Source organism: Sphingopyxis sp. BE259, assembly GCF_031457495.1.
Lineage (GTDB): Bacteria > Pseudomonadota > Alphaproteobacteria > Sphingomonadales > Sphingomonadaceae > Sphingopyxis.
Genome location: NZ_JAVDWM010000001.1, coordinates 335192 through 392082 on the forward strand (window position 1 = coordinate 335192; position 56891 = coordinate 392082).

At 65.0% G+C, this 56891-nt stretch carries 52 protein-coding genes and 1 tRNA gene (2 of these 53 running past the window's edge); 31 read left to right on the forward strand and 22 right to left on the reverse strand.

The window, feature by feature from the left end:
• From J2X44_RS01695 to J2X44_RS01725, 7 genes are all read right to left on the reverse strand, one after another.
• Nucleotides 1-265 carry the 5' portion of an SDR family NAD(P)-dependent oxidoreductase gene (locus J2X44_RS01695; RefSeq protein ID WP_310088305.1) on the reverse strand. 539 nt of this gene lie to the left of the window's left edge, so the window shows 265 of its 804 coding nt (coding positions 1-265); the start codon lies at nucleotides 263-265; the stop codon falls past the left edge of the window.
• The gene (locus tag J2X44_RS01700) at nucleotides 265-1041 is read right to left on the reverse strand and encodes an SDR family oxidoreductase (RefSeq protein WP_310087555.1); all 777 of its coding nucleotides are present in this window, start codon (nucleotides 1039-1041) and stop codon (nucleotides 265-267) included. The genes J2X44_RS01695 and J2X44_RS01700 overlap by 1 nt, the downstream gene beginning before the upstream one ends.
• Nucleotides 1038-2096 (reverse strand): phosphotransferase family protein, encoded by a 1059-nt coding sequence (locus J2X44_RS01705; protein ID WP_310087556.1) that lies wholly within the window; start codon nucleotides 2094-2096, stop codon nucleotides 1038-1040. The genes J2X44_RS01700 and J2X44_RS01705 overlap by 4 nt, the downstream gene beginning before the upstream one ends.
• Nucleotides 2093-3184, reverse strand: coding sequence for a Zn-dependent alcohol dehydrogenase (locus tag J2X44_RS01710; protein ID WP_310087557.1), 1092 nt, complete (start codon nucleotides 3182-3184; stop codon nucleotides 2093-2095). The genes J2X44_RS01705 and J2X44_RS01710 overlap by 4 nt, the downstream gene beginning before the upstream one ends.
• Nucleotides 3185-3276: 92 nt before the next feature.
• Nucleotides 3277-4566 carry an acyl-CoA dehydrogenase family protein gene (locus J2X44_RS01715; protein ID WP_310087558.1) on the reverse strand — a complete coding sequence of 430 codons (1290 nt, stop codon included), beginning with the start codon at nucleotides 4564-4566 and terminating at the stop codon, nucleotides 3277-3279.
• 112 nt (nucleotides 4567-4678) lie between these two features.
• Nucleotides 4679-6079: an MFS transporter gene (locus J2X44_RS01720; protein WP_310087559.1), complete on the reverse strand. Its 1401-nt coding sequence runs from the start codon at nucleotides 6077-6079 to the stop codon at nucleotides 4679-4681.
• Nucleotides 6076-6933 (reverse strand): SDR family oxidoreductase, encoded by an 858-nt coding sequence (locus J2X44_RS01725; protein ID WP_310087560.1) that lies wholly within the window; start codon nucleotides 6931-6933, stop codon nucleotides 6076-6078. The genes J2X44_RS01720 and J2X44_RS01725 overlap by 4 nt, the downstream gene beginning before the upstream one ends.
• 172 nt (nucleotides 6934-7105) lie before the next feature.
• On the opposite strand from J2X44_RS01725, the gene J2X44_RS01730 reads away from it, so the two are divergent.
• The 4 genes from J2X44_RS01730 (at nucleotide 7106) to J2X44_RS01745 (ending at nucleotide 11184) form a co-directional block, all read left to right on the forward strand.
• Nucleotides 7106-8287 (forward strand): acyl-CoA dehydrogenase family protein, encoded by a 1182-nt coding sequence (locus tag J2X44_RS01730; protein ID WP_310087561.1) that lies wholly within the window; start codon nucleotides 7106-7108, stop codon nucleotides 8285-8287.
• Nucleotides 8288-8441: 154 nt separating this feature from the next.
• Entirely contained in the window at nucleotides 8442-9560 is a 1119-nt protein-coding gene (locus J2X44_RS01735; RefSeq protein ID WP_310087562.1) for an acyl-CoA dehydrogenase family protein, read from the forward strand.
• 155 nt (nucleotides 9561-9715) lie between these two features.
• Nucleotides 9716-10519, forward strand: coding sequence for an SDR family oxidoreductase (locus J2X44_RS01740; RefSeq protein ID WP_310087563.1), 804 nt, complete (start codon nucleotides 9716-9718; stop codon nucleotides 10517-10519).
• Between the two features lie 158 nt (nucleotides 10520-10677).
• Nucleotides 10678-11184, forward strand: a complete 507-nt coding sequence (locus J2X44_RS01745) for a hypothetical protein (RefSeq protein WP_310087564.1) — start codon at nucleotides 10678-10680, stop codon at nucleotides 11182-11184.
• A 112-nt stretch (nucleotides 11185-11296) separates the two neighbouring features.
• On the opposite strand, the gene ppc is transcribed toward J2X44_RS01745, so the two are convergent.
• On the reverse strand, nucleotides 11297-13975 hold the full coding sequence (gene ppc / locus J2X44_RS01750) for a phosphoenolpyruvate carboxylase (protein WP_310087565.1): 2679 nt from the start codon (nucleotides 13973-13975) through the stop codon (nucleotides 11297-11299).
• 239 nt (nucleotides 13976-14214) lie between these two features.
• Between ppc and J2X44_RS01755 the strand changes: the two genes are divergently transcribed.
• Nucleotides 14215-15024, forward strand: coding sequence for a hypothetical protein (locus J2X44_RS01755; RefSeq protein WP_310087566.1), 810 nt, complete (start codon nucleotides 14215-14217; stop codon nucleotides 15022-15024).
• Between the two features lie 55 nt (nucleotides 15025-15079).
• Here the strand turns inward: J2X44_RS01755 and J2X44_RS01760 are convergent, their stop codons facing one another.
• Both J2X44_RS01760 and J2X44_RS01765 read right to left on the reverse strand, forming a co-directional pair.
• Nucleotides 15080-15493 (reverse strand): YbaY family lipoprotein, encoded by a 414-nt coding sequence (locus J2X44_RS01760; protein WP_310087567.1) that lies wholly within the window; start codon nucleotides 15491-15493, stop codon nucleotides 15080-15082.
• 141 nt (nucleotides 15494-15634) lie between these two features.
• Nucleotides 15635-16201, reverse strand: coding sequence for an HNH endonuclease (locus J2X44_RS01765; protein WP_310087568.1), 567 nt, complete (start codon nucleotides 16199-16201; stop codon nucleotides 15635-15637).
• A 184-nt stretch (nucleotides 16202-16385) separates the two neighbouring features.
• Between J2X44_RS01765 and gluQRS the strand changes: the two genes are divergently transcribed.
• The 8 genes from gluQRS to J2X44_RS01805 all read left to right on the forward strand — a co-directional run bounded on the left by gluQRS (nucleotide 16386) and on the right by J2X44_RS01805 (nucleotide 23277).
• Entirely contained in the window at nucleotides 16386-17249 is an 864-nt protein-coding gene (gluQRS, locus tag J2X44_RS01770) for a tRNA glutamyl-Q(34) synthetase GluQRS (RefSeq protein WP_310087569.1), read from the forward strand.
• Nucleotides 17250-17258: 9 nt separating this feature from the next.
• Complete coding sequence (locus J2X44_RS01775) at nucleotides 17259-17483, forward strand: HIG1 domain-containing protein (RefSeq protein ID WP_088443329.1); 225 nt, start codon at nucleotides 17259-17261, stop codon at nucleotides 17481-17483.
• A gap of 25 nt (nucleotides 17484-17508) precedes the next feature.
• Complete coding sequence (locus J2X44_RS01780; RefSeq protein WP_310087570.1) at nucleotides 17509-18090, forward strand: cob(I)yrinic acid a,c-diamide adenosyltransferase; 582 nt, start codon at nucleotides 17509-17511, stop codon at nucleotides 18088-18090.
• A gap of 191 nt (nucleotides 18091-18281) precedes the next feature.
• A complete protein-coding gene (gene egtB / locus J2X44_RS01785) occupies nucleotides 18282-19559 on the forward strand; it encodes an ergothioneine biosynthesis protein EgtB (RefSeq protein WP_310087571.1) in 1278 nt (425 codons plus the stop codon).
• 1 nt (nucleotide 19560) lies between these two features.
• Nucleotides 19561-20547, forward strand: coding sequence for an L-histidine N(alpha)-methyltransferase (gene egtD, locus J2X44_RS01790; protein WP_310087572.1), 987 nt, complete (start codon nucleotides 19561-19563; stop codon nucleotides 20545-20547).
• Nucleotides 20548-20715: 168 nt separating this feature from the next.
• Entirely contained in the window at nucleotides 20716-21582 is an 867-nt protein-coding gene (locus tag J2X44_RS01795; protein WP_310087573.1) for a 3-hydroxyacyl-CoA dehydrogenase NAD-binding domain-containing protein, read from the forward strand.
• 37 nt (nucleotides 21583-21619) lie between these two features.
• Nucleotides 21620-22108 carry a hypothetical protein gene (locus tag J2X44_RS01800; protein ID WP_310087574.1) on the forward strand — a complete coding sequence of 163 codons (489 nt, stop codon included), beginning with the start codon at nucleotides 21620-21622 and terminating at the stop codon, nucleotides 22106-22108.
• Nucleotides 22109-22134: 26 nt separating this feature from the next.
• On the forward strand, nucleotides 22135-23277 hold the full coding sequence (locus tag J2X44_RS01805; RefSeq protein ID WP_310087575.1) for an epoxide hydrolase: 1143 nt from the start codon (nucleotides 22135-22137) through the stop codon (nucleotides 23275-23277).
• A gap of 7 nt (nucleotides 23278-23284) precedes the next feature.
• Here the strand turns inward: J2X44_RS01805 and J2X44_RS01810 are convergent, their stop codons facing one another.
• From J2X44_RS01810 to J2X44_RS01820, 3 genes are all read right to left on the reverse strand, one after another.
• Nucleotides 23285-23605, reverse strand: coding sequence for an MliC family protein (locus J2X44_RS01810; protein WP_310087576.1), 321 nt, complete (start codon nucleotides 23603-23605; stop codon nucleotides 23285-23287).
• Between the two features lie 13 nt (nucleotides 23606-23618).
• Complete coding sequence (locus tag J2X44_RS01815) at nucleotides 23619-24230, reverse strand: beta/gamma crystallin-related protein (RefSeq protein ID WP_310087577.1); 612 nt, start codon at nucleotides 24228-24230, stop codon at nucleotides 23619-23621.
• 107 nt (nucleotides 24231-24337) lie between these two features.
• Nucleotides 24338-25690: a nucleoside transporter C-terminal domain-containing protein gene (locus tag J2X44_RS01820; protein WP_310087578.1), complete on the reverse strand. Its 1353-nt coding sequence runs from the start codon at nucleotides 25688-25690 to the stop codon at nucleotides 24338-24340.
• Between the two features lie 115 nt (nucleotides 25691-25805).
• Here J2X44_RS01820 and J2X44_RS01825 point away from each other — a divergent pair, with 115 nt between their 5' ends.
• The 7 genes from J2X44_RS01825 to J2X44_RS01855 all read left to right on the forward strand — a co-directional run bounded on the left by J2X44_RS01825 (nucleotide 25806) and on the right by J2X44_RS01855 (nucleotide 30634).
• Nucleotides 25806-26483, forward strand: a complete 678-nt coding sequence (locus J2X44_RS01825) for a queuosine precursor transporter (RefSeq protein ID WP_310087579.1) — start codon at nucleotides 25806-25808, stop codon at nucleotides 26481-26483.
• Nucleotides 26484-26488: 5 nt separating this feature from the next.
• Entirely contained in the window at nucleotides 26489-27388 is a 900-nt protein-coding gene (argB, locus tag J2X44_RS01830) for an acetylglutamate kinase (protein WP_405053334.1), read from the forward strand.
• Between the two features lie 44 nt (nucleotides 27389-27432).
• Nucleotides 27433-27732 carry a YggT family protein gene (locus J2X44_RS01835; protein WP_137751535.1) on the forward strand — a complete coding sequence of 100 codons (300 nt, stop codon included), beginning with the start codon at nucleotides 27433-27435 and terminating at the stop codon, nucleotides 27730-27732.
• Between the two features lie 2 nt (nucleotides 27733-27734).
• Nucleotides 27735-28637, forward strand: a complete 903-nt coding sequence (gene folD / locus J2X44_RS01840) for a bifunctional methylenetetrahydrofolate dehydrogenase/methenyltetrahydrofolate cyclohydrolase FolD (protein WP_310087581.1) — start codon at nucleotides 27735-27737, stop codon at nucleotides 28635-28637.
• A complete protein-coding gene (locus J2X44_RS01845) occupies nucleotides 28637-29311 on the forward strand; it encodes a hypothetical protein (RefSeq protein ID WP_310087582.1) in 675 nt (224 codons plus the stop codon). The genes folD and J2X44_RS01845 overlap by 1 nt, the downstream gene beginning before the upstream one ends.
• Entirely contained in the window at nucleotides 29308-29937 is a 630-nt protein-coding gene (locus J2X44_RS01850; protein ID WP_310087583.1) for a MarC family protein, read from the forward strand. Before J2X44_RS01845 ends, J2X44_RS01850 begins: the two co-directional genes overlap by 4 nt.
• A 127-nt stretch (nucleotides 29938-30064) precedes the next feature.
• Complete coding sequence (locus tag J2X44_RS01855; protein ID WP_310087585.1) at nucleotides 30065-30634, forward strand: superoxide dismutase family protein; 570 nt, start codon at nucleotides 30065-30067, stop codon at nucleotides 30632-30634.
• Nucleotides 30635-30642: 8 nt separating this feature from the next.
• Here the strand turns inward: J2X44_RS01855 and J2X44_RS01860 are convergent, their stop codons facing one another.
• The gene (locus J2X44_RS01860) at nucleotides 30643-32241 is read right to left on the reverse strand and encodes an MFS transporter (protein WP_310087586.1); all 1599 of its coding nucleotides are present in this window, start codon (nucleotides 32239-32241) and stop codon (nucleotides 30643-30645) included.
• Nucleotides 32242-32347: 106 nt separating this feature from the next.
• On the opposite strand from J2X44_RS01860, the gene J2X44_RS01865 reads away from it, so the two are divergent.
• Nucleotides 32348-32854: a low molecular weight protein-tyrosine-phosphatase gene (locus J2X44_RS01865; protein ID WP_310087587.1), complete on the forward strand. Its 507-nt coding sequence runs from the start codon at nucleotides 32348-32350 to the stop codon at nucleotides 32852-32854.
• On the opposite strand, the gene thpR is transcribed toward J2X44_RS01865, so the two are convergent.
• Complete coding sequence (gene thpR / locus J2X44_RS01870; RefSeq protein WP_310087588.1) at nucleotides 32743-33378, reverse strand: RNA 2',3'-cyclic phosphodiesterase; 636 nt, start codon at nucleotides 33376-33378, stop codon at nucleotides 32743-32745. The genes J2X44_RS01865 and thpR overlap by 112 nt on opposite strands.
• Nucleotides 33379-33517: 139 nt before the next feature.
• On the opposite strand from thpR, the gene J2X44_RS01875 reads away from it, so the two are divergent.
• Nucleotides 33518-34249, forward strand: a complete 732-nt coding sequence (locus tag J2X44_RS01875; RefSeq protein ID WP_310087589.1) for a Bax inhibitor-1/YccA family protein — start codon at nucleotides 33518-33520, stop codon at nucleotides 34247-34249.
• An 81-nt stretch (nucleotides 34250-34330) separates the two neighbouring features.
• A complete protein-coding gene (locus J2X44_RS01880; RefSeq protein WP_310087590.1) occupies nucleotides 34331-35227 on the forward strand; it encodes a DUF2785 domain-containing protein in 897 nt (298 codons plus the stop codon).
• Nucleotides 35228-35367: 140 nt separating this feature from the next.
• Here J2X44_RS01880 and J2X44_RS01885 read toward each other — a convergent pair whose 3' ends face one another.
• Entirely contained in the window at nucleotides 35368-36003 is a 636-nt protein-coding gene (locus J2X44_RS01885; protein WP_310087591.1) for a glutathione S-transferase family protein, read from the reverse strand.
• Between the two features lie 104 nt (nucleotides 36004-36107).
• Here J2X44_RS01885 and J2X44_RS01890 point away from each other — a divergent pair, with 104 nt between their 5' ends.
• Entirely contained in the window at nucleotides 36108-36869 is a 762-nt protein-coding gene (locus J2X44_RS01890; RefSeq protein ID WP_310088306.1) for a molybdopterin-binding protein, read from the forward strand.
• Here the strand turns inward: J2X44_RS01890 and J2X44_RS01895 are convergent.
• On the reverse strand, nucleotides 36842-38092 hold the full coding sequence (locus J2X44_RS01895; protein WP_405053335.1) for a TCR/Tet family MFS transporter: 1251 nt from the start codon (nucleotides 38090-38092) through the stop codon (nucleotides 36842-36844). The genes J2X44_RS01890 and J2X44_RS01895 overlap by 28 nt on opposite strands.
• A gap of 131 nt (nucleotides 38093-38223) precedes the next feature.
• Here J2X44_RS01895 and J2X44_RS01900 point away from each other — a divergent pair, with 131 nt between their 5' ends.
• On the forward strand, nucleotides 38224-39003 hold the full coding sequence (locus J2X44_RS01900) for a transglutaminase family protein (protein ID WP_310087592.1): 780 nt from the start codon (nucleotides 38224-38226) through the stop codon (nucleotides 39001-39003).
• A 99-nt stretch (nucleotides 39004-39102) separates the two neighbouring features.
• Here J2X44_RS01900 and J2X44_RS01905 read toward each other — a convergent pair.
• Together J2X44_RS01905 and J2X44_RS01910 are read right to left on the reverse strand one after the other, a co-directional pair.
• Nucleotides 39103-39176 (reverse strand) — tRNA-Gly (locus J2X44_RS01905).
• Nucleotides 39177-39224: 48 nt separating this feature from the next.
• A complete protein-coding gene (locus J2X44_RS01910; RefSeq protein ID WP_310087593.1) occupies nucleotides 39225-39695 on the reverse strand; it encodes an Lrp/AsnC family transcriptional regulator in 471 nt (156 codons plus the stop codon).
• Between the two features lie 98 nt (nucleotides 39696-39793).
• Here J2X44_RS01910 and putA point away from each other — a divergent pair, with 98 nt between their 5' ends.
• Entirely contained in the window at nucleotides 39794-42901 is a 3108-nt protein-coding gene (gene putA / locus J2X44_RS01915) for a bifunctional proline dehydrogenase/L-glutamate gamma-semialdehyde dehydrogenase PutA (protein ID WP_310087594.1), read from the forward strand.
• 18 nt (nucleotides 42902-42919) lie between these two features.
• Here the strand turns inward: putA and J2X44_RS01920 are convergent, their stop codons facing one another.
• Nucleotides 42920-43600 carry a hypothetical protein gene (locus tag J2X44_RS01920; RefSeq protein WP_310087595.1) on the reverse strand — a complete coding sequence of 227 codons (681 nt, stop codon included), beginning with the start codon at nucleotides 43598-43600 and terminating at the stop codon, nucleotides 42920-42922.
• 22 nt (nucleotides 43601-43622) lie between these two features.
• Complete coding sequence (locus J2X44_RS01925) at nucleotides 43623-44573, reverse strand: tetratricopeptide repeat protein (protein WP_310087596.1); 951 nt, start codon at nucleotides 44571-44573, stop codon at nucleotides 43623-43625.
• 160 nt (nucleotides 44574-44733) lie between these two features.
• Between J2X44_RS01925 and gdhA the strand changes: the two genes are divergently transcribed.
• From gdhA to J2X44_RS01950, 5 genes are read left to right on the forward strand one after another with little or no spacing between them, the layout of a single operon-like run.
• Nucleotides 44734-46089 carry an NADP-specific glutamate dehydrogenase gene (gene gdhA, locus J2X44_RS01930; RefSeq protein ID WP_310087597.1) on the forward strand — a complete coding sequence of 452 codons (1356 nt, stop codon included), beginning with the start codon at nucleotides 44734-44736 and terminating at the stop codon, nucleotides 46087-46089.
• 40 nt (nucleotides 46090-46129) lie between these two features.
• Nucleotides 46130-47584 carry a multiheme c-type cytochrome gene (locus tag J2X44_RS01935; protein ID WP_310087598.1) on the forward strand — a complete coding sequence of 485 codons (1455 nt, stop codon included), beginning with the start codon at nucleotides 46130-46132 and terminating at the stop codon, nucleotides 47582-47584.
• Nucleotides 47585-47588: 4 nt separating this feature from the next.
• Complete coding sequence (locus J2X44_RS01940; protein WP_310087599.1) at nucleotides 47589-49562, forward strand: heme-binding protein; 1974 nt, start codon at nucleotides 47589-47591, stop codon at nucleotides 49560-49562.
• Nucleotides 49563-49565: 3 nt separating this feature from the next.
• A complete protein-coding gene (locus J2X44_RS01945; RefSeq protein ID WP_310087600.1) occupies nucleotides 49566-51494 on the forward strand; it encodes a hypothetical protein in 1929 nt (642 codons plus the stop codon).
• 5 nt (nucleotides 51495-51499) lie between these two features.
• Nucleotides 51500-55822, forward strand: a complete 4323-nt coding sequence (locus J2X44_RS01950; protein WP_405053385.1) for a hypothetical protein — start codon at nucleotides 51500-51502, stop codon at nucleotides 55820-55822.
• A gap of 375 nt (nucleotides 55823-56197) precedes the next feature.
• On the opposite strand, the gene J2X44_RS01955 is transcribed toward J2X44_RS01950, so the two are convergent.
• A protein-coding gene (locus J2X44_RS01955; protein WP_310087601.1) for a bifunctional (p)ppGpp synthetase/guanosine-3',5'-bis(diphosphate) 3'-pyrophosphohydrolase crosses the window boundary here: on the reverse strand, nucleotides 56198-56891 show its final stretch. The gene runs 1400 nt beyond the window's last position; only the last 694 of its 2094 coding nucleotides appear in the window; the start codon falls outside the window, past its right edge; it ends in the stop codon at nucleotides 56198-56200.

Sequence of the window (56891 nt, forward strand, 5' to 3'; positions counted from 1 at the left end):
TGGCGAAGGCGACGTCGAGCGCGCCATAGGTGTCGGTCGCGGTAGCAACCAGCTTGGCGACATCAGCCTCGACCCCGGCGTCGATTTCCAGCGCCACGGCCTCGCCGCCGGCATCCTTCACCAGTTGCGCCGTCTCGTGCACCGCCACCGTCTTGTCGCCGAGCACCAGCTTCGCGCCCTCGGCGGCAAAGCGCAGCGCGCTCGCACGGCCGATGCCCGAACCGGCGCCCGTGATAATCGCAATCTTGCCGTCCAACGCGCCCATCATGCGCCTCCCGAAATCGTGGCCCCGCCATCGCACACGATGGTCTGGCCGGTGGTGAATGCCCCCGCCTTGCTGGCAAGGAAAACCGCGGCGCCCGCAATCTCGTGCGGCTCGCCAATGCGCTTCAAGGTCGAGGCGGCGGTCGAGCGCCGCAAATTCTCTTCATTTTCCCACAAGGCGCGCGCCATGTCGGTGCGGATCAGGCCCGGCGCGATGCAATTGACGCGCACGCCCTTTGGCCCGAATTCGACCGAGAAATTGCGCGCGACCTGCATGTCGGCGGCTTTCGAGATGCCATAGGCGCCGATGATCGGCGAACCCTTCAGCCCGCCGATCGAGCTGATGATGGTGATCGACCCTTCGCCGCGTTCGAGCATTTCGGGCGCCACCATCGAAATCAGCCAGTGGTTCGACAGGATATTATTGTCCATGATCTTGCGGAACTGGTCGTCGCTGATGCCAAGGCCGGGGCCATAATAGGGGTTCGACGCAGCGTTGCAGACCAGCGCAGTGATCTTGCCGAAGGCGGCGCGCGTTTCGTTGACGAGGTTCTGGAGGTCGTCCTTTGACGAAATGTTCGCGGCGACCGCGATCGCGGTGCCGTCGCCGAACTTCGCGTTGATCTCGGCGGCAGTGGCATCGCAGGCGTCCTGTTTGCGGCTCGAAATCACGACCTTGGCGCCCTGTTCAGCCATTGCCTCCGCCGTCGCCTTGCCAATCCCGCGCGACGATCCGGTGATCAGCGCGACCTGGCCGCTCATGTCGAACAGGCTCATGCCCCGGCCTTTCTGGCAAAGTCCCACGCCCGTTCGGCCAGCGGACGGACGCGCTCGGACATGTCCTTCGCGTGCTGCGACGAGGCGGTGCCTTCGATCACGCGCTTCTTGATCCCCTGGATGATCCCGGCGAGGCGGAAGAAATTATAGGCGAAATACCAGTTCATGTCAGGCACCCCGGTGCGGTCGGTCGCGGCGCAATAGCGGTTGACCATCTCGTCCAATTCGGGAATGCCGAGCGCCTTGCGGTCGAGGTCCATGACGCCCGAGCGCCCGCCATTTTCGGTCACCCACGCCATCGCAACATAGGTGAAATCGGCGAGCGGATCGCCCAAGGTCGATAGCTCCCAGTCGAGCACGGCGAGCACTTCGGGCCCAAAGATCATATTGTCGATGCGGTAATCGCCATGGACAACGCTGGTCCGCGTCTGTTCGGGCAGGCTCGCGGGCAGGAACGCGATCAGCTGTTCCATCTCGTCCATCGTCTCGGTCTCGGCGAGGCGGTATTGCTTGGTCCAGCGGTCAACCTGACGCCCGAAATAATTGCCCGGCTTGCCATAATCGGACAGCCCCGCCGCCTCGACATCGACCCTGTGCAGCGCGGCGAGCGTGTCGATCATCGCCTCGTAAGTGGCGCGGCGGTTTTCAGGCGTCGACCCCGGCATCGCGCCGTCCCAGATCGTGTGGCCGTCGACCATCGCCATGACATAGAACCAGCTGCCGGTGACGCTGTCGTCGGTGCACAGCCCATATTGACGCGCAACCGGGAAGCCCATTTTGTGCAGCCCCGACTGGACCTTATATTCGCGGTCAACCGCGTGCGCCGACGGGAGCAACGGGCCATAGGGTTTACGGCGCAGGACATAATTGCCCGACGGCGCCGAAATCTTGTAGGTCGGGTTCGATTGCCCGCCGGCAAATTTATGCTGGGTCAGCGGGCCTTCAAAGCCTTCGACATGCGCCTCCATCCACGCGGTCAGCTTGGCCTCGTCAAGCACATCGGCGCCCTCGGGCGCGACGGTGCCGCTGAAGGCCTTTTGCGCGTCGAGCGTCATTGATCGAAAACGATCACCGACCGCGCGGCGTCGCCCTTCTTCATCTTGTCGAAGCCGTCGTTGATCCGCTCCAGCGGGATCGTTTCGGCGACGATTGAGTCGAGGTCGAGCAGGCCGCGGAGGTAAAAGTCGACGAGCCGCGGAATATCGACCGGGAAGCGGTTGCCGCCCATGATCGCGCCCTGCAATTTCTTGCCGCTGAGCAGATCCATTGCCGACAGGCCGACCTTTTCGGTCAGCGGCATCATGCCCAGGATCGTCGCGGTGCCGCCGCGGCGCAGCGACGCGACCGCGAGGCTCGCCGACGCCGGCCGCCCGACGGCTTCGATCGCATGATCGACGCCGCCCTTGCTGATCTCGAGGATCTGCTTGGCGGCATCACCGTCCATCGCATCGACGACATCGGTCGCGCCCAGCTTCATCGCCAGCGCGCGTTTTTCGGGAACCGGATCTGCGGCGATGATCCGCCCCGCCCCCGCAATCTTCGCGGCGTTGATCGTTGCCAGCCCGACCCCGCCGCAGCCGACGACCGCGACCGTCTCGCCCGGCGTCACCTTGCACGCGTTGAAGATGGTGCCGGCCCCGGTGGTCACCGCGCAGCCGATCACGGCGGCGCGGTCGAGCGGCATGTCGGGGTCGATTGCGACGCAGGCATGTTCATGGACCAGCATCGTTTCGGCAAAGGCCGACAGGTTGAGCATCTGGTTGACCGGGCTGCCGTCGGGGCGCGTGATGCGCGGCGCCGATCCGGCGGCGCGCCGCGTGTCGCCGCCCATGCACAGCGACATGCGCCCGCTAACGCAAAACTCGCAATGGCCGCAGAACGCCGACAGGCAAGTGACGACCGCGTCGCCGACCTTGACCGTCCGCACTTCGCTGCCCACCGCCTCGACGATGCCGGCGGCTTCATGGCCGGGAATCGCGGGCAGGGGGTGCGGATAGGCGCCGTCGATGAAATGGAGGTCCGAATGGCAGAGGCCGCAGGCGGCGGTGCGGATGCGCACCTCGTGCGGGCCAGGGTCGGCGATCTGGACGGTTTCGATCGACAGCGGCTGGCCCGGTTCGATCAGAATCGCGGCTTTGGTCATAGTAACTCCAAACCTGAACCGTAGCCCTGAGCCTGCCGAAGGGCGCTTCTCGGTGAGGCGCCTTTCGACAGGCTCAGGGCGACGATTATCCTTTAACGCGAAGCGCCGATGTCGCCCGACGAGAAACCCGGCTCGCTCGCCGCGCTGTGCTTGGCGAACTCGATCCGCGCGATCGCGCGCTCATGGACTTCGTCGGGACCATCGGCGAGCCGCAGCGTGCGCTGATGCGCATAGGCGTTGGCGAGGCCAAAATCTTCGGACACGCCCGCCGCGCCATGCGCCTGGATTGCATCGTCGATGATCTTCAACGCCATGTTCGGCGCCTGCACCTTGATCATCGCGATCTCGGCGGCGGCGGCCTTGTTGCCGACCTTGTCCATCATGTCGGCGGCCTTCAGGCACAGCAGCCGGGTCATCTCGATGTCGATGCGCGCGCGCGCCAGACGATGTTCCCAGATGCTGTATTCGGCGATCGTCTTGCCGAACGCGACGCGCGATTGCAGCCGCTTCGCCATCTTGGCGATCGCTTCCTCGGCGGTGCCGATGGTGCGCATGCAGTGATGGATGCGGCCCGGGCCGAGGCGCCCCTGCGCGATCTCGAAGCCGCGGCCCTCGCCCAGCAGCATCGCTTCCTCGGCGTTGACGCGGACGTCCTTCAGCTCGATTTCCATATGGCCGTGCGGCGCGTCGTCATAGCCGAAGACGGGCAGGTGGCGCAGGATCGTCACCCCCGGCGCGTCGAGCGGCATCAGCACCATCGACTGCTGGGCGTGGCGCTTGGCGGCGAAATCGGTCTTGCCCATCACGATCGCGATTTTGCAGCGCGGATCGCCCGCGCCCGACGACCACCATTTGGTGCCGTTGATGACATAATCGTCGCCGTCGCGTTCGATGCGGCATTCGACATTGGTCGCGTCGGACGACGCCACCGCAGGCTCGGTCATCAGAAACGCCGAGCGGATTTCGCCGTTCATCAGCGGTAGCAGATATTTCTGCTTCTGCGCCGCGGTGCCATAACGGTGGAACACCTCCATATTGCCGGTGTCGGGCGCCGAGCAGTTGAACACTTCGCTGGCGAAACCGATCCGCCCCATTTCCTCGGCGCACAGCGCATATTCCAGGTTGGTGAGGCCGGGGCCTTCAAACGCGATCGTTTCGTCGACATGGTGATGCGCGGCGCTGCGCGGCGGCATGAACAGGTTCCAGATGCCCGCGGCCTTGGCCTCCGCCTTCAGTTCCTCGACGATCGGAATGACCTTCCACCGATCGCCCGCCTTGTCCTGTTCCTTGTACGTCGGGACCGCGGGGCGGACCTTGCGCTCGATGAATTCGCGCACCCGGTCGCGCCAATGAGTCTGCCGGTCGGTGAGATCGAAATCCATCTGAGCATCCTTTCCGTTTACGTTCGCGTAAGCCTTTGGACCGATTCGTCCCGCTTTGCCAACCCCTGCGGGCCGATTATTACCTCATTCCGTCGTCAACTGACATTTTCCGTCATGGATGTGTCGCGGCCGACTGATCCAGCGGCGACGGCTCCGGCGCGCCGCCGCGGATCGACAACGAAAAGGCCCAGGCGGTGAGCAGGCCGAGGGTCAGCGTGATCGCCAGGTAGGTGCTGGCCAGATTACCTACGATGGCAGGGTTGATCGTTGCCGGATCGGCGCGTTCGGGAAATCCGATCGCGCCCAAAATCTGGCCCGACAGAAAAATGCCGACCCCTGTCACGCATTTCTGCATGAAGAAATATCCGGCGTAGAACACCCCCTCCTGCTGCCGCCCGGTGATGCGGAAATTGGCGGTGGTGACATCGGCCATCATCGATGCGCCGGTGATCATGACGCTAATGCTCGCCGCGGTCGAAATGGTGATGAAGGGCAGGATAAAGCCCAATGTCTGCATTGGCGTCATCGTTGGTACCCAGCCCATCAGGAACAGGAAATAGGGAGTCATGCCGACAGTTGTGGTAACGAGCGCCAACCGGACCGCCGCCGCGGGTTTGCCGTAACGCCGACCGGCCCAGCGCGACACGACGAGCGCGAGCGCGACCCCGCCGAACAGCGAAAAGGCGTAAAGCACCTGCTCGGTGGTGCCCAGTTTCCACACATAGCCGAGCAGATAGTTCGACAGTGCGAAGGTGACGCCCTGATTCGCGAATGCAAAAAAGCCTGCGAGCAACAGCAGTAGGAACGGTTTGAACCGGATACAGCCCGCCATCTCGCGAAGCGTCGGCTGGTGCGGCTCACCCGGTAGCGGACGAGCATAGCGGCGATGGGTACCAATCGCCGATGCCAGCACTGCAACCAGCATGAGCACCGATCCGGCGATCGCATAGCTGGCGTAGTTAGCTTGGGTCATATTGCCCGCCTCGTTCAGGCGGAAAATACCGTATCCGGCAGCGAGCATCAGCAGCCCACCGGTCCAGCCGAACAGGTAGCGCCAGCCGAGCACCGCGGTTCGTTCGTGATAGTCGGGGGTCATTTCTGGCGCGAGCGCGATCGACGGCACCTCGTTCAGCGAAATGCTCATCCGGACAAGCGTCGCGAAGATCAGCAGATAGACGAGCTGGAACCATTGTTCGCCTGCGGGTGGCATCCAAAGGAACAGCCAGGTCACCGCGATCGGGATTGCCGACACATAAAGCCATGGGTGGCGCCGCCCCCATCGGCTGCGCGTGCGGTCGGACAAATGCCCGACCGCGGGGTCGATCAGTGCGTCGAGCAACAGTGCGATCAGCAGCACCAGTCCGACCCATGCCGCGGGCAAGCCGATCACTTGGTTATAGAAGATTAGCAAAAAGACCGAAAAGCCGTTGTCCTTGATCCCATAAGCGACGGCGCCGAACCCGTATGTGATTTTGGTCGCTGTCGGGACGCGGTTCGCCGCCGCTGTGGTCACGCCGCTGCTCCCGCCTTGGCGGCCTCCTCCATCGCAACCAGCGCATCGAACATCCCGGGTGCTTCGGGATCCCACGCGTGACGCTGGCCGATCGTCAGCCCGCCATCGACCAGCAAATGGGTGCCGGTCATGAACGACGATTCGTCGCTGGCCAGGAACGCGACCGCATTGGCGATGTCATCGGGCTGGCCGCCGCGCGCCACCGGCTGCGCCTGCGCGCTCATCCCGGCGATCACGGCGTTGGCCTGCTCCTTCATCGCGTCGGGAACCTCCAGCGACGCGGTGAAGATATTGGTGTTGATGAAACCCGGGCAGATCGCGTTGACGCGGATGCCATAGCGGGCCAGGTCGGTCGCCGCGACCTTCGACAGATGGAGAACGCCCGCCTTGGCGACGGCGTAGGCGATCGGCGAATAACCCGCGCCGAGCGAAGCGACGCTGGCGGTGTTGATGATCGACGCGCCCTTGCGTCCCTTCATATGCGGCGCCGCATAGCGGATCCCCATCGCGACCGATTTCAGCACCAGATCCATCGTGCGGTCCCAGCCCTCGGGGGTGATTTCGTCGATCGGGGCGCGGTCGCCGCCCGCCGCGGCGTTGTTGAACAGGATGTCGATGCCGCCACCTTTCGCCGCGGCGGTGTTCATCAGCGCCTCGATGTCCGACGGCTGCGTCACGTCGCAGCGGACAAAATCGATCTTGCCGTTCGATTGTTCGGCGAGGGCGCGGCCGCCCGCTTCGTCGATGTCGGCGGCAAAGACGTGGGCGCCTTCGCTCGCGAGTTTCAAAACTGTGGCTTTGCCGATTCCCGAAGCGGCTCCGGTGACGACGGCAATCTTGCCCGCGAATCGCATGACCCATTCTCCCGTTTTCTTTTGCCACCTAGCTTAGGGGCCAAAGGATATGCGTCAACGGCGGTCAAACCGACGCTACGGCGCCGTAACGGCAGGTTGCGCCCCCCAAGTTGACGCTTGCGTAAAGCAGGTGACTGCTCCTAGATTTGGGCCAGGAAGAGGAGCCTGAAACATGAGCGATCTGGACGCTTTTCGCGCCGAAGTGCGCGGCTGGCTGGAGGCGAACTGCCCCGCCGAAATGCGCGAACCCATCCGCGAAGAAGGCGATGTGTGCTGGGGCGGCCGCAACTGGGTGTTCAAGAATGACGCCCAGAAACGCTGGCTCGAGGCGTGCGCCGCAAAGGGCTACACCGTCCCCGACTGGCCCAAAGCCTATGGCGGCGCGGGGCTCACCCCCGAGCAGACCAAGGTCTTCAAACAGGAAATGAAGCGCATCCACGCGCGCTCGCCGCTCGACAGCTTCGGCATCTGGATGCTCGGCCCCGCGTTGCTGCAATTCGGCACCGAGGAACAGAAGGTCCAGTATCTCAACCCGATCGCACGCGGCGAAATCCGCTGGTGCCAGGGCTATTCGGAACCCGGATCGGGCAGCGACCTCGTCAGCTTGCAGACCTTTGGTGAAGACAAGGGCGACCATTGGGTCGTCAACGGCTCAAAAATCTGGACCAGCTATGCCGACCAGGCCGACTGGATTTTCTGTCTCGTCCGCACCGACAAGGCGAACAAATACCAGGGCATCACCTTCATGCTCTTCGACATGGCGAGCCCCGGCGTCACCACCAAGCCGATCTTGCTGATCAGCGGCAACTCGCCCTTCTGCGAAACCTTCTTCGACGATGTCGAAGTGCCCAAGACGCAATATATCGGCGAGATCAACCGCGGCTGGGACGTCGCCAAATATCTGCTCGGCCACGAACGCGAGATGATTTCGGGCGGCGGCGCGGGCGGCGACATGGTCAGCATCGGCGGCGCCTTTGCCAAGGCGTTCGGCAAGAATGCCGCGGGGGAACTCGACGATCCGATCCTGCGCGCCGAAATGGCGGCCTTCGACGTTGATGTTTTCGCCTATCGCGCCATGGGCGAACGTTTCATGGACATGTGGAAGACCGGTCGCGCGCACCCCGCGTCGTCGAACATGATGAAATATGTCGGCACCGAACTCAACAAGCGCCGCCACGAACTCGTCATGTCGGGCGGCGGCAGCGAAGCACTCGAATGGGATAGCGAAGAGACAAAGGGCGGCGCGCGCGCGCGCGGCTGGCTGCGCACCAAGGCCAATTCGATCGAGGGCGGGACGAGCGAAGTCATGCTCAACGTCATCGCCAAGCGGATTTTGGATTTGCCGGGGGCCTGAGGCCCCCAACCCCCGTTCGTCCTGAGGAGAGACTGAGCGGAGGCGAAGCCGGAGACGAGGGCTCGTCTCGAGGGACCATGCGCAACGCCAAGTCCTTCGAGACGCCATTTCGACAAGCTCAATGGCTCCTCAGGACAAACGGAGTTTTTTGATTATGCCACTCTATCACAATGACGACCAGGCGATGCTCAAGGACAGCGTTGCGCCCTTCGTCGCCGAACAGGCGCCGGTTTCGCACCTGCGCAAACTGCGCGACTCGGCCGACGCCACCGGCTTCTCGCGCGATCTGTGGACGCAGTTCACCGAAATGGGCCTGCCCGGCATGCTGGTGCCTGAGGCGCATGGCGGGCTCGGCATGGGGCATATGGAGGCGGGCATCGTGCTCGAGGAAATCGGCCGCAACCTGACCCCCTCGCCGTTCCTGGCGACCAGCGTCGGCGCGGTCGCCGCGCTCGCCAAGGCGGGCGGCACGCAGGCGGGCCGCTGGCTCCCCGCCATCGCCAGCGGTGAAGCGATCATCGCGCTGGCGATCGACGAAGGCGCGAAGCACCGCCCCGACCGGATCGCGACCACCGCAACGCGCGCCGGCAATGGCTTCCGCCTCGATGGCAAGAAGAGCTTCGTCCTCCACGGCCATGTCGCTGACATGAGCATCGTCGCGGCGAAGACCGACGGCGGCATCACCCTGTTTGCGGTGCCCAAGGATGCGAAAGGCCTCACGGCCGATCCGCGCCGCCTCGTCGATTCCAGCCTCGCGAGCCATGTCATCCTCGACGGCGTCGAGGTTGATGCCGACGCGGTGATCGGCGAGGTCGATGCCGGGGGCGACATCCTCGACGCCTTGCTCGCCGCCACCCGCACCGGCGCTGCCGCCGAAATGGTCGGGGTGGGGCAGGGCGCGATGGACATGACCGTCACCTACCTCAAGGAACGCAAGCAGTTCGGCAAGCTGATCGGCGAGTTTCAGGGACTCCAGCACCGCGCCGCGCATCTCTACGGCGAGATGGAAGTCGCGCGCGCGACCGTGATGAAGGCGCAGCAGCTTTTGGACGAAGGCAGCGAAGGCGCCAAACTGATGGTATCGGTCGCCAAAGCCAAGGCCGGGCGCGCGGCCAACTTGGCCGTCCGCGAAGGCGTCCAGATGCACGGCGGCATCGGCATGACCGACGAATATGACATCGGCCTCTATATGAAACGCGACCGCGCGCTCGCCGAATATATGGGCGACGTCCATTATCACATCGACCAGGTTGCCCGGATGAACGGTTACTGATTTGAATCTATCCCCTCCCGCAAGCGGGAGGGGCAGCGAGACTTGCGAACTTGTTCGCTAGTCGCAGCGGGTTGGGCAGATGAGCACCCGAACGCCTGCGGCTCCCCACCCCTAACCCCTCCCCACCGGGGAGGGGGATTAAGCGGAGAATGACAATGAACCTCCAAGACATGTTCGGCCTCGATGGCCGCATCGCCCTTGTCACCGGCGGCTCGCGCGGCATCGGCAAGATGATCGTCGAGGGCTATCTCGCCGCCGGTTGCGCGCGCGTCTACATCTCGGCGCGCAAGACCGCGCAGATCGAGGAAGCCATCGCCGATTTCGAAACGCGCTATCCGGGCAAGGTCATCGGCCTGCCGGTCGATCTCGCGACCGTCGAGGGCTGCCGCGCGCTCGCCAAAGAACTCGAAGCGCGCGAAGAACGGCTCGACATCCTCGTCAACAACGCCGGCGCCGCCTGGGGCGAACCGTTCGAGGGCTTCCCCGAGGCGGGCTGGGACAAGGTGATGGACATCAACGTCAAATCGCCCTTCTTCCTCACGCAGGCGCTGCACGGCTTGCTCAAGGCGGGTGGGTCGCACGAGCGCCCGGCCAAGGTCATCAACATCGGCTCGATCGACGGCCAGCGGCTCAATCCGTGGGAAACCTACAGCTATCATGCGTCGAAGGCGGCGATCCTGTACCTTACCAAGCGCCTCGCGGCGCGGCTGGTGAGCGACCATATCCTGGTCACCGCAATCGCCCCCGGCGCCTTCCAGTCGGACATGAACAAGGCGGCGCGCGACCATGGCGACGCGGTGGCCAAGAGCATCCCGGTCAAACGCATCGGCGTGCCCGAGGACATGGCGGGCGCCGCGATCTTCCTGGCGTCAAAGGCGGGGGACTATGTCGTCGGCGACACGATCACCGTCGACGGCGGGCTGGTGCATGGCGATTTGCGGACCAGCATCGACGCCTGACGCAACCTTCTCTCCCATCGTCACCCCGGACTTGATCCGGGGTCCATGGCCGCGCCCTCGGCATCGATGCCGGATCAAGTCCGGCATGACGAAGGGTGAAAATTTGACTCCGGCATCACAAGGTGTATTATGCAACTAATGCACCAAGGAGATGTGCCATGCGTTTTGCCTTCCTGATCCCTCCGATGATGCTGCTGGCCGCCTGCGGGCAGGACGAAAAAGCGGCTGACAGCAAAGGTGTTTCGGTCCATGCCGACGGCCAGGTCCAGATCAGCGCAGACAAGGATGGCGGCGAGATCAGGATTGACAGCGACGGGGTCAAAATCGACCTCGACATCCCCGACCTTGGCGACATGAACATCAATAGCGATTTCGACATCGACGGGGTGAAGCTCTACCCCGGCAGCAAGATCGACAAGATGGACATCAACGCCAGCGACAAGAATGGCGCCGACACCGCGACGGTGAAATTCGGCTTCAGCTCGCCCGCCGCGCCCAAGGTTGCCGCCGACTGGATGGGCGCCGAATTCGCCAAGCGGAACATCCAGGTCCAGCGCACCGGCACGACGCTGCGCGGCACCGACAAGGATGGCGATGATTTCACGATCAGCTTTGCCCCCGATGGCGCGAATGCCAAGGGTGAAGTGGTGATTACGAAAAGCTGAGGGTCAGCCCAACACTCACCTTCGCTCGTGTCGAGCGAAGTCGAGACACGCTGGCGCGGTGTTCCCGTGTCTCGACTTCGCTCGACACGAACGGGATGTGGTTGGCTATTCGCTACCCGCTGTTCCGCAATGCCGTCGCGATCGCATTGATCGTCAGCTGGATGCCCTCGGCGATGCGTGGATCGGTCTCCCCCGCACGATGCCGCTTCATCAGCTCGATCTGGAGCAGGTTGAGCGGCTCGATATACGGCAGGCGCAGCCGGATCGACGCCTCCAGCGCCGGGTTCTTGTCGAGCAACCGTGTCTGACCGGTGATGTCGAGCAGCCCATCATGGGCGCGGTGCCACCCGTCGCGAATCCGCCCGAAGATCGCCTCATGCCCGTCGATATGCCCCGCCAGCTCGGCATAGCGCGCCGCGATCCCCATGTCGGATTTCGCCAGCACCATCTCCATATTGCCGAGCAGCGCGGCGAAGAACGGCCACCCCGCCGCCATGTCGGCGAGCAGCGCCTTGTCGCCGAACGCGGCAAAACCTTCGCCGGTGCCGTACCAGCCGGGCAGCATCGCGCGCGCCTGCGCCCAGCTGAACACCCATGGGATCGCGCGCAGATCCTCAATCGCGCTCGACTTGGTGCGGCTCGACGGCCGCGACCCGATTTTCAGCGTCGCGATCTCGGCGATCGGGGTCATCGCGCGGAAGAAATCCTTGAACGTCGGGGTGTCGTAAACCAGCCCGCGATAGGCGGCGAAGGCGCTGTCCGACAGCTGGTCCATTGCGGCAGTAAATCGCGCCGCATCGGCATCGCTGAGCGCCTCGGGTTCCAGGCTGGCGAGCAGGCTCGCCGACACCATTGCCTCCAGGTTGGTCGCCGCGCTCGCCGCGGTGCCATATTTCGCCGCGATCACCTCGCCCTGTTCGGTGATGCGGATGCGCCCCTGCACCGTCCCTGCGGGCTGGGCGCGGATCGCGGCAAAGGCGCTGCCGCCGCCGCGTCCGACCGCGCCGCCGCGGCCGTGGAACAATTGCATCGCGGTATCGGCGTCCTCGAACACCGGGGTCAGCGCCTGTGACGCCTGATGCAATCCCCAGGTCGAGGTCAGATAGCCGCCGTCCTTGTTCGAATCCGAATAGCCGATCATCACTTCTTGATGCCCGCGCTGGCCGATCTGCGGGCCGATTTCGGGCATCGCAAAATAGCGCGCCATGATGCCCGGCGCCTTGTCCAGATCGGCGATCGTCTCGAACAAGGGCACCACCATCAGATTGCTCTGGCCCGCCGCATCGCCGCTCCGCCACAGCCCGGCTTCGCGCGCCAGCACATGGACTTCGAGCAGGTCGGACAAGGTCTGCGCCATGCTGATGATCCACTGGCAGATCGCGTCCTTGCCCAGCCGCGCGCGGACATCGGCGGCGGCATGGATGATCGCGAGTTCGCCCGCCGTCTCCTCGCTCCACTGGTGCCACGGCGCCGCGAGCGGGCGGTCGCTTTGCAGTTCGGCGGTGAGCAGCACGACGCGCGCCGCCTCGTCCAGCGCCAGATAATCCGCGCACACCCCCGACACCTTGAGCAACTCGGCGAGCACCCGTTCGTGCACCGCGCTGTTCTGCCGCATGTCGAGCGTCGCAAGGTGGAATCCGAACACTTCCACGGCGCGGATCAGCCGTCCTAATGCGCCGATACCACCGAATTGGCCCTGGCTGTTCGCCGCCAGGCCGCCCGCAATGATGACAAGGTCGCGGCGCAGCGCGGCGGGGGAATCATAGGGCGCGCCCTTCAGCGCCGAAGGCCGCGGCGGCGCCTTGCCGACGATCTGTGCGTAAGTGGCGCACAGCCGCGCATAAATCCCCGACAAGGCCCGGCGATAGGGTTCGTCGCGGCGGCTTGGCGCGGTGTCGCCGCTCGCCTCGGCCAGCGCTTCGACCGCGTCCGGAACCGGCGCCAGGCTCGCCGACACCGACAGTTCGGCGCCCAGCTTATGCACCGCATCGATATAGTGACCGAGCACCGCGGCGGCGTTGCGCCCGGTCGCCATGACCATCGTCTCGGCCGTGACGAACGGATTGCCGTCGCGGTCGCCGCCGATCCAGCTGCCGACCCGCAGGAAGCTCGCGGGACGCGCGCCCAGTTCGGCTTCCCAGCGCGCATAGAGCTTCGGCACCACCGGCAGAAAGACGTCGCGCAGATAGGTCAGCGCATTGTCGATCTCATCGGCGACGAACAGCTTCTCCATGCGCAGCGGGCGCGTTTGCCACAACAGCACGATCTGCCGCCGGATCGCATCCTCGACGACGTCACCCTCGGGCGTCTCGTCGGCGCCGCCGTCGCGCAGCAGCATCAGCTCGGCGATGCGGTTCTTGTGGTCGAGCACCGACTTGCGCCGCACCTCGGTCGGGTGCGCGGTCAGGACCGGCGCGACCAGCGACGCACTCAGCAGCGCCGCGATCGCATCGCCATCGATCCCGTCGGCCTTCAGCTTCTCGATCGCCGCCGCGACCGTCGCCTCGGGCTCGGCGGCGACCCCCTGCCGGTCCTCGGCCAGATTGGCGAGCATCGAAAACAGCATGAACCCGCGCACGAACGCGACGGTGTCGTCGAGGCTGAGCGCATCGAGCCCCGGATCGATCGCCTCGGCCCCCGCAATCCCGCGATGCCGATCGACGCTCGACGAGCGGATATATTCGGTCTGGCGGAATAATTTGTCGCCGCCATAGGCGCGGATGACGTCGCCCAATATCCGCCCGAGATAGCGGATGTCGGGATTTTGCGAGATCTGGATCGGCGGGCCCATACGCCGGATTGCTGCACCTGCGAAGGGGCGCGGTCAAGCCGCAGGGTGCGCGCGCATAGCTATGCGCGATATTTTGGGACGCGGGGCTGCCAAAGCAAACCGATACACCAGAGCCAAAAGGAGCAAGGCGGGAGGAAATCCGCAACCGCGGCGGCGGCACACCGGTACGTCCCGGTCATTGTTTCGAGGATTCAACGCAGCTAGCCCTTCACACTGGCTCTGTGAAAAGGAGAAACGCCATGCTCGCGCTGATGCTCATGCTGTCACAGGCTTCGTCTCCGGCTCCGGTCCTCCCCGCCGAGGCACCGGTTGTTTCGCCGGCCGATCAACAGCTGATTGGGCAGTCCGCCTCCATGGGCACCATCCTCTACGCCCTCGACAAGGCGGCGAGCGTGAGTACCGACGCCCTGCTTGAAAAAATGGATCGTACGCAGCTCGCCGGATCGGGCGGCTATGTCATCGAGCGCGCGTCGGGTACGGCGCTCCGCGCCACATATTATCGCGGCATGGGCCAGGACGCGCGCGCTTTCTTCGTGGCCGAAGTTGAGGGCGAGAAACTGTTGCGTTCCGAAATGCTTCCATCACCCGTGCCCCTGACCGCGCGTCAGGCCGAACTGGCGGCGGCGCGGGAGATTGCCGCGAAGATCGCCGTTTCGGAGGGCTACAAGCCTTGCTCGGCAGCGCCGTTCAACACCGTCGTGGTGCCGACCTCCGACGGCCCGATCGGGGTCTATCTCCTCACCGCGCAAACGACGGCGGCAAGCTATCCCATCGGCGGACATTTTCGCGTCGTTGTCGGCCCGGATGGCGAGAAGTGGTCAAGCCGTCCGTTCAGCGCGAGCTGCCTCGATCTGGACCTGCCCAAATTGCCGGCGGGAAGCGAGCCGGTTGCGTTGGTGACCAGCAATCGCCTCGATCCGGTGCCGACCGAAATATTTGTATTCGCGTCCCATTCGCTGGGTTTGCCACTGTATGTGGCCACGAACGATCAACGGCTTTGGAAGGTCGATGGCCGTAAAATCGAACTGCGACCGGACAAAATCAACTGACGTCTGTGTCGATGTCGTGGCTCGCTCGCCGTCGCGGTGGAGGCGGCGTTGCTTGTCAGTTGGTCTTGACCAGCGTCAGCGTCCCCATATCGATCCGGCTCCGGCCATCGAACGCCACACTGTTGCGCGTGTCGGTGATGAACATCAGCTTCCCATCGCCGCCGGTGATCCGCGCCGAGACCGCATAGCTGTGCCGCGGATCGAGCTGGGCGCGATCGACGGTCAATGTGAAGGGTAGCGGCACCTGTTTGCCATCGGCGGCGAACGTCTGGCCCGCGAGGGTGCGGGCGGGCGCATCGGCCAGGCTGACATCGTCGAGCCGCACTTCGAGCTGGGCCGTCGGCGGCAATGCGATGCGCTCGCGATAGGCGATGCTGCCGGTGACGGTGATCGACTGCGCTGCAGGCGGGGTGGCGGCGCAGGCGGCAAGCGACAGGCCCAGGGCTGACACGGCGATGACACGAAGCATGGTCTTCTCCTGAAAATGCTTGTGCCCCTGCGAAGGCAGGGGCCCATCTCCGATCGGCGCGAGATGGAACCGGCAGGTGATGGGTTCCCGCATTCGCGGGGAAACGGCAACTTGGGATATACCCCAAACCGCAGCGGCTTCCTAACCCTCCAGCTCGACATCCCAATACAGCCAGTCGATCCAGCTCGTATGCAGATAGCCGGGCGGGAAGGCGCGGCCATTGTCCTGCAATTGCCAGCTCGTCGGGCGCCACGGCTGGCGATAGATCGGCATCCGCGCCTGTTGCGGCGTCCGCCCGCCTTTTTTCAGGTTGCACGGCGCACAGGCGGTGGTGACATTTTCCCAGGTCGTCCGTCCGCCCAGTCGCCGCGGCACGACATGGTCAAAAGTCAGATCCTTGCCCGACCCGCAATATTGGCACGCAAAGCGGTCACGCAGGAACAGGTTGAAGCGGGTGAACGCCGGGTGCTGCGACGGTTTCACATATTGGCGCAGCGCAATGACGCTGGGGATCGGCATCGTCAGTGTTGCCGAATGAATCTCGCGCTCGTAATTTTCGACGATGGTGACGCGGTCGAGGAAAACCGCCTTGACCGCGGTCTGCCACGGCCACAGGCTCAGGGGATAATAGCTGAGCGGCGTGTAGTCGGCATTCAGGACAAGCGCGGGACAATTATCGGGATGCCGGACGAGATCGGGATGGAACATGGCTTTTGGACACTGCCCCCATTGCTGAGCGCCACCTTGCGAAGTGGATGGCGCGCCACTGCCTTCCCCAAGTGACAAGGTCATTACATGCCGCATCAGATTCTGACGTCAAGGGGGCATCTGCCGCAAGATATGGAAGGAATCGGATGACGTCGGCACAGTATATGGAGTCTTTACCAAGCCGATGCTGACCCGTTTCGCGCCCAGCCCGACCGGCAACCTGCATCTGGGCCATGCCTATAGCGCGGTGCTGGCACATGACGCGGCCCGCGCGGCGGGCGGCCGTTTTCTGATCCGCATCGACGATATCGACGGCAGCCGCTCGCGCGAGGAATTTGTGGCGGCATCGCTTGCCGATCTCGCGTGGCTCGGGCTCGACTGGGGTGGCGAACCGCTGCGCCAGTCGGCGCGGCTCGGCGACTATGCCGCGGCGCTCGACACGCTCCGCGTCCGCGGCCTCGTCTATCCCTGCTTCTGCACCCGCGCCGATATTGCCGCGAGCCTGGCGGCGCCGCACGGGCCGCCCCCTGCGTCGGGCTCGGCGATCTATCCCGGCACCTGCCGCGACCTCCCCGCGACCGAGCGCGACCGGCGCATGGCGACCGAGCCGCATTGCTGGCGTCTCGATACCGCCCGCGCGCTGGCGGTTGCCGGTGACCTTAAGTGGGACGAACAAGGGCAGGGGATGCGCGCTGCCGATCCGGCCGCGCATGGCGACGTCGTCCTCGCGCGCAAGGATGCGCCCGCCAGCTATCATCTCGCCAGCACGCTCGACGATGCGATGATGGGGGTCAGCCATATCATCCGCGGCGCCGACCTGATCGCGTCGACCGATGTCCACCGGCTGCTCCAGGCGCTGCTCGACCTGCCGACCCCGCTCTATCGTCATCATCCGCTCGTCTGCGGTGCCGACGGCCAGCGGCTCGCCAAGCGCGACGCTGCGGCATCGCTCGCCGGGCTGCGCCGCGGCGGCGTCGACGGCAAAGCGCTGGCGGCCGATTTGCTGGTCCAGCGGCTTCCCACTGGATATTCGCTGCAAATGCCCTAAATTGGCGCCATGAACATTCTGCTGATCATCGGCGTCGTCGTGGCGGCCGGCTTCGTCCTCTTCTCGCTCGCGCGGGGGCTCTTCTATTTTTCGCAAGGCCACCAAGCGGTGATCGACGGAAAAGTCGAGGAAAATCAGGTGATGCAGAACAAGATGATGATGTCGCGCGTCAAATGGCAGGCGATCACCATCATCCTGATCGTGCTGATCGGCCTGCTCGCGGCGGGCGGCTGATCGCGGCACTGCCGCGGTCCTTCCCATGGTCAAGCTCAACAAAATCTACACGCGCACCGGCGACGACGGCACGACGGGACTGGTCGACGGCTCGCGGATCGCCAAATCGGCGCCGTTGATGGCGGCGATCGGCGACGTCGACGAAGCGAACAGCGCGATCGGCATCGCGGTCGCCGCGCTCCATCCGAACAGCGATGCCACCGCGATGCTGGTGCGGATCCAGAACGAGATGTTCGACCTTGGCGCCGACCTTGCCACGCCCGCCGACGTCCAGTTCGGTTTCGGCCCGCACGACATGGCGCTGCGCATCGTCCCCAGCCAGATCGCGCGGCTGGAGGACGAGATCGACACGATGAACGACGATCTCGAACCGCTGCGCAGCTTCATCCTCCCCGGCGGCACCGACGCCGCGGCGCGGCTGCACCTTGCCCGCGCGGTGACCCGCCGCGCCGAACGCGCCGCGGTCGCGGCGGGTGCGGATCGCGACCTCAACCCGCTGGCGCTGACATACCTCAACCGCCTGTCCGACCATCTGTTCGTGCTGACCCGGCACCTGAATGCCGCGGCGGGCGGCGATGTGCTGTGGAAACCCGGCGCGACGCGCTAGCATATCGTAGCCCCCGCGAAGGCGGGGGCCGCTGGCGGTTTTCGCGGCAATGTAGGGATAGGCCGCTCGCGGCCCCCGCCTTCGCGGGGGCGACGGATAGTGTTCCCTGAATGTTCTAGACATTCCACCGCGCCGTAACCATATTCCTCCCTCCAGCGAAACCGAATCGCACCGCGAGGGATTGTCTCATCATGGCCAGCCAAACCGACGCTTCACCCATCGCGCAAACGGCCCACACGCCCGACCTGCTAGCGCAGCGTTTCGCCGCCACCCGCCGCCTGTCGCTCGACCTTGTCGCGACGCTGTCCGACGCCGACACCAGCGCGCAGTCGATGCCCGACGCCTCGCCCGCCAAATGGCATCTCGCGCACACCACATGGTTCTTCGAAACCTTCATCCTGCGCGATCATGTCTCGGGCTACCGCGCGTTCGACGATCGCTACGCCTATCTGTTCAACAGCTATTATGAGGCCGAAGGGCCGCGTCATGCCCGCCCGCAACGCGGCCTGCTGACCCGCCCCTCACTCAGCGACATCTGCATCTGGCGCGCGCATGTCGACACCGCGGTGCAGACCGCACTGCCCGATCTGCCCCCCGCGGCGCACACACTGATCGAACTCGGCATCCAGCACGAACAGCAGCATCAGGAATTGCTGCTGACCGACCTCAAGCACCTCTTCGCGCAGAACCCGCTCGGCCCGGCGGCGTGGGAAAAAACGGCAATCGCGCGTGAAGCCCCGCAGTTTTCCGCCCTGAAATGGATCGACGGCAATGCGGGCGTGACCCAGGTCGGGCACGGCAGCGACGGTTTCGCCTTCGATTGCGAAGGCCCGCGCCACGATGCCCTCCTCGCCCCGCACGCCCTCGCCAGCCGCCCGGTCAGCAATGGCGAATGGCAGCAATTTATCGCCGACGGCGGTTATCACACCCCCTCGCTGTGGCTCAGCGACGGCTGGGCGTGGGTGCAGGGCGATAATGTCGATGCCCCCGCTTATTGGGATGGCGACCGCCAGTTCACCTTGGCGGGCTGGCAGGCAATCGACCCGGCGGCGCCCGTCACCCACATCAGTTTTTACGAGGCTGATGCCTTCGCCAGCTGGGCGGGCGCACGCCTGCCGACCGAGTTCGAATGGGAGGCCGCGGCGGCGAGCCTCGACCCGGCAACGGGACAGCAGCTTGACGCTGCGGGGCCGGTGCATCCGGCGGCATCCGCGGCCGACATGGACCTGCAACAGATGTTCGGCAGCGTGTGGGAATGGACCGGCAGCGCCTATCGCCCCTATCCCGGCTTTCGCACCGCGCCCGGCGCGGTCGGCGAATATAATGGCAAGTTCATGAACGGCCAGTTCGTGCTGCGCGGCGGCAGCTGCGCGACCCCGCGCGGCCATCTGCGCGCCAGTTACCGCAACTTTTTTTACCCCCACCAGCGCTGGCAGTTCACCGGCGTGCGGTTAGCCAAGGATCTTTGACATGGGCGTTGTTCGCAATCTTCGGCAGGTCGACGCCGATGCCGCCGGGGTCGATATCGCGTTTCGCGCCGACGTCCATGCCGGGCTTGGCCAGACGCAAAAAGCGATTCCCGCGCGCTGGTTCTATGACGCGACCGGATCGGCGTTGTTCGAGGATATCACTGCGCTGCCCGAATATTACCCGACGCGCAGCGAAACCGACCTGCTCACCCGCCATGCCGCTGATCTGGCCGCCGCGATCGGTGCCGGTCGCGCGGTCGTCGAACTCGGCTCGGGCAGCTCGGCCAAGACCCCGCTGCTGCTCGATGCGATTGCGCCTGCCGCCTATGTTCCGGTCGATATTTCGGGCGATTTCCTGCGCGACAGCGCCGCCGCGCTGGCGCCGCGGTTTCCGGGCTTGCCGGTCTATCCCGTCGAGGCTGATTTCACCCAGCGGGTCGAATTGCCGCGCGAGATTGCCGATCTTGCCAAACTCGGCTTTTTTCCGGGCAGCACGATCGGCAACATGGTCGCGCGCACCGCGATTGACCTGCTGCGCCACTGGCGCGGCGCGCTCGGCGACGGGTCGCTGCTGCTGATCGGCATCGACCGGATCAAGGATGTCGGGGTGCTGACACGTGCCTATGACGATCCGGCGGGGGTGACTGCGGCGTTCAATCTCAACCTGCTGGAGCGGATCAACCGCGAGCTGGACGGCGACATTCCGGTCGAAAATTTCACACACCGCGCGGTGTGGGACGATGTTCATGCGCGGATCGAAATGCACCTCGTTGCCGCGTGCGCGATGGATTTCACGATCGACGGACATCGCTATCATATGGCCGCGGGTCAGACGATCCACAGCGAAAACAGCCACAAATACGGTGCCCGCGACGCCAATTTGCTGCTCCGCGCCGGCGGTTGGACCCCGGTGGCGACCTGGGACGACACCGACCCCGCCTTTGCCCTGATCCTCGCCGAAGCGACCGCCTTCCGCTCGGCCCCTTGACGGGCTAGCGCCAGAACGTAGAGCGAGGGACGCTCCCTGACATCCTTTGTCCCGAGCTTGTCGAAGGACCGTCCTTCTTTATTGCGCCGGTCGAAAGACAAGAACGGCCCTTCGACAAGCTCAGGGCGAACGGCGGTGGGGTGTTTTGAAAATATTAGGGGACAGCATATGATCGTCGGCGTCATCGGGGCAGGTCAAATGGGCGCGGGGATCGCCCAGGTATCGGCGGGCGCGGGCCATGATGTGCTGCTTTCGGACATTGACCTCGCGCGCGCCGAAGTCGGCAAGGCGGGCATCGCCAAGGCGCTCGGCCGCCTCGTCGCCAAGGACAAGATGAGCCAGAGCGATGCCGACGCGTTGCTCGCGCGGATCACCCCGGTCGCCGACCACAGCGCCTTCGCCCCCGCCGATCTCGTCATCGAAGCCGCGACCGAGCGCGAGGAAATCAAGCGCGCGATCTTTGCCAGCGTCGGCCAGTATCTGTCGGACACCGCGATTCTGGCCAGCAACACCAGCTCGATCCCGATTACGCGCCTGGCGCAGGCGTCGCCCGACCCGGCGCGCTTCATCGGGGTGCATTTCTTCAATCCGGTGCCGGTGATGGGGCTGATCGAACTGATCCGCGGCCTCGCCACCAGCGACGCGACGCTGCAAACGGTCGAAGCCTTTGGCCGCGGTCTCGGCAAGGAAATCGTCCACGCCAACGACGCGCCGGGTTTCATCGTCAACCGCGTTCTGATGCCGCTGATCAACGAAGCGGTGTTCGCGTTGGGTGAAGGCGTTGCGACGATGCAGGACATCGACGCCGGGTGCCGTCTGGGGCTCAATCATCCGATGGGGCCGATCACGCTTGCCGATTTCATCGGGCTCGACACCTGCCTCGAAATCATCCGCGTCCTGCACAGCGGCACCGGCGATCCCAAATTCCGCCCCGCCCCGCTTCTCGTCCAATATGTCGCGGCGGGTTGGGTCGGCAAAAAGGCGGGCCGCGGCTTTTACGACTGGACGGGAGCCGAACCGGTTCCGACGCGTTAGTCTGGTGGCTGTCAGGGGGCAGCACAGGAGGCACCATATGCACAGGAAAATTCTCGCAGCTTTGTCGGTCGCCGCGCTGGCGGCATCGGCAGCCGCTTATGCCCAGCAGGGCGCGCCCGAAGATTCGACGATCAAGGACACCGCCAATCAGGTGACCGAACCGTTCGACGGCAAAGAAATCCCGCCCAAACTGCTCGCGATCCAGGAAAGGCCCTACTCGCTCGCGGGCCTTGGAAAATGCGCCGCGATCATCGGCGAAATCAACGAACTCGACACCGTGCTGGGTCCCGACGTCAACGAACAGGTCGACAAGGACCGCGCCAAAAAGCGCGAAGAAACCGCGGGCCGGGTGGTCGGCAATGTCGCTGGTTCGATCATTCCCTTTCGCGGGCTGATCGGCGAAGTCACCGGCGCCAATGCCGAACGGCGGCGCTATGCGCTGGCCGTCTATGCCGGAACCGTGCGCCGCGGCTTCCTGAAAGGCGTCGGGCTCGAACGCGGTTGTAAGGCGCCGGCGCGGCCCTGATAAGCGGACGGCAGGGGAGGGATGCCATGGACGTCGCTAATATCTGCAGTTTCGTCGTCGATGTGCCGCAGGCAGCGCTCGATGATCTCAAAGACCGGCTGGCGCGGACGCGCTGGCCGGAGAAGGAAACGGTCGCCGACTGGGATCAGGGCATCCCGCTTGCCTATGCGCAGGAACTCGCGGCCTATTGGCGCGACGAATATGATTGGCGCAGAGTCGAGGCGCGGCTGAACGCGCTGCCCAACTATCTGGCGACGATCGACGGCCTCGACATCCACTTCCTCCACATTCGGTCGGCCAATCCCGCCGCGCGCCCGCTGGTCCTGACCCACGGCTGGCCGGGGTCGGTGCTCGAATTTCTCGACGTCATCGAGCCGTTGTCCGCGGACTATCATCTCGTGATCCCCTCGCTGCCCGGCTACGGCTTTTCGGGCAAGCCGACCGCGGCCAAATGGAGCGTCGAGCATATCGGCGCGGCGTGGGACGCGCTGATGGTCGCGCTCGGCTATGATCGCTATTTCGCGCAGGGCGGCGATTGGGGCAGCGCGGTGACCTGCGCGATCGGGATGAACCACGCCGATCATTGCGCCGGCATCCACGTCAATATGGTGGTCGGCGCGCCGCCGCCCGACCTGATGAGCGATCTGACCGATAACGAAAAACTCTATCTCGCGCGCTTCGCCTGGTATCAGGCCAAGGACAGCGGCTATTCGACCCAGCACGCCACGCGGCCGCAGACGATCGGCTATGCGCTCACCGATTCGCCGGTCGGCCAAATGGCGTGGATCGCCGAAAAATTCCACGGCTGGACCGATTGCGGGCATCAACCGGGAGGCCAGTCGATCGGCGGCCATCCGGAGACTGCACTGTCGAAGGACGCGATGCTCGACACGATCAGCCTCTATTGGCTGACCGCCAGCGCCGCGTCGTCGGCGCGGCTATACTGGCACAGCTTCCGCAATTTCGCCGCGGGCGAAATCCTGGTGCCGACGGGGTGCAGCCTGTTTCCGAACGAGATCATGCGGCTGTCGCGGCGCTGGGCCGAGCGGCGCTACAAGACTATCGTCCACTGGAACGAACTGCCCCGCGGCGGCCATTTTGCCGCGTGGGAGCAGCCCGAACTGTTCGTCGGCGAGGTGCGCGCAGCGCTGGCGAAGATGGCGCTTTGATCGCGCCCTAGCGCGGCACCACCACTTGGCGACAAGTTTCGGGGGCCGAACGCAGCGCGGTGTTCCACATCGCCTCATTCCCTTTGGTATGCAGGCGCCATCCCGCGCGGTTTTCGTAGATCGCGCCGCTGGCAGCGGGGGTGGAGCGCATCGGTTCGGAGCGGCCGCCGTTGACGCTGACCAGCGCCCGGTCGCCCACGAAATCGACTTTCAGCCGGGTGCCGCGGTCGCATTCATAATAGGTGCTGACCCCCGGCCCGCCGACCGACATGCAGGCCGACAGCGCCAGCGCAGCGACGGCGGGCGCGATGAATTTGATCCTTTGCATCGCGTGTCTCCCCTCAATAGCCCGAGCGGACACAGAGCACGTCGGCCAGATAGACGCGGTTATTGACCGTCTCCATATGCTCGCGCGCCGACCCGTTCCAGCCGATCGAACGGCAATAATTGTCGGCGGTCTGCGCCGCGCAGTTCGCCGTTGCCGATCCAGACTGGCAAGCAAGGACACGGCGGTTGTTTTGCGCGGGTTGGGTATGGAATTCGGCGAAATTGCCGCGGGTGACCTGATCATTGGCGGGCGGATTCGGATTCCAGCCGCCGCCCGATCCAACCGGGCGGATCGACTGGATGGACAGCCCGCGTAGCACGTTGTTCAGCATCGGCGTGTCGCGCTCGATCGTGCGGCAGGTGCCGCGATAGCGGGTTTTTTCGCAAAGCTCCCATCGACCGCTGGCGACGCGGATCGAATTGACCGGCCAGGCGAGGCCGAGGTTGGGTTTCGCCTCGCCGATGAACACTGCCGGGCCGCGATAGGCGGCGTCGCGATAGATTGTCGCCTCGGGTGGGCGATACATGCGGTCTTCGGGGGTCTGGGCGCTGGAGGTAGCGAGGACACCCGTTCCAATCGACGCTGCGGCAACGGCGAGGAACGACAAACGATATGCGATTTTCATGGCAAGCTCCCTGTTGGCGATTGCGACCCGGGGATTCGTTTTCCGGCCAAAGAATACGCCAATCGGGGCGGGCTTGCAAATTGCCCCCAAGAGACGCGAGCAGTCGGTTAGGGGGCGTTGGCAGGGGCGGTTTTTGCCGCTTCGGGCGCCGCGGCGGGCGCTTCCGCCGGAACGGTCACCGCCTTTGCGGTGGGCGTCGTGGGCGGCGTTGCGACCGGCGGCGCGATACCCAGCATCAACCCCGCCAAGGCCGCCGACATCAGGTTCGACAGGCTGCCCGCGAGCAGGGCTTTGAGGCCGAGCTTGGCGATCATCGGTCGCTGGTTGGGCGCCAGCCCGCCGGTCACCGCCATCTGGATCGCGATCGAGCTGAAATTGGCGAACCCGCACAGCGCAAAGGTGGCGATCGCGACCGCGGCGAGCGACATGTCGCCTTGCACCTTGCCGAGGTCGATGAAGGCGACGAATTCGTTGAGGACGATCTTGCTGCCGAACAGTCCGCCGACGACCGCGCTTTCGTCCCACGGCACGCCCATCAGCCACATCACCGGGCGGAATAAGGCGCCGATGATCGCCTGAAACGACAGGTCGGGGTAACCCAGCCAGCCGCCGATGCCGCCGAGCAGACCGTTGGCCAGCGCGACGAGCGCCACAAAGGCGAGCACCATCGCGCCGACCGCGACCGCCAGCTTGACCCCGGTCTGGGCGCCCTGCGCCGCGGCCATGATGATATTGGCGGGCTTTTCCTCATCATGGCTCGCCTCGGGCATGATGACCGGTTCGATACCCAGATCCTTGGGATCGTCGGGCATCATGATCTTCGCCATCAGAATGCCGCCCGGCGCGGACATGAAGCTGGCGGCGAGCAGATAGGGCAGCAATTGTTCGCCGATCATGCTTGCATAGGCACCCAATATGGTGCCCGCGACGCCCGCCATGCCGACAGTCATGATCGTGAACAGCTGCGGCGGGGTGAGGCCCGCCAGATAGGGGCGGATGACGAGCGGCGATTCGGACTGGCCGACAAAGATATTCGCCGCCGCGCCCAGGCTTTCGACCTTGGTGATGCCGGTGATTTTCTGGATCGCGCCGCCGACCCATTTGATCACCAGCTGCATGATGCCGAGGTAATAGAGGATCGAGATCAGCGAGGCGAAAAAGACGATAACCGGCAGCGCCGCGATCGCAAAGCTGTTGGCGCCGATTTCGGGCGAAGCGAGTGGGCCGAAGATAAAATCGGTCCCCGCCTTGGCATAGCCGAGCAGGTTCGACACACCGTTCGACATCGCCTGAATGATGTTGCGACCCCACGGGGTGCCGATCACCAGCACCGCGAAACCGGCCTGAAGCAGGAAGGCGGGAATGACGATGCGCAGTCGAATCCAGCGGCGGTTCGACGAAAACAGGACGGCAATCGCCAACAGCGCGACAATGCCAACCAATCCAATCAGGCGTTCCATATCTTCGTGCGTCCCCCGCAAGTTTATTACGTCTGTCTAGCGGGCTTTGACGGTGGGGCAAGTGCCGGTGCCACGCGCATCTTTCCAGCGTCCGCAAAACCGACTATCGCGCGGCATGACCGACACCACATCGACGGCGCTGCCGCGCACCCTCTCGCCCTCCCTGTTCCTGTTCACCATCATCTATGGCGGCATGGTCGTGCTCGCCGGGGTGCTGGGGAACAAACAGGTGGCGCTGGGCGACTGGCTGGCGGTCGAGGCGGGGATTTTCCCGTTTTTGCTGCTCGTGGCGCTGTCGAGCACGGTGTCCGAACTTCATGGCCAGTCGACCGCGAACAAGCTGGTGCTGTGGGGCTTTGTGCCGCTGGTGCTGTCGATCATGCTGATCTCGCTCGTCCTGGCGCTGCCTGCCTCGGCGGAGATGCAGCCCGAACGGCTCGCCGCGTTCGACCTGATTCTGGGGCAGGGACCACGGCTGATGGCGGCGGGCATCGTCGCCTATGGCACTTCGCAATTTCTGAACGTCACGATTTTCAGCAAGTTGCGCGGACGCGAGGGCGCCGGGACCGGCACCACCTGGCTGGCGATCCGCGGCGCGATCGCGAGCGCGCTCAGTCAGATCGTCGATACGTTACTGTTCGTCACCATCGCCTTTTACGGGGTGTTCCCGATCGCCAATCTGATGGGCGGGCAGATGCTGGCGAAGGTCGCGCTGTCGGTGCTGGTCATCCCGTTCGTGATCACCGGACTGGTCGCGCTCGGCCGTAATCTCGACGCCAAGAACGGCGGATGATCGTGATGACTGACGCGCCCGAAATGCCCGACCTGCTCGCCAAGGCCGAAACGCTGGTCGAGGCGCTGCCCTATTTGCAGCGTTATGCCGGTGAGACGTTCGTGATCAAATATGGCGGCCATGCCATGGGCGATCCCGAGGCGCAGCGTGATTTTGCCGAGGACATCGTGCTGCTCAAAGCGGTCGGCATCAACCCGGTCGTTGTCCATGGCGGCGGGCCGCAAATCGGCGCGATGCTGAAAAAGCTCGGCATCGAATCGTCCTTTGTCGGCGGCCTGCGCGTCACCGACGCGGCGACCGCCGAGGTTGCCGAGATGGTGCTGGCGGGCAAGATCAACAAGGAAATCGTCAGCTGGCTTGCCGCGCTCGGCGGCCGTGCGGTCGGGATTTCGGGCAAGGACGCCAATCTGGTGCTCGCCGAAAAGGTTAGCCGGACCCAGCCCGACCCCAATTCGGGGATCGAGCGCCACGTTGACCTGGGCTTTGTCGGCGAACCGGTGGCGGTCGATCCGACGATCCTGATCAACCTGACCAAGGACAATTTCATTCCCATCGTCGCCCCGGTCGCGCTGGGTGCCGACGGTGCGACCTACAACATCAACGCCGACACGATGGCGGGCGCGATCGCCGGGGCGCTGGGCGCCAAGCGGTTTTTCCTGCTGACCGACGTTGCCGGGGTGCTCGACAAGGACAAGAATCTGCTGACCGACCTCGACCGCGCGGCGATCGACGCGCTCAAGGCGGATGACACGATCACCGGCGGCATGATCCCGAAGGTTGAAACATGCGTCGCCGCGGTCGATGCGGGGGTCGAGGCGGCGGTCATCCTCGACGGGCGCATTCCGCACGCGATGCTGCTCGAAATTTTCACCGCAAGGGGTGCGGGGACGCTCATTCACCGCTAAGAGACGCGGCAAGATCCTTTTTCGGAGAAATCGCCTTGGTTCTCATGCTCCTCCAGATCGTCCACATCATCCTGACGGTCCTGTGGTGGTTCATCATCGCGCAGGCGGTGATGTCGTGGCTGATCGCGTTCAACGTGATCAACACGCACAATGATTTCGTCAACCAGCTGTGGACGGTGCTCGATCGGATTACCGAGCCGCTATATCGGCCCTTCCGCCGCATCATGCCCGATTTCGGCGGGCTCGACCTGACCCCGATGCTGGTGCTGATCATCATCATCATTCTCGACGGGCCGGTGCTCGGTTATCTGGCGCGGCTGGCCTATGCCAACGGCATGGCGTGACGATGGCTGACACCGCGGCGCAGGTGATCGACGGCAAGGCGTTTGCCGCTGGCCTGCGCGCCCGGATTGCCGATGCGGTTCCCGCCTTTGTCGCCGCAACCGGCCGCGCGCCCGGCCTTGCCGTTGTGCTGGTCGGCGACGACCCGGCAAGCGCGGTCTATGTCGGGTCCAAGGGCAAGGCGACGATCGCCGCGGGCATGGCCAGCTTCGAACACCGCCTGCCCGCCACCGCGACGCAGGCCGAGGTTGAGGCGTTGCTTGCAGAGCTTAATGCCGACGATGCGGTCGATGGCATCCTGCTGCAACTCCCGCTCCCCGGCCACCTTGACGAACAGGCTGCGGTCGCGACGATCGATCCCGACAAGGATGTCGACGGGCTGACCCCGGTCAGCGCCGGTCGGCTGGCGCTGGGCATCCCGGGGATGGTGCCCTGCACCCCCTATGGCTGCCTGCTGCTGCTGCAGGATCGGCTCGGCGACCTGTCGGGCAAGGACGCGATTGTCGTCGGGCGTTCGATCCTGGTCGGCAAGCCGATGGGGCAATTGCTGCTCGGGGCCAATGCCACGGTGACGATGGCGCATAGCCGCACCAAAGATCTGCCCGCGCTTGTGCGCCGCGCCGACATCGTCGTCGCGGCGGTCGGGCGCGCCGAGATGGTCAAGGGCGACTGGATCAAGCCTGGTGCAATCGTCATCGATGTCGGCATCAACCGCCTGCCGCCTGCCGAAGGCGTCGCCAAGGGGCGGCTGGTCGGCGACGTCGATTATGCCGAGGTCATAGCGGTCGCCGATGCGATCACCCCCGTTCCCGGCGGGGTCGGGCCGATGACGATCGCCTGCTTGCTTCGCAACACCCTCGTCGCCGCGCACCGCCGCGCGGGGCTTGCCGATCCGGAAGGCTTTTGATGCGTCACCTCCTGCTTCCTGCGCTTGCGCTGTCCTTGCTCGCCGGATGCGCCGGCAACCCCGACGATCTTCGCAATCGGCCGCTCGGTCCGAACCCCAGCGCCTTTGTCGCTGCCGAGATCGGCTTTGCGCGGCTGGCGCAGGACAAGGGCCAGTGGACCGCGTTTCGCGAAACCTCGCACCCCGACGCGGTCATGTTCGTGCCGCAGCGGGTGAAGGCGCGCGATTGGCTGAAAACCCAGACCGATCCTGCCGAGGCGGTGAAGTGGCAGCCGCACGCGGTCTATGTCAGCTGCGACGGCAACGCCGGGGTAACGACGGGCGCGTGGCAAAAGGGACCGGCGAACGGTTTCTTCAGCACCGTCTGGCTGCGCGATCCCAAAAGCGGCAAGACCAACTGGATCCTCGACCATGGCGATGCGCTGGCCGCCCCGCGCGAGGCGCCCGAATTCATCGAATCGAAGCAGGCGGTGTGCGGATCGCGCCCCGCCGTCCCCATCGAAGCGGGCGCTGAGGGTGACGATATGGCGGTCGGCCTGTCGCCCGACCAGACGCTCAGTTGGACGTCGACGGTGCGGCCCGACCGGTCGCGCCGTGTCACCATCCGGCTGTGGGACGGCAGTGCGATGGCGACGGTGATCGACGATCAGGTCGCGGCGCCGAAACAGCCATGATCGACCTGTTCATCTCGGCCTTTGTCACGCTGTTCGTGGTCATCGACCCACCCGGCTGCGCGCCGATCTATGCCAGCCTGACGACGGGTGCCAGCGCGGCGCAGCGCCGGTCGATGGCGATACGCGCGACGGTGATCGCCGGGTTGATTCTGGTCTTTTTCGCGATGTTCGGCGAGGCCCTGCTCAGCTTCCTGCACATCGACCTCGACAGTTTCCGCATCGCGGGCGGCATCATGCTGTTCATCATTGCGATCGACATGGTGTTCGAAAAGCGCACCGAACGCCGGGAGCAGCGCGCCGAAAAACTGATCGCGACGCCCGAGATCGAGGATGTGTCGGTGTTCCCGATGGCGATGCCGATGCTGGCCGGACCGGGCTCGATCGCATCGGTGATGCTGCTGGTCGCGCAGAACAACGGCCTGGACCGGGCGTTCGTGATCTTTGGCGCGCTGCTGCTCGTGCTGCTGCTGACGCTGGGCGCGCTGCTCGCGGCGGGGCCGCTGATGCGGCTGATCGGTAACAAGGGCGAGGCGGTGATCACCCGCCTGCTCGGGGTGCTGCTCGCCGCGCTGGCGGCGCAGTTCGTCATCGACGGTTTGAAGGCGAGTTTTCCGTCGCTCGCCTGATTGCCGGTCTTGGCGCCTGGACTTATGTCCTTGGAGTTGGCGATGAATGAGGGCATCGTCGGTGGCGCGGGATCGAAACGCACCGCCGTGACGTTCTGATCTCAGTCAGGTAGCAGGGAGCAGCAAAATGAAGATTGGTTCGGGCCGGAAACGGGCGATTGCCCCCGCATTGGTTACCGCCGGGGCGCTCGCGCTCGCCGGATGCGCCGGGATGGGGAAACAGGCGGCGACGACACTCCCGGTCGCCGATGCCCATGCCCAGCTTTATGATGCGAAGGGCGCCGACCGCGGGCGCGCTGATTTCTATCGCGACACCACCGGGCTGCGGGTCGAGCTGGTCGCACGGGGTTTTGCCCCCAGCACCTATGGCATGCACGTCCATGCCGTCGGCCGCTGCGACGGGCCCAAATTCACGACGGCGGGGCCGCACTGGAACCCGACCAATGCCCAGCACGGCCGCGACAATCCGCTGGGCGCCCATCATGGCGATCTGCCCAATCTGGTGGTGGAGCCGGAGACAATCGGCCGCGCGACGCTGACCCTCGTCGGCACGCGGCTGACCGGTGAAGGCGGAATGCTCGACGGCGACGGCGCCGCCTTTGTCATTCATGCCGGGCCCGACGACATGAAGACCGACCCGAGCGGCAATAGCGGCGATCGCGTAGCCTGCGGCGTGATCGTTATGGGCGGCGGCTAAAGCCAGGCCTAAGCCGAGTCGGCCCGTTCGACGATCGTCGCTTCAGCTGCCGGCACGGCGCGATAGGCATAGAGCAGCAGCACCAGCGCGATCGGCGCGACCCCGATCAGCGACAGGATGCCGGTGCGCAGATCGCCGACCGGCTGGCCATCGACTATCGTTCCCGCCAGATCGGAAATCTGTCCGACCATATAGGGACCGAAGGACAGGCCGACCAAAGTCGTGCCCAGGAAGAAGGCGGCGGTCGCGGTGCCGCGCATCCGCGGCAGCACCAGATCCTGCGTCGTCGCCGCCGCCGCGCCAAGCGCAGTGGCGCCGAACATCCCGGCAAGGAAGTTCATCGTATAAAATAGCGCCGCATTTTCGGTGGTGTAGCCGATCCAGATCGGCACGATCGGCGCGATGACGCCAAAGATGATCATCAGGACGCGTCCCGCCGGGTTCTTGGCGCGCAAGGCATCGGCGATCCGGCCCCCGACGATCACCCCGATAAAGCCACTGACCGCGCCATTGGCGCCCAGGATGAACGCCAATTCCTGCTTGGGCAGCCCGAGCACGGTTTCGGCATAAGGCGCCGACCAGAAGGCGAGGGCATAGGCGGCAAGGCTGACCATGCCATAGCCCAGCGTCGTGCAGATGAACGCCGGGGTGCCCCAGATCAGGCGAAAGGTCGCGCTGTCGCGGGCGCGTAGCGTGCAGGCCCAGGAAAAGACGGCGTAATAGCCCAGGCCGACGGCCGACCATTGCGGGAAATTGCCGGTCAGGCCGATCATCCACCACGCGAAGGCCGCGATGCCGATCGCAAAGCCGATGTTGATTGCCAGCGCGGTCGGCCCGCGCTGCCACGCGCCAATCAGCGTGAACGGCGGCACGATCGTCGACAGATCCTGCGCGAACTGGCGAAACGGGGTCGGCGAGCTGGGGCTGGTGACCCCGTCCATCGCACCGCGCACCGGCTCGCGCAGCGTCGCCACCCACAGCGCGACGATCAGTCCCGGGATGCCGACCGCCAGGAACGCTGCCTGCCAACCGACCAGGTCCAGCGGGCCGCCGCCCGGATAGGCGTCATTCCACGCCTTGACGATCCATGCGCCGATGAACAGCGAGATACCGCCGCCCAGATACAGGCCCGACGAATAGACCGCGAGCGCAGTCGCGCGCTGTTTCTTCGGGAAATAGTCGGAGATCAGCGAGTAGGCCGTGGGGCTGGCGGTCGCCTCGCCGATCCCCACCCCCATGCGGGCAAAGGTCAGCGTGATCTGATCGCGGGCAAATCCCGACAGCGCCGTCATCGTCGACCATAAAGCCAACCCGATCGACAGCAGCTTCACTCGGCTCCAATTGTCGGCCAGCCGCCCGAGCGGAATCCCGAACAGCGCGTAAAACACCGCAAAGGCGGCGCCCCCCAGAAAGCCCAGATCGGCGTCAGTCAGCCCCAGATCGGCCTTGATATCGACCGCGAGGATGCTCAAGATCTGGCGGTCGATGAAATTGAGGATATAGACGACGACCAGCACCGACAGCACATACCAGCTATAGCCGGTGGCCTTCGGTTCGGGCGCAACCGGCGCTTCGGCCGCAATCGTTTCGCTGGCGGTTTCAGCCATCTGGCAACCCTCTCCCTGACCCATTATCTGTTATGGACACTGGCTAGCAGAGCCGACGCATCGCGCAAGTTGAAAGTCGGTTCACCTTTGGCGCGAGAGGAGCAATATGACCAGAAATAGCCCCGGTCGGCCCACCATCCTGTTTCTCTGCCTTGGCAATATCTGCCGCTCGCCGCTGGCCGAGGGCGCGGCGCGCGCGGCCTTCGCCGCCGCCGGGATCGATGCGACGCTCGATTCGGCGGGCACCGGCGATTGGCATGTCGGCCACCCGCCCGACCGCCGCGCACAGGCCGAAGCACGGCGGCGCGGCGCCGATATTTCGGACCTGCGCGCCCGTCAACTGGCGCCGGACGATTTCTATCGTTTCGACCTGATTCTCGCGGCGGATACCGCCAATTTACGCGAGGCCCGCGCGCTGGCCCCGTCCGACGCGACGGCGCGGATCCGATTGATGCTCGACCTGGTGCCGGGACGGCAAGGCGATAGCGTGACCGATCCCTATTATGGCGACGACGGCGGTTTCGCCGCAACATGGGACGATGTCAGCGCGGTGGCCGCGGCGCTGGTTGCCGAGGCGTCGCCCGAAACGTCACCCGGGACGTCAAGCGGGTAGCGCGCGACCGGATGATAGCGCGACCCGCCATGCCCCATTTCGCTTTCATAGAGGACGACATGGGTGAAATCGAATGGTGGGCTGGCGAGATTGCTGTTCTGCGTCAGAAACGCCGCAACCGGACCGGCGCTGCGGTTCAGGCGAGCCAGCGTGATATGCGGTATAAAGGCGCGCGTTTCTGCCGCGACCCCGACCCGCGCCAGCAGCTGATCGACCTTGCGGTGCAGCCCGGCGAGCGCCGCGAGCGGTTCGACCCCGGCCCAGATGGTATGCGGCCAGCCCTTGCGTTCGAACAGGCCGACCCCGGCGATCCGCGCCGTAATCGCCGCGGCGTGCAGCCCGCCGAGCGCTGCGGCGATGTCTTCGGCGCGGTGATGATCAACCTCGCCGATGAAGCGGAGGGTCAGGTGGAGCTGGTCGTCATCCTGCCAACGGGCCGCCGAAATCCCGTGCATAGCGGCGCGCAGCCGGGCGCGGATCGGCGGCGGCGGCCGCAGCGCGACGAACAGGCGGTGGCTCGACATGGTCGGATCAGCATAACCGCTTGCCGCTGCGCAACCACCGAAACTTGCACGATGTCCGGTTTCGCTTGAAAGCCGGTGAGAAAATCACGATATTGCCCCCTACGGCCGGTATGGGCTGGCCGGTGATGGAGTAATGACAATGGCGAATTGGAACGACCCCAATATGGCGGCTTCCGGTTTTGGGACCGGCGCGAACGCAATGGACCAGGCCGTCGATGCCGGCCTGCGGTCGTACATGCTGTCGGTTTACAACTATATGGCTTCGGGCGTGCTGTTGACCGGCATCGTCGCGTTGCTGGCGTTTAACAGCGGTTTCACGCAGTCGCTGATCGGCAGCCCGCTGATGTGGGTGGTGGCGCTCGCGCCGCTGGCCTTCGTCCTGGTGCTCAGCTTCGGGATCAACAAGCTGTCGACGACGGCGGCTCAGGCGCTGTTCTGGACCTTCGCCGCGGTGATGGGTCTGTCGATGTCGACGATTTTCCTGCGCTTTACCGACGCGTCGATCGCGCAGACTTTCTTCGCGACCGCTGCGGCCTTCGTCGGCCTCAGCCTCTACGGCTACACGACCAAGAAGGATCTTTCGGGCTTTGGCACCTTCCTGATCATGGGCGTGTTTGGCATCCTGATCGCGATGTTGCTCAACGCCTTCGTGTTCCAGTCGGGCGCGCTGACGCTGGCGATCAGTGTCATCGGCGTGCTGATCTTTGCGGGCCTGACCGCCTATGACACGCAGAAGATCAAGAGCATGTATTTCTATGTCCGCGGGACCGACTTTGTCGGCAAGTCGGTGGTGATGGGCGCGCTGACGCTCTACCTCGACTTCGTCAACATGTTCACCTTCCTGCTCAATCTGCTGGGCAGCCGCGAATAAGCGGGTCGGACATCGAACGAAACAAGGGAGCCCGGCGAAGCGATTCGCCGGGCTCTTTCTTTTGAGGGGACGCGGGCGACGATGAGGTGGATATGGGGTGCGGTTGGCGGCGCGGCGATGCTGGCTGTGGTCCCCGTGGCGGCGAGGACAAGCGACGACTGCCCGGTCGCGCGACCCGCCGATGGCGACCTCACAGCCTTTGCCAGTCGCTACTTCCCCGCGGCAAATGATGCCGCGCTCGATGCGCTGATCGCGTGCCTCGGCGCAAGCGATCCCGCCGTCCGTGATGACTTCGCTTTCGCGCTGTGGAGCGCCGGGCTGCGCGGCAAGCATCTGAAGCCGGACGGGATGCGCCACGCGGTCGCGCGACTTACACGGACCCTCGCCGCGCCCGAGGACAAGGCAGGGTTTCGCCGCCCCTTCGCCGCGCTCGCGCTATCTGAAGTCGCGCGCGCCGACCGGATCGAACCGTTTCTGACCGAGGCCGAATTGCACGATCTGTCCGCTATCGGCGCGACCTATCTGCGCGGCGTCACCGATTATCGCGGCTTTATCGCGGGCGAGGGCTGGCGGCACGGCGTCGCGCATGGCGCCGATCTGGCGATGCAAATCGCGCTCAATCCGCGGCTGACGCGCGCCGACGCCGACCTGCTGCTCGGCGCGATTGCGGCGCAGGTCGCGCCAGCGGGGCCGCACGCCTATGTCCATGGCGAGGCGAGGCGGCTGGCGCGGCCGCTGCTGTTCCTGGCGAAGCGCCCCGACATCGACGACGCTGCGTGGGCGGCATGGTTTCAGGCGCTCCACCCCGATGCCGCGGCGCGTTGGCAAGCGCCCTACGCTAGCACGGCGGGGCTGGCGGCAGTCCACAACAGCAGCGCCTTTGGCGACGCCGTCTATGTTGCGGCCAGCGAATCGCAGGATCCGCAGGTCCGGCGGCTCGCGCCGCTGGCTGCGGGATTGCTGAAGGCGCTGCCCTAGTAACGGCGAGCGAATTACCAAACAGCCTCGTCATTGCGACGACCCCGGGCTTGATCCGGGGGACGCGGCAATCCAGAGCTTGCGTAAACCGCTCTGGATTGCTTCGCTTCGCTCGCAATGACGACTCAGAAAGTCCAGCTTTAAGCGGGATTCGCCGCCTGCATCTCGGCAATCAACGCATTGTCGATGTCCTTCGCGCGCCGATATGCCGCCCGCTCGCGTAATGGCGCGACATAGGCCTCGAACGCCGGGCGCGACGCGATCGTGCCGAATTGCAGCCCCCAGTCGATCTGGCTGCCGACATACACATCGGCGGCGCTGAAACGGTCCCCCGCCACAAACGCCTTGCCCGCCACCGCGCTTTCCAGCGCGTCGAGCGCGGCGGCAAGCGAACCAAAGCCTGCCATCCGTTGCTGGTCGGCATCGGGCTCGACGCCGAAATGCTTGGCGGTGATCGCCTGTTCGACCGGCCCCGAAGTGAAAAACAGCCAGCGATAATAATCGGCGCGGTCAGCGGGTGACGGCGCGAGGCCGGCCTGCGGAAACGCATCGGCCAGATAGGCGCAGATCGCGGCGCATTCGGTCACCACCTGGCCATCATGCACGATCGCCGGAACCTTGCCCATCGGATTGACCGCCAGATAGGTGGCGTCCTTCATCGTCGTGCCATAATCCAGGACGCGCGGTTCATAGGGCACGCCAACCTCTTCGAGCATCCAGCGGACAATCTGGCCGCGCGACATCGGGTTGGTGTAGAAAATCAGTGCTTCGGCCATCGCGGCTCTCCCTTGCGCATTGCGAATCGAGATTGAACATAACAAGAACAAATGTAGAGGTCCACCGGACTTGTTTTGTCATGGCGTCCGGTTATGGCAAGGTGATGAACGACGAACGGATCTGGACAGCCGCCGTGCTGGTGATCGGCGACGAGATTCTCTCGGGCCGCACCCAGGACAAGAATATCGCGCAGATCGCGACCTGGCTCGATGCCCAAGGTATCCGGCTGCGCGAAGTGCGCGTCGTTCCCGATGTCGAGGACGAGATCGTCGCCGCATTGAACGCGGTGCGCGCGCGCTACGACTATGTCTTTACCACCGGCGGCATCGGTCCGACCCATGACGACATCACCGTCGATGCGGTCGCGAAGGCGCTGGGCGTCGGCGTGATCGTCCACCCCGACGCGCGCGCGATCCTCGAACGTTATTATGGCGGCCGCGGGCTCGAACTGACCGAAGCGCGGCTACGCATGGCGCGGACCCCCGATGGCGCCGAACTGATCCCCAACCGGATGTCCGGCGCGCCGGGCATCCGCATCGGCAATCTGTTCGTCATGGCCGGGGTGCCGCACATCACGGCGGGCATGCTCGACGCGCTGACCGGCGAGCTGGAGGGCGGCGCGCCGCTGATCGCCCACACGATCGGCGCTTGGTCACCCGAAAGCGAGGTCGCCGACCTACTGCGCCAGGGCGAAAAGGATCATCCCGGCGTCGTGATCGGCAGCTATCCCTTTTTCCGTGATGGCAAGGTCGGCGCCAATTTCGTGATCCGATCGACGTCGGCAGGCGATGTTGCCGCCTGCGCCGCGATGCTGACCGCGGGGCTGGAAGCCGCGGGCTATGCGGTGACCGACGGCGGCATCTGATCGGGCGTATCGCCGCTGGTCCGCGTGACGCGGGGCAGGCGCCGCAGCATCAGGATCGCGAGCAGGCCAAAGATCGCCGACACGATGAAGGCGGCGCCCGGAAAATGCACCGGCGCTTTATCCGCCGTAAAATAGGCCATGGTGCCGGTCAGCACGATCGGCGCGACGAGTTGGCCCAGCCCCATCGCCATCGCCGAAATCCCCTGCACCTCGCCCTGCGTTTCGGCGGTGGCGCGCCGCGACATCAGCGCGTTGAGCGACGGCTGCACCGGCGCCTGCAACGCGATCGGCAGCAACAACAGGAACGCGCCCCAGGTCGAGGTGACAAAGGCAAAGCCCAGATAATTGGCGACCGCGATAAAAATGCCGATCGTCGCGGCATCGCGCTCGCCAAAGCGCGCGACCATCGGCCCAACGACAAACGCTTGCCCCAGCGCGATCATCACCCCGACCGCGGCCAGGCTGGCGCCGATCATCCCGGGGGTCCAGCCGAGCTGCGCGATGCAGTAAAAGCTCCACGTCATCGGATAGACCAGGCTGGCGATCTGCCACAACGTCAGCACGCTCGCGACGCCGCCCATGCCGGGCAGGCCGCGCATCGTCTTGAGCGCGCCCAGCGGATTGGCGCGCCGCCAGTCAAAGGCGCGGCGGCGCTCGGGCGGCAGCGTTTCGGGGAAGATGAACAGACCATAGAGCATGTTGGCGGCAGCGAGGATCGCGGCGGCGACGAACGGCGCGCGTGGGCCGATCTCACCCAGGAAACCGCCGATCGCCGGACCCGCGACAAAACCGACCCCGAACGCCGCGCCGACAAAGCCGAAGTTGCGCGCGCGTTCTTCGGGTTTGGTGATGTCGGCGATCGCCGCCTGCGCGGCGGCATAACTGCCACCGAATACCCCTGACAAAGCGCGCGCCACGAAAAGCCAGGGCAGCGTCTGAACAATCGTCAGCAACGCATAATCGATCGCCAGACCGCCCAGCGACAACAGCAGCACGCGTCGCCGCCCGAACCGATCGGACAGATTACCCAGCACCGGCGACGCCAGAAAGGTCGCGACCGCCATCACCAGCCCGATCCACGCCCCGACCTCGATCGCCTGGGGCAAGTCGATGCGCCCGACCTCCATCACCAGCTGCGGCAACACCGGCATGATGATGCCGAAACCGACCGCGTCGATAAAAATCGTCGCGACGATGAAGGGAATGGTACGCGATGCGGTCACAAGATTTCCCGACGGAGAAGGGTTTGGCGGCTCATACCGCGACGGCGCCGAATCGCACCAATGCTTTTCAGTTGTGCCGCGGTTTTTATCACCCTAGCGGCACCGATCCCGCTTTGGAGCGTTAGCAGCCGATGAAACTCGAAATCACCGCCGCGCTCGACTATCGCCTGGGCGATCCGGTCGACCTGATGCTGCACATCGAAGCCGCAGCAATCCCCGAACAGCTGATCCTGAACGCCGTGCTCGACGTTGGCGATTGTGAATATTTCGCCCGCGTTCCGGCGCAGGACATGATCGGCGACCGCATCTGGCTGCGCCGCGGCGGCGAGCTGAATGTCCGCTATCGCACGACGGTCGAAATCCAGCGCGACGTGATCGATTACCGCACGCTGGACAAGGTGCCGATGCACCGGCTGCCCGGCGAGACGGTCCAATATCTCAACGAATCGCGCTATTGCCCCGCCAACAAATTCATCCACTTCGTCCAGGACGAGTTCGGCGATGTCGAGGGCGGCGCCAAGATCGGCCGGATGCGCGACTGGATCGAGGCGCATTTCACTTATGTATCGGGGTCGAGCGATGCCGAAACCGGCGCGCTTGACAGCTTTGTCGAACGGCAGGGGGTGTGCCGCGACTATGCCCATGTGATGGTCAGCCTGGCGCGCGCGGCGGCGATCCCGGCGCGCATCGTCAGCGTCTATGCGCTGGGCGTCGAACCGCAGGATTTCCACGCGGTGGCAGAAGTATTCCTCGGCGGCGCCTGGCATCTGGTCGATGCGACCGGCATGGCGAAGGCGGGCGAGATGGCCAAGATTGCGGTCGGCCGCGACGCCGCCGACATCAGCTTCCTGACCGCTTACGGCGAGATATCGATGCTGAACCAGCGGGTGACGGTGGAGGCGGTGACCTAAGATGGTCTGGCGCGGCAAAGCCGCGCCGTCAGTCCCGCTGCGCGGGCTGGCCGAACTTTCGCTGATCGCGCTTTAGCGTCGCCAAATCGCTGCGAAAGTTGGAGCGGGTGAAGGGAATCGAACCCTCGTCACTTGCTTGGGAAGCAAAAGCTCTACCATTGAGCTACACCCGCTTGCGGCAGCGCGATTGGCACAGCTGTGCGCGGCGGTCAATCCTCGCGTCAGCGCGCCGTTTCGCTGATCGTTTCCATCGCGACGAAGGTCGAGGTGCTGGCGACATGCGGCAGGCTGGAGATTTTTTCGCCCAGCACGATGCGATAGCGGCGAATGTCGATGGTGCGGACCTTGAGCAGATAATCGAAGCTGCTGGCGATCATATGGCACTCCTCGACCTCGGGGATCGCGCGCACCGCGGCGTTGAACTGCTTCAATGCCGCTTCGCGCGTGTCGGACAGTTTCACCTCGGCAAAGGCGACATGATCGAGCCCGACCTTGGCCGGATCGACGATCGCCGCAAAGCCGGTGATCACGCCCTTGTCGATCAGGCGCCGGACGCGTTGCTGGCAGGGCGTTTTCGACAGGCCGACATGCTGCGCCAGATCGGTGAAGGTCATGCGACCGTCCCGGCGTAGAATCGCCAGGATTTTCCGGTCAAAATCGTCCAGATCGACTGCAATAGGCACATCATTCATGATATTCGCCTAAAACCGATCCAATAATAGGTCAAAAGATAAATCTAAGCGCCGATAATTGGTCGGATCGCCGGGCCGTCCTGCGATATGCTGCGCGTATGACCCAGCCCAACGATCGCGCCGCCCTCCGCGTCCCCCTTCGCACTCTGGCCCGTCGCAGCGAAGCCGACATCGTCGCCGACCTGCGCGCGGCGCTTGCGACGTCGCCCGCCAGCGTCGAGGCGGTGACCCGGCGCGGGCTCGACCTGATCCGCAAGGCAAAAGCCGAAGGCGACCGCGAGACGCTCGTCGCGCAGCTGATGAACCGCTACCGGCTGTCGACCGAAGAGGGCGTCGTGCTGATGTGCCTCGCCGAGGCGCTGCTGCGCGTCCCCGACAGCGCGACCGCCAATGCGCTGATTCGCGACAAGATCGCCGGACGCCATTGGAAGGAAGGCGACGACGAGGATAGCCCGCTGATCGTCGCCTTGTCGGCGCGCGGCCTGTCGCTGGGGTCGGCGACCTTGATGCTCGATGCGATGGGCAGCAAGGCGAACCCGCTCACCTTGCTCAAATCGATGGTGCGCCGTTCGGGCGAGCCGGTGATCCGCCAGGCGGCGCTCGCGGCGATGAAGCTGCTCGGCCAGCAATTCGTGATGGGCGAGACGATCGACGCCGCGGTCAAGCGCGCCGATAAGGAAAAGTCGGAGCTTGCCAGCTTCGACATGCTCGGCGAAGCGGCGCGCACCGCGGAGGACGCGGCGCGCTATTACGACAGCTACGCCGACGCCATTACGCGCATTGGCCGCGACGCGAAGCCCGGTGATCCGCACGCCAACCACGGGATTTCGATCAAGCTGTCGGCGCTCCATCCGCGCTACGAATATCTTCAGCGCGACCGGGTGATCGGCGAACTGGTGCCGCGGGTGATCGAACTCGCCCGCGCGGCCCGCGCGGTCAACATCCCGCTGATGATCGATGCCGAGGAAAGCGACCGGCTGGAACCGCATATGGATGTGTTTGCGGCGCTGATCGACGCCGGTGTCGCCGATGGCTGGACCGGGCTTGGTATCGTGATCCAGGCGTATCAGAAGCGCGCGCCAGCGGTGATCGAATGGCTTGCCGATTGCGCCCGCGCGCGCGGCGTGAAGCTGTCGATGCGGCTCGTCAAGGGCGCCTATTGGGACACCGAGATCAAGCGCGCGCAGACGCTGGGCTTAAGCGATTTTCCGGTGTTCACCGCGAAACTGCACACCGATCTCAACTATATGCGCTGCGCCCAGCTGCTGCGGGACGCGCAGGATTGCATTTATCCGGCGTTCGCCAGCCACAATGCGATGACGCTGGCGTTTGTGGCCGAACTGTTCGCGGGCGCCGATTACGAGCTCCAGCGGCTGCACGGGATGGGCGAAGGCGCGCATGATGCGCTGGTCGCGCTGTTCCCGCCGCCGCGCCCGGTGCGCGTCTATGCGCCGGTGGGGACGCATCGCGACCTGCTGGCCTACCTCGTCCGCCGTCTGCTCGAAAATGGCGCTAACTCCAGCTTCGTGCACCAGTTTTCGGATCCCGACGTCAGCGCCGAACAGCTCGCGGTCGATCCGCGCAGCGTCGCTAGCGCGGCGGTGCCGACGATCGCGACCGGCGCCGCGCTGTTCGATCCGGTGCGGCGTAATTCGCGTGGTTATGACCTCGGCGACCCCGGTATCCCCGAAGCCTTGGTCGCCGCAATCGGCGCGGCGCGGCGCAGCGACCGGGTTGCCGCGCCGATCATTGGCGGCGTAGCGCGCGACGGGGCGGGTGAGCCGGTCCACAACCCGGCGACGGGCGCGGTCATCGGGCAGGTCATCGAAGCCGACCGGGCCATGGTCGATGCCGCGGTCGCCGCGGCGCGCTCGGCACAGACCAACTGGAGTCTGGCCGGTGGCACGTTCCGCGCCGAGCGGCTTGAACGCGCGGCCGATCTGCTCGAAGAGCATGATGCGCTGTTCCTGGGCCTCGCGATCGACGAGGCCGGCAAGACGCTGATCGATGCGATTGCCGAGGTGCGCGAGGCGGTCGATTTCCTGCGCTATTATGCGGGGCAAGCGCGCGCCGATTTCACCTACCCCGTGGCGCTGCCCGGCCCGACCGGCGAACGCAACGAGCTGATGCTCGAGGGCAAGGGGGTGTTCGTCGCGATCAGCCCGTGGAATTTCCCGCTCGCGATCTTCCTTGGCCAGGTGGCGGCGGCGCTTGCGGCAGGGAACAGTGTCCTAGCCAAGCCTGCCGAGCAGACCCCGCTGATCGCGCACGTCGCGGTCGAACTGCTGCTCGAAGCGGGCGTTCCCGGCGATGTATTGCATTACCTCCCCGGTCGCGGCGAGACCGTCGGTGCGGCGCTGACCGGTCATCCCGACATCAGCGGCGTCGCCTTCACCGGCTCGACCGAGGTCGCGCGCGCGATCAATCGCGGACTGGCGATGCGCGACGGCCCGATCGCGACGCTGATTGCGGAGACTGGCGGCGCCAACGCGATGATCGTCGATTCGACTGCACTGCCCGAACAGGTCGCGCGCGATGCCGTTGCCAGTGCATTCCAGTCGGCAGGCCAGCGCTGTTCGGCGCTGCGCCTGCTGTGCGTACAGGAAGATGTCGCCGACACGATGATCGCCATGGTCGCGGGGGCGATGGCCGAACTGAATGTCGGCGATCCGGCGCTGCTATCGACCGATGTCGGCCCGATCATCGACGACGAGGCGCAGGCGAATATCGCCGCTTATGTCGCCGCGGCGCGCGCCGAAGGCCGGGTGATCGCCGAAGCAGAACGGACTACCCTGCCCGCGAGCGGCCATTTTGTGCCGCCGGTGGTGATCCGCCTGGATCGTGTCACCGATCTGAAGCGCGAGATTTTCGGCCCGGTGCTGCATGTCGCGACGTGGAAAGGCGGCGAACTCGATGCGCTGATCGATGCGATCAATGCGTCGGGTTACGGTCTGACGCTAGGCGTCCATACCCGCATCGACGGGGTCGCAGCGCATATCGCGGCGCGCGCGGCGGTCGGCAACGTCTATGTCAACCGCAACCAGATCGGCGCGATCGTCGGCTCGCAGCCGTTCGGCGGCCGCGGGCTGTCGGGGACGGGTCCAAAGGCCGGCGGCCCGCATTATCTGCACCGCTTCGCCGAGGAAAAGACGATCAGCACCGACATCACCGCAGCGGGCGGCAATGCGGCGCTGATGGCGGGCTGACGCGCCGCTGTCCCCAGGCTAGTTCGCGCGCCCGTCGGCGGCAGCCAGCGTATCGGCAAGCGCGCGCGCCCGGCGCAGCTGAACCGCGACGCTGTTTGCTTTCGCGGGATCGTCATAGGAATAGACGAACAGCATCTTGCCGCCGACGATGGTGCCGCAACCGCCGACCGCGATCGGATAGGTCGCAATGGCGCTCGCCACCTTGATCTCGCCGCCCATATAGATGCAGACATTGTCGTTGCCGCGCGGTCTGATCTCGCCGCTCAGGTCGACTTTTGTTCCCATTGCATCGGACAATCCCTCTTCCGCGCTGCCCAGCGCGACAGTGCCGTCCTTGTAGATCGGCAGCGCGAGTTCCTTGACCATCATCGCGATGAAATCGGCCCGCGTCATCGCCGGAAATTCGGCCCGCGGCGACTTGATCAGATAATAGTCGTATTTGAGGTCCTTGGCGCTGTCGCGATGTTCGCAGCGGATCAGCATGGCGGGCGTCTCATTCTCCAGATCGCCTTTGGCCAGCAAATCGGCAGCCTGCTTTGCCTGACCGGTGGGCAGGCAATAGCCATCGGGCCCGCGGCCGGTGATCGCGACATCGTCGATGGTAAAATTCAGCGGGCTTGCCGCGAGCGCACTGCTGGCCGCCGCGGTCGCCGTCACCGCGATCAGGGCTTTCAGTCCTATGGCCGTTGCATTCTTCATTCCATTCCCCCTTGATTGAAACTCAAGCCCCCGGAACACCCAGAAGCTGCGCTTGTGCCTTCAATCGCCTCGCGGCGGCCGGATTGGCGGCAATCCCGTCCTTCAGCGCCTGTGCGGCCTTTGCTGATTCGCCCAGCGTCATCCGGCTACGCATCAGCATGATCCAGCGGTCGACGTCGGCGGGATTGGCCTTCAGCTTCGCCTCCAGCCCATCGACCATGCCCTTGATCATCTGATCCTGCTGCCCCTTGGGCAATTGCGATGCTGCTTCCATATCCGACCGGCTCGGTCCCGGGATCGCGCGCGCCGCGACCGGCATTTCGTCGGCGGTCAGCGGGCGCGCCTGGGTGCTGGCGAGGCGGCTGGCGACGTCGATCTTGTGGATCGCGCCAACTTGCTCGATCGTGCGGCGCAGGTCCGCCTCCCACGGCGCGCCCTGCGGCGTGTCGGCGAGCAGCGCGAACCAGTCGTCGATCGCGCCGCGATGGTCGCCGCCAATATCTTTTTTGACCGCCAGGAAATAGCGCGCTCGCGGATCCTTGGCATCGAGCGCGATCGCCTTGTCGAACGCGGACAGGGCGGCGGTGGGCATCGGGTCGCTGTCGCTGCCCATCACCCGCGCCTCACCCAGCGCCGACCATAGCCCCGCCGACTCGGGCGACAGCGCCGTCGCTTTTTCATACGCCGCCGCGGCCCCGGCAAAATCGCTGAGGTCGAATCGCGCCGCGCCGAGCGCCGTCCACGCCTCGGCGCTGTTCGGCTCGCTTTGGGTGCGGGCTTCGAGGGCGGCGAGTTGGTCGGACGGCGCAGTGCCGCTCCGTGCGATCGGATCGGCGGTCGCTGGGGCTGAGTCGCGCCAGATCGCATAGCCGATCGCCGCCGCGAGCAGCACGCAGGCGGCAATCAATATCGCCCGGTTGGTGCCGGTCATGCCCCGGTTGGCGTCCGCCCTCATGCCGTTGGTCTCGTTCATTTTTGCCCCTGTGCGTGGTCCCGCGAAAAATTGCCGCCTGTGCGCGCTGTCATATTGCCTTTGTTTGGCGATGGTGTAGCCTTTGACATACAAGGTCGGTCAACGATTAAAATATCGTCGGGGTCGCACCGGCTTTCCCAGTCATTCAGGGGAGGGGTGCATGGCAGTTTCGGATCACGTCGATTTTGCGACGTTCATGGAAGGCGTGAAAAAGCGGAACCCGGGGCAACCCGAGTTCGTCCAAGCGGTGCAGGAGGTGTCGGAGGACATCTTCGATTTCATCGCCGACAAGGAAGAATATCACGCGCAGCAGATTTTGCGGCGCATCGCCGAACCTGACCGGGTGGTGTCGTTCCGCGTCTGCTGGGAGGACGACAACGGCAATATCCGTGTCCAGCGCGGCTGGCGCGTCCAGAACAACAATGCCATCGGCCCGTACAAGGGCGGCATCCGTTTCCACCCGTCGGTCACCGAATCGGTGCTCAAATTCCTGGCGTTCGAACAGACGTTCAAAAATGCGCTGACCGGGCTGCCGATGGGCGGCGGCAAGGGCGGATCGAATTTCAATCCCAAGGGCAAGAGCGTGCGCGAGATCATGCGCTTTTGCCAGAGCTTCATGACCGAACTCTATCGCCACATCGGCGCCGACATCGACGTTCCGGCGGGCGACATCGGCGTCGGCGGGCGCGAAATCGGCTTCATGTTCGGCCAGTACAAACGGATCACCAACGAATTTACCGGGGTGCTGACCGGCAAGGGGCTCGAATGGGGCGGCTCGCTGATCCGCACCGAAGCGACGGGTTATGGCGCGGTGTATTTCCTCGCCAATATGCTCGCCGCCAAAGGGCAGGATCTGACCGGCAAGACCGCGGTCATCTCGGGCTCGGGCAATGTCGCGACCCATGCGGCGGAAAAGATCGTCCAGCTCGGCGGCAAGGTGCTGACCCTGTCCGATTCGGGCGGCTTCATTCACGACCCTGACGGCATCGATCAGGAAAAGATCAATTGGGTCAAAACGCACAAGACCCACCGCCGCGGCCGGATCGAGGACTATTGCGACGAGTATAAGGGTGCGAGCTTTACCGCGGGCAAGACGCCGTGGGGGGTCAAATGCGACGTTGCGCTGCCATGTGCGACCCAGAACGAGCTGCTCGGCGACGACGCGCGCGAACTGGTGAAGAACGGCTGTATTGCGGTGAGCGAAGGCGCCAACATGCCGACCAACCTGGAGGGCGTGCACGTCTTCAAGGACGCGAAGATCATGTTCGCACCGGGCAAGGCCGCCAACGCCGGCGGGGTCGCGGTGTCGGGACTGGAAATGAGCCAGAACAGCGGCCGCCGCAGCTGGAGCGAGCCTGAGTTGCAGCAGATGCTGAAAGACATCATGGACGGCATCCACAAAAGCTGCATCACCTATGGCGATCAGGGCGGCGGCTATATCGATTATGTAAAGGGCGCAAATATCGGCGGTTTCAAGAAAGTAGCTGACGCGATGCTGGCGTTCGGGGTGGTTTAGGCGCAAAAGCGTTCAGCCAGAAAATAAGGGGACTCTGGGCATGACGACCGACGCGATTTCGGGGCGCGGCGCGCGACCGTGGGCGGCCATATCGGCGTTCGCGGTGCTGCTGCTTGCGCTCGCGATCGCGGCGTTCGTCTTTGCTGCACCCGCGCAGTCGCAGGTTGAGCCCGCCGCGCGCTACACCGGGGTCGCCTCGTGCGCTGGATCGACCTGTCACGGCCGCATGGAGGGCGATGGCGCCGTCGTTCGCCAGGACGAGTTGATGAAATGGCAAGAGCCCTCGACCCCCGGCGGCGCGCACAGCCGTGCCTGGGCGGTGCTCAGCAACAACCGCAGCCAGTTCATCGCGCGCAACCTCGGCATCAGCGATCCCGCCACCGCGCAGATGTGCATTGGCTGTCACGCGACGGCCGGGGCGGTCGCCGCCAAGGGCGCGATGCGCGGGAGCGTGCCGACCGAGGACGGCGTCGGCTGCGAATCGTGCCACGGCCCCGCGGGGGGCTGGCTCGCGAGCCATTATGCCGGGGTCGGCACCAGCGCCAATCCCGACGCCGAAATGCGCGACAAACATCTCGCCAACCTGTCGGCGGGGCTGAAAAAGCTCGAAGATCCGGTGGTCCGCGCCGGGGTGTGCGTCGATTGCCATTTCGGATCGGCCAGCGACGGGCAATTCGTCACCCACCGCATCATGGCGGCGGGCCATCCGCGCATTGCGTTCGAGCTCGACCTCTTCTCGTCGCTGCAAGCGCATCATCAGGAGGATGCCGATTATGGCTGGCGCAAGTTCGGCGCCGCCAATGGGCGTACCGACCATGTCCAGATGTGGGCGGTGGGGCAGGCGACGGCGATCGAACGCAGCCTGACGCTGTTCCAGTCGCGGCGCGGGACCGAGGGGATGTTCCCCGAATTCTATTTCCTCGATTGCCACAGCTGTCACCGCCGCATCTTCGATCAGGCAAAGCCGGTGCGCACCGGGGTCGATAATCCGGGGCGCCAGATTCCCGAAGGCATGCCGCCCTATAATGACGAAAACCTGATCATGCTCGCAGCCGCCGCCCGCATGGCGTCGCCCGCGCTGGCCGACCAGCTCGCAGCGCGCACCGCGGCGTTCCACAAGGCGATGGCAACCGACCGGGCGAGCGCGGTGGCGGCGGCGGCGCAACTGGCGCAGACGGTGGCGGCGCTCAAAAGCGCGTTCGCGGCGCGCAGCTTTTCCGGCGCCGATGCCTTTGCGATGGTAGACGCGATTTCGGCGAAAGCGATCGGCGACCGCTTCACCGACTATTCGGGGTCGCAGCAGGCGGTGATGGGGGTCGATACTTTGCTCAACGCGATGGTGTCGTCGGGCCGCGTCACTGTCGGCGCGGCGGCGGGCATCCGCAGCGATATCGACCGCGCCTATGCCGCGGTGAAGGATCCCAATGCGTATAAGCCCGCCGAATTCCAGGCTTCGCTGGGTAGTGCGGTGCGCGCAATCCGGGCGCTGCGGTAAGGTCATGCAGGGCAAGGCCCATCTCTTCCGCTCGGCGGCCTTTGCGGCGATGGGGGCGTTGCTGCTGACATCGTGCGGCGGTGGTGGGGGCGGCAGCAGTACGCCAACCCCCAGCCCGGCGCCCGCACCGACGCCGACCCCGACCGGCGGTCTCTATACCCCGCCCGCCGCCGAGGCGCTGACCGTCGCCGATGTCGAGCGCGTGCTGGCGCAGGCCATATCGGAAGCGCAGGCGCGCAGCCTCCCGTCGGTGATCGCGGTGACCGACCGCGTCGGCAATGTGCTTGGCGTGTTCCGCATGACCGGCGCGCGCGCGACCGCGACGACATCGGCGGCGCCCAATGGCGTCCATATCGACGCGCAGAATGTGACATTTCCCGCCGAGGGTGGCGCGATCGCCAAGGCGGTGACCGGCGCTTATCTGTCGAGCGGCGGCAATGCGTTTTCGACCCGCACCGCCAGCCAGATCGTCCAGGAACATTTCCCGCCCGCGCCGACGACGGTCGGGCTGGAGAGCGGTCCGTTGTTCGGCGTGCAGTTCAGCCAGCTGCCGTGCAGCGACCTGTCGGCGCGCTTTGGCGCGGTGGGCAGTGCGGCGCTGATCGGCCCCAAACGCTCGCCGCTCGGCCTCGCCGCCGATCCGGGCGGACTGCCGCTCTATAAAAACGGGGTTCTCGTCGGCGGCATCGGGGTGATGGGCGACGGCGTCTATGGCAGCGACCCCAATATCCTCGACATCGACAATGATCCCGAAGAATTCATCGCGCTGGCGGGGACGCGCGGGTTCGAGGCACCGTCGGCGATCACCGCCGACAAGATCACCGTTGACGGGACCAGCCTGCGCTTTTCCGACGCGACCTTTGCCGGGGTGATGACCAGCGGCAGTGCCAGCTTTGCCAGCGTCAATGGCACCGCGGGCAATCTGGTCGCGGTGATCGGCTATGCCAATGCCGCGGTGACTGCCGGTATCGCTTATGGCAGCGAAGCGTCGGGAATCCGCGCCGCGACCACTGCCGAGTTTTCGAACCGCGATGCCTTTGTTCTGACCAATGGCAGCGGCACCAATCGCTATCCGCTGCGCGCCGGTGCCGACGGCGCCACCAACAGCGCCCCGCTGACGCTGGCCGAAGCGCGCGCGGTGCTGGAGGAAGCGTTCACGGTGATGAGCCGCGCCCGCGCGCAGATCCGCCGCCCGCTCGACAGCCGCGCGCAGGTGACGATCAGCATCGTCGATACCCACGGGTCTGTGCTCGGCATCGTGCGCTCACCCGACGCGCCGATTTTCGGCACCGACGTCAGCTTGCAGAAGGCGCGCACCGCGGCGTTTTTCTCGAGCGCGCAAGCCGGAACCGAGCTGAACGCCAATGCCAGCGCCGACATCCGCCAGTTCGTTCCGGCAACGCGCAGTTTTCTGAACGATCCGGCGGCGCTGACCGGCAATGTCGCCTACGCCGATCGCGCGATCGGCAACCTTGCGCGGCCCTATTTCCCCGATGGCGAGGTCGGGCGTCCGAACGGCCCGCTGTCGCGCCCGATTGCCCAGTTCAATCCTTTCTCGACCGGGCTGCAATCGGCGCTGATCATTGGCAATCTCGGCGCGCATCTGGGATTTGTGTCGGGCGCCAGTCCGACGGATACGCCGCAACGCTGCACGACTCTGCCCGATGTCGCGGCGGGGCAGAACCGGCTACAGAACGGCATCCAGATATTCCCCGGTTCGGTCCCGATCTATCGCGGCAATCAACTGGTCGGCGCGATCGGGGTGTCGGGCGACGGCATCGATCAGGACGATATGATCAGCTTTCTGGGCGCGCACAATGGCGGCGCGCGCGTCGGCGGCATCGGAAATGCGCCCAAACCGCTGCGGTCGGACAATGTCGTCGTCAGCGTCGGCGCCGGGGTGCGGCTGCGCTACATCAGCTGCCCGTTTGCGCCGTTCCTCGACAGCGCGGCGCAAAATGTCTGCGACGGGCTGTAGGCGATGATGACGGGGGGCAGCCTGTGGCCGATCATCGCAACGCTCGCGGCGCAGGGCGCGCCGGGGGGTGAGGTGACGCCGCCGCCCTTACCGGACGATCCCGCGGTCGCCGCGAATGCCGCGACCGCGCCAGAGCCCGCCGACGAACTGACCCCGCCGCCGCCGCCCGTCGACTGGCAGGACATGATCAAGGACGATCTGGTCACCCAGATCATCGACGGGCGTCGCCGCCCCGGTTACCGCCCCGACCTGCCCGACGCTTTGACGCAGGACAATGTCGGCGCGCTCCGCCCGCCGCCGCCGCAGGCATTTCCGGGGATGGAGGACCAGTTGCCGGTTCCCGACCGCTGGCGCCTGATCGAGAGTCTGGGGGTGGTCAAGGAACGCTGGTTCGACCCCTATCACCAGAACACCTACAAGGGCGACCGCGCGATCGACCGCAGCAAGGTGCCGTGGCTGCCGATCAAGGGCGACGACTGGTTCATCGTCGCCAATGCGGTATCCGACACAGTGTTCGAGCCGCGCACCTTCCCGATCCCGGTCGGGGTCCAGACCACCGAACGCCCCGGCAGTCTCGACGTGTTCGGCAAGGACCGCAGCTTTGTTTTCGCGCAGACCTTCATCGTCGGCGCGGCGCTGATCAAGGGATCGACCGCGTTCAAGCCGCCCGACATCGAATATCGCGTGACGCTCGCCTATCAGGCCAATTATGTCGACGTTCCCGAACGGCGCGTGCTCGACGTGCGACCGTCGAAGGCGAGCCATCGCTACGACTCGTTCCTTGGCGTGCAGGAATTGTTCGTCGACAAGCATCTCGGCAACACGTCCGACCGCTATGATTTCTACTCGGTGCGGCTCGGCATCCAGCCGTTCCAGAGCGATTTTCGCGGCTTCCTGTTCAACGACAGCCAGCTGGGCATTCGCCTGTTCGGCAACCGCGACAACAACCGTTTCCAGTATAATTTCGCGGCCTTCTGGCGACTCGAAAAGGACACCAATTCGGGTCTCAACGACATCACCCAGACCCCGCGCGACGACTTCATTCTGACCGCCAACCTCTATCGCCAGGATTTCCCGTTCGTCGGGCTGACCAGCCAGGTCAGCGTGACCTATAATATGAACCGCGAAAAGAACGACGTGCAGATCGACCATAACGGCTTTCCGGTGCGTCCGGCGCTGCTCGGCGACCTGCGTGGGCGCGAATATGACGTCGTATATCTGGGCTATAGCGCCGATGGGCGGATCGGGCGGATCAACCTGACCGCCAGCTTCTATGCGGCGCTGGGTGAGGACCGGAACAGTTTCTTCACCAGCAAACCAGCGCAAATCCGTGCCGGTTTCGGTGCGGTCGAGCTCAGTTATGACTATGACTGGATGCGCTTCCGCCTGTCGGGGCTCTACGCCACCGGCGACGGCGATCCCTATAATAACACCGAAGGCGGCTTCGACGCGATCTTTGAAAACCCGATCTTCGGCGGCGCCGATACCAGCTACTGGATCCGCCAGACGATCCCCTTCGCGGGCGGCGGGCGCGTCATCTCGATCAACGGCCGCAACGGCATCCTGAACTCACTGCGCTCGTCGAAGGAGGAGGGGCAATCGAACTTCAACAATCCCGGCACGGTGTTTGTCGGCGTCGGCGCCGATTTCGATCTGACCCCCGAATTTCGCGTCAGCGCCAATGCCAATCATCTGTGGTTCGCCGACACGTCGAGCCTGCAGGCGCTGCGCACCGAAGGGTCGATCCCCAAGGATATCGGCTTCGACCTGTCGGTCGCGACGATCTGGCGGCCAAAGGCGACGCAGAACATCGTCGGGCGCCTCAGCGGCGCAGTGCTGCTGCCGGGCAAGGGGTTCAAGGATCTGTTCGACAACAAGCAGAAGAACGACGCCTATGTGTCGATCCTCGCCAATGTGATTTTGAGTTTTTGATGATGATGCGCAAACTCTTTGCCCTGCTGGCCTTCCTCGCGATGTGCGCCGCCTTTGGCGCCAGCGTCGGGCGCGCTGCGGAAGAAGAGAAGCCGCTCAAGATCACCTATCGCTTCACCCCGCCCGCACCGCGCGAGCAGAGCGAGGCGGATGTCGCCGCGAAGTCGGAGGGCTGCTACAGCTGCCACACCCGCACCGACCAGCCGTCGATGCACGCGACCCCCGCAGTGCGATTGGGCTGCACCGATTGCCACGGCGGCGACGCGAGCCAGGTCGGCACCCCGTCGCTCGGCTATAAACATCCGACGAACAAGGCGGTGATGGCGCTTGCGCATCCGCAGCCGACCTTGCCCGGCGCCTGGCACGACAGCTCGGCCAATCCGCAGCGCAGCTACACCTTGCTCAACAAGGAATCGCCCGAATTCATCCGCTTCGTGAATCCCAGCGATTACCGCGTCGCGCGCGAGGCGTGCGGCGCGTGCCACCTCGAAGTGATCGAGGCGACCGAACGCTCGCTGATGTCGACGTCGGCGATGCTGTGGGGCGGTGCGGCCTATAACAATGGCATCGTGCCGTATAAAAATTACGTGTTCGGCGAGGCTTATACGCGCGACGGCAAGCCCGCATGCATCCTCTCGCCCTCGTCGCGGCTGACGAAGGAAGAATATGCCGAGGCGTGCAAGCCAGGCTTCGGCTTCGACAAGATCCTGACCGATGACGAGAAAAAGCGTGGCGCGCTCGCAAAGATGTATCCGCTGCCGCGCTGGAGCGTCATCCCGCCCGGCGATGTCTTCCGCGTCTTCGAACGCGGCGGACGTAACATCAACACCCAATTCCCCGAAATCGGCTTGCCCAATCCGACCGGCAGCATCCAGCGGCTCGAGGAGCCGGGGCGTCCCGACCTCAAACAATCGAACCGCGGTCCTGGCACCGGGCTGCGCGTTGCGATCCCGGTGCTCAACATCCACAAGACGCGCCTCAACGATCCGCTGATGTGGTTCATGGGCACCAACGACCAGCCGGGCGATTATCGCCACTCGGGCTGTTCGGGCTGCCATGTCGTTTATGCCAACGACCGCGAGCCGCGGCATAGTCTGACCTATGCCAAGTTCGGCCGCGACGGCGAGACCGACACCGTCGATCCGACGATCCGCGAAAAACTATGGGCGGGCGATGCGCATGGCGGCGACAAGAAGCCCGCGGGCGGCGGTCATGCCGATGCCTCGCATATGGCCCCCGACGACGGCTTTGTCGGCGGGACCGGACATGGCGGGTTGATCGACCCCGCCGCCGTAACCGCCGGCGCGCCGCAGCGCGAGCCGCGCCCGCGCCGCGAATCGGGGCACCCGATCAGCCACGCCTTCACCCGCGCCATCCCGACATCGCAGTGCATGACGTGTCACATGCACCAGCCGAACATCTTCCTGAACTCGTACCTCGGCTACACGATGTGGGATTATGAATCCGACGCGCCGCAAATGTGGCCCGGCCCCGACAACACGGCGCCGCGCCCGCCGGGGATGAGCGACGCGGAATATCAGAAGACATACAAGCAGCAGCGCTATCCGACCGCCGCCGAGGCGCACAAGGTGCTCGAACGCAACCCCGAGGCTGCCGCCACGCGCGGGCTGTGGGCCGATGTCGAGTTCCTGCGCGACGTCTATGACGTCAACGACAGCAACAAGGACACCCAGTTCGCCGACTATCATGGCCACGGCTGGAACTTTCGCGGCATCTTCAAGCGCGACCGGAGCGGCAATCTGCTGACCGCCGACGGCAACATGTCGACCTATGGCACCGACACCGCGAACATCATCGACCCGAAGGATCCCGAAAAATGGCGCAAAAGCTGTAGTCATTATACCGATTCCAAGGAGCGCGACCTCTGCTTGTCGAGCGCCGATCCGGGCAAGCCGGGGGTCGAGGGCAAGTTCGTGCCGCCGGGCATCAACCCCGGCAAGTCGGTCCATATGATGGACATCCACGCCGAAAAGGGGATGCAGTGCGCCGACTGCCATTTTGCGCAGGACAGCCATGGCAATGGCTATATCCAGGGCGAGGTCGCCAATGCGGTCGAGATCAGCTGCAAGGATTGCCACGGCACCGCCGATGCGTTCCCCAACCTGCTCACGTCGAACGTCGCGGCGCGGCCGCAGGGCAATAATCTCGCGCTGCTGCGCAATCCCGACGGGCGGCGGCGCTTTGAATTCCAGTATAACGACGACGCCGAAGTGATCGGGTTGATCCAGCGCTCGATTGTCGATCCCAAGCTCGAATGGCAGGTCAGTCTGGTCAAGCAGGCGGTGGCCCCGGGGCCGCATTTCAACGCCAAGGCGGCGCGCGCGAAGCTGATGGCGCGGGCGGGGAGCGACGACGGCAAGTTTGAGTGGGGACCGGGGGTCGCGAAGGAAGATCGCGCCCATGGCGATGACAAGCTGACCTGCTTCACCTGCCACCTGTCATGGACGACCAGCTGCGGCGGGTGCCATTTGCCGATCGAGGCGAACTGGAAAACCAAGATGCACCATTTCGAGGGGGAGGAGACGCGCAACTTCGCGACCTACAACCCACAGGTGGCGCGCGACGAGATGTTCCAGCTTGGCCGCCACCAACTGACCAAACCCGGCGAACCCGGCCCGAACGGCGAGGTGCGCGGCATCATCACCCCGGTGCGCTCCACGTCGGCGCTGATCCTGTCGTCGACCAACATCAACCGCGAACGCATCTATGTGCAGCAGCCGCCGATCTCGTCGGCGGGCTATTCCAGCCAGGCCTTCGCCCCGCATTTCCCGCACACGGTGCGCCGCCAGGAAACCAAGCAGTGCAGCGACTGCCATGTGTCGGCGAACGACGACAATAATGCGATCATGGCGCAGCTGAACCTGCTCGGCACCAACTTCGTCAACTTCGTCGGCTTGAACATCTGGTCGGGGATGGAGGATGGCTTCCAGGCGACCCGCGTCACCGAATGGGACGAGCCGCAGGCGGTGATCGGCAGCTACCTCCACAAATATAGCTACCCCGATTACTGGAAGCTGCACGTCGACCAGAACGGTCGCGAGCTGAAAAAATGGGTGCGCGGCAAGATTTTCGACAAAAAGGGATCGGGCGAAACGCAGGCGCTCGAAGAGTTTGAGAATATCGTTCAGGACACCAGCGGCCGCGTCAACTGTCTGCAACAGCGCGGCGAATATATGTTCGTCGCCGAAGGGCGCGGCGGTTTCCGCATCTATGACGTTGCCTCGATCGGCAACAAGGGTTTCTCCGAACGGATCATCCGTTCGCCCTTCTCGGCGCTTGGCCATGACACGCATGTGAAGACGAAGAACGCGACGTGCATGGCGATCGCGACGACCCAGCCGATCAGCGTCAGCCGCAACGAGAATATCGTCAAGAATTTCCCCGAGAACCACGAGCAGGTGATGCACGACATCTATCGCTATGCGGTGATCACCGACAGCGTCGAGGGGCTGGTGCTGGTCGATATCGACACGATGGCCGACGGCGAATTCCGCAACAACAAGCTGACCCGCGCGCTGACCTGGAATGAGGGCAATGTGCTGGCGGGCGCGCGGCATGTGACGCTCGCGGGCAGCATGGCCTATATCACCACCGATGCGGGGCTGGTCGTGCTCGACCTGACGGTGCCGCTCCAGCCCAAGGTCACCGCGCAGTTGCCGCTGACCGATGCGCGCGCATCTGCGGTGCAGTTTCGCTACCTCTGGGTCACCGATGCCGAGGGGGTGAAGCTGTTCGATGTCACCAATCTGGCGGTGCCGGTCGCGGTGCCCGCGGGAACGGTGCGGCTGGCCAATGCGCGCAAAATCTATCTCGCGCGCACCTATATGTATGTCGCGGCGAAGCAGGACGGGCTGGTGATCGTCGACGTGACGCGCCCCGCGGCGCCGATCGTCTGGCCGGGGCTGACCTTTGGCGGCACGATGGCCGATGCGGAGGATGTCATCGTCGCCTCGACCAACGCGTCGCTGTTCGGCTATGTCGCTGACGGGCGCGGCGGCATCAAGGTGATCCAGCTGACCAGCCCCGACAATCCCGGCCTCTACGGCTTCTCGCCCAAACCGACGCCCGAACTGATCGCCTGGGCCAAGACGCCGTCGCCAGCTCTGGCGCTGTCGAAGGGGCTCGATCGCGACCGGGCGGTCGACGAAACCGGCGGCCAGATGGCGGTGTTCGGGCGGCTCGGTTCGCGCCCGTTCACCCGGCCCGAGATGGAGAAGCTGTTCCTGAACAGCAGAGGGCTGGTCTACAAGGTCCGCGACGAGGTCGATCAGAGCGGCTGGCGGCCGCCGCTGCTTTACGCAAATTGAGGGCAGGGTCCGCTAGCGACCGGAAGCGGACATAAACTTTCGTCATCCCGGACTTGATCCGGGATCCATCCGCCCTCTCAAGATTCCCACGGCGCAAGGGGTCTTGGACCCCGGATCAAGTCCGGGGTGACGAGGGTGGGGAATGGCAGCTCCCCACCCCATAGCGGACACGAGTCTTCAAATAGGCCTTTCCTACATTTTTCCCCTGTGCCAGCCTTCATCCCGGCTCTTTCATTCGGTGGATAAGCGCGGTTGCAACGCCGCTGGTGGGAGCAGCCACGGTCTGACGAGTCCAGCACGCCGCGACTTCCAAAACGGCGGCGCGTAAGGCTGAACTTTCCTGAACTTTGGAATTTGCGAAAGCGGACGCAGCGCCTACTGCCGCTCGGCCTGCACCACGCTGTCCGACGCGCGCAAGGCGGACAAAATCCGCATCACATGGTGGACATCGCGCACTTCGACGACGACGTCATAGGTGTGGAAACCGCCTTCGCGGTTCGACAGGCGCAAATTGGTGATGTTCGCTGAATTGGCGGCGAGGATGCCCGACATTTCGGCGAGCGTGCCGGGTTCGTTCAGGATGACGATGCACAGCCGCGCATTGCCGCCCTCGCTGTCTTCCTGCCAGCGCAGGTCGATCCAGTCGGCATCGACCCCGTCGGCCAAGCTGGGGCAGTCGATGACATGCACTTCGATCCCCTCGTCCGCGCGGGCGAGGCCGACGATACGGTCGCCGGGCACGGGGTGGCAGCAGTCGGCGAGCTGATAGGCGACGCCGGGGGTCAGCCCCGCGATCGACACCGCAGCGCCCTGCCCGAACTTGCCCGGCTTCGCCTTGATCTCTGCCGTGATGCCGGGGACCAAGGCTTCGAGCACCATATTGTCGGTCAGCCGCTGCTTGGCGATTGCCACATAGAGCGCGCTGTCGCTGTCGAGTTTGAGCCGAGTGAGCGCCGCGGCGCGCGCCTTGTCGCCCACCTTGTTCGGCAGGCGCAGCGCGATCTCGTCGTACATCTTGCGCCCCAGTGCGGCGAGCTCGACCTTTTCCTTTGATCGCACATGGCGGCGG

Bases quoted from the DNA above. Each gene is read 5' to 3' on its own strand.
- J2X44_RS01700 (WP_310087555.1), bottom strand. From the start codon at position 1,041: ATGAGCCTGTTCGACATGAGCGGCCAGGTCGCGCTGATCACCGGATCG.
- J2X44_RS01705 (WP_310087556.1), bottom strand. From the start codon at position 2,096: ATGACGCTCGACGCGCAAAAGGCCTTCAGCGGCACCGTCGCGCCCGAG.
- J2X44_RS01710 (WP_310087557.1), bottom strand. From the start codon at position 3,184: ATGACCAAAGCCGCGATTCTGATCGAACCGGGCCAGCCGCTGTCGATC.
- J2X44_RS01715 (WP_310087558.1), bottom strand. From the start codon at position 4,566: ATGGATTTCGATCTCACCGACCGGCAGACTCATTGGCGCGACCGGGTG.
- J2X44_RS01725 (WP_310087560.1), bottom strand. From the start codon at position 6,933: ATGCGATTCGCGGGCAAGATTGCCGTCGTCACCGGAGCCGCTTCGGGA.
- J2X44_RS01730 (WP_310087561.1), top strand. From the start codon at position 7,106: ATGAGCGATCTGGACGCTTTTCGCGCCGAAGTGCGCGGCTGGCTGGAG.
- J2X44_RS01735 (WP_310087562.1), top strand. From the start codon at position 8,442: ATGCCACTCTATCACAATGACGACCAGGCGATGCTCAAGGACAGCGTT.
- J2X44_RS01740 (WP_310087563.1), top strand. From the start codon at position 9,716: ATGAACCTCCAAGACATGTTCGGCCTCGATGGCCGCATCGCCCTTGTC.
- J2X44_RS01745 (WP_310087564.1), top strand. From the start codon at position 10,678: ATGCGTTTTGCCTTCCTGATCCCTCCGATGATGCTGCTGGCCGCCTGC.
- ppc (WP_310087565.1), bottom strand. From the start codon at position 13,975: ATGGGCCCGCCGATCCAGATCTCGCAAAATCCCGACATCCGCTATCTC.
- J2X44_RS01755 (WP_310087566.1), top strand. From the start codon at position 14,215: ATGCTCGCGCTGATGCTCATGCTGTCACAGGCTTCGTCTCCGGCTCCG.
- J2X44_RS01760 (WP_310087567.1), bottom strand. From the start codon at position 15,493: ATGCTTCGTGTCATCGCCGTGTCAGCCCTGGGCCTGTCGCTTGCCGCC.
- J2X44_RS01765 (WP_310087568.1), bottom strand. From the start codon at position 16,201: ATGTTCCATCCCGATCTCGTCCGGCATCCCGATAATTGTCCCGCGCTT.
- gluQRS (WP_310087569.1), top strand. From the start codon at position 16,386: ATGCTGACCCGTTTCGCGCCCAGCCCGACCGGCAACCTGCATCTGGGC.
- J2X44_RS01775 (WP_088443329.1), top strand. From the start codon at position 17,259: ATGAACATTCTGCTGATCATCGGCGTCGTCGTGGCGGCCGGCTTCGTC.
- J2X44_RS01780 (WP_310087570.1), top strand. From the start codon at position 17,509: ATGGTCAAGCTCAACAAAATCTACACGCGCACCGGCGACGACGGCACG.
- egtB (WP_310087571.1), top strand. From the start codon at position 18,282: ATGGCCAGCCAAACCGACGCTTCACCCATCGCGCAAACGGCCCACACG.
- egtD (WP_310087572.1), top strand. From the start codon at position 19,561: ATGGGCGTTGTTCGCAATCTTCGGCAGGTCGACGCCGATGCCGCCGGG.
- J2X44_RS01795 (WP_310087573.1), top strand. From the start codon at position 20,716: ATGATCGTCGGCGTCATCGGGGCAGGTCAAATGGGCGCGGGGATCGCC.
- J2X44_RS01800 (WP_310087574.1), top strand. From the start codon at position 21,620: ATGCACAGGAAAATTCTCGCAGCTTTGTCGGTCGCCGCGCTGGCGGCA.
- J2X44_RS01805 (WP_310087575.1), top strand. From the start codon at position 22,135: ATGGACGTCGCTAATATCTGCAGTTTCGTCGTCGATGTGCCGCAGGCA.
- J2X44_RS01810 (WP_310087576.1), bottom strand. From the start codon at position 23,605: ATGCAAAGGATCAAATTCATCGCGCCCGCCGTCGCTGCGCTGGCGCTG.
- J2X44_RS01815 (WP_310087577.1), bottom strand. From the start codon at position 24,230: ATGAAAATCGCATATCGTTTGTCGTTCCTCGCCGTTGCCGCAGCGTCG.
- J2X44_RS01820 (WP_310087578.1), bottom strand. From the start codon at position 25,690: ATGGAACGCCTGATTGGATTGGTTGGCATTGTCGCGCTGTTGGCGATT.
- J2X44_RS01825 (WP_310087579.1), top strand. From the start codon at position 25,806: ATGACCGACACCACATCGACGGCGCTGCCGCGCACCCTCTCGCCCTCC.
- argB (WP_405053334.1), top strand. From the start codon at position 26,489: ATGACTGACGCGCCCGAAATGCCCGACCTGCTCGCCAAGGCCGAAACG.
- J2X44_RS01835 (WP_137751535.1), top strand. From the start codon at position 27,433: ATGCTCCTCCAGATCGTCCACATCATCCTGACGGTCCTGTGGTGGTTC.
- folD (WP_310087581.1), top strand. From the start codon at position 27,735: ATGGCTGACACCGCGGCGCAGGTGATCGACGGCAAGGCGTTTGCCGCT.
- J2X44_RS01845 (WP_310087582.1), top strand. From the start codon at position 28,637: ATGCGTCACCTCCTGCTTCCTGCGCTTGCGCTGTCCTTGCTCGCCGGA.
- J2X44_RS01850 (WP_310087583.1), top strand. From the start codon at position 29,308: ATGATCGACCTGTTCATCTCGGCCTTTGTCACGCTGTTCGTGGTCATC.
- J2X44_RS01855 (WP_310087585.1), top strand. From the start codon at position 30,065: ATGAAGATTGGTTCGGGCCGGAAACGGGCGATTGCCCCCGCATTGGTT.
- J2X44_RS01860 (WP_310087586.1), bottom strand. From the start codon at position 32,241: ATGGCTGAAACCGCCAGCGAAACGATTGCGGCCGAAGCGCCGGTTGCG.
- J2X44_RS01865 (WP_310087587.1), top strand. From the start codon at position 32,348: ATGACCAGAAATAGCCCCGGTCGGCCCACCATCCTGTTTCTCTGCCTT.
- thpR (WP_310087588.1), bottom strand. From the start codon at position 33,378: ATGTCGAGCCACCGCCTGTTCGTCGCGCTGCGGCCGCCGCCGCCGATC.
- J2X44_RS01875 (WP_310087589.1), top strand. From the start codon at position 33,518: ATGGCGAATTGGAACGACCCCAATATGGCGGCTTCCGGTTTTGGGACC.
- J2X44_RS01880 (WP_310087590.1), top strand. From the start codon at position 34,331: ATGAGGTGGATATGGGGTGCGGTTGGCGGCGCGGCGATGCTGGCTGTG.
- J2X44_RS01885 (WP_310087591.1), bottom strand. From the start codon at position 36,003: ATGGCCGAAGCACTGATTTTCTACACCAACCCGATGTCGCGCGGCCAG.
- J2X44_RS01890 (WP_310088306.1), top strand. From the start codon at position 36,108: ATGAACGACGAACGGATCTGGACAGCCGCCGTGCTGGTGATCGGCGAC.
- J2X44_RS01900 (WP_310087592.1), top strand. From the start codon at position 38,224: ATGAAACTCGAAATCACCGCCGCGCTCGACTATCGCCTGGGCGATCCG.
- J2X44_RS01910 (WP_310087593.1), bottom strand. From the start codon at position 39,695: ATGAATGATGTGCCTATTGCAGTCGATCTGGACGATTTTGACCGGAAA.
- putA (WP_310087594.1), top strand. From the start codon at position 39,794: ATGACCCAGCCCAACGATCGCGCCGCCCTCCGCGTCCCCCTTCGCACT.
- J2X44_RS01920 (WP_310087595.1), bottom strand. From the start codon at position 43,600: ATGAAGAATGCAACGGCCATAGGACTGAAAGCCCTGATCGCGGTGACG.
- J2X44_RS01925 (WP_310087596.1), bottom strand. From the start codon at position 44,573: ATGAACGAGACCAACGGCATGAGGGCGGACGCCAACCGGGGCATGACC.
- gdhA (WP_310087597.1), top strand. From the start codon at position 44,734: ATGGCAGTTTCGGATCACGTCGATTTTGCGACGTTCATGGAAGGCGTG.
- J2X44_RS01935 (WP_310087598.1), top strand. From the start codon at position 46,130: ATGACGACCGACGCGATTTCGGGGCGCGGCGCGCGACCGTGGGCGGCC.
- J2X44_RS01940 (WP_310087599.1), top strand. From the start codon at position 47,589: ATGCAGGGCAAGGCCCATCTCTTCCGCTCGGCGGCCTTTGCGGCGATG.
- J2X44_RS01945 (WP_310087600.1), top strand. From the start codon at position 49,566: ATGATGACGGGGGGCAGCCTGTGGCCGATCATCGCAACGCTCGCGGCG.
- J2X44_RS01950 (WP_405053385.1), top strand. From the start codon at position 51,500: ATGCGCAAACTCTTTGCCCTGCTGGCCTTCCTCGCGATGTGCGCCGCC.